Consider the following 55,119-nt stretch of genomic DNA (forward strand, 5'->3'; position numbering starts at 1 on the left):
CCATGGCGTAAGCCAGTAAGACCCCTTAGAGATGATGAGGTTGATAGGTCAGAAGTGGAAGTGTGGCGACACATGGAGCGGACTGATACTAATCGGTCGAGGGCTTATCCTAAATTTCTTGAGTTTGAGTATGATGATTGGATTTAGTTTTGAAAGAATCACCGATTCTTTTTAACAAGAAGGGACTATTCCCTTTTAGAATGAGTTTTACAAAGAGCAACAAGAAGATCGAGGACTAGAAGTGCTTGAAGGAAGGAGCGTACTTGCGTACGTGACTGACAGAAAGACACAAATAGGACGAAGAGATTCACCGTTGATCTGACGTCAAAATAAGTCTGGTGGCAATAGCAAAGAGGTCACACCCGTTCCCATGCCGAACACGGTCGTTAAGCTCTTTTGCGCCGATGGTAGTTGGGGGCTTCCCCCTGTGAGAGTAGGACGTTGCCAGGCAATGAGAAGACACCTGAAAAGGTGTCTTTTTTTGCGTAGAAAGAAAAGCGCAAAAGAGCTGCGCTTCGGCAGAAGTGAGGCAACCAAAAAAGTAATCATATGAAACGAGCACAATAAAAAAGAACAACATGAAAAAACATCGAAGGAAAGCAGCGTGCTTCCCCTGTGAGACGAAAGGGTTGTTTTCGTGAAGCCTCATGGGAAGCATCGGGAACCCATCAACAAGAGGAACGCCCTCGAAGAAAACCACCGTGGAGCTGTAGGACGTTGCCAGGCAATGAGAAAGACACCTGAAAAGGTGTCTTTTTTTGCGTAGAAAGAAAGGCGCAAAAGAGCTGCGCTTCGGCAGATCAGATCGCACAGTGAAGCGGTTTGACGTTTAGTAAACAGCCGTTTAAGACAAGTGATTCGCAGTTTTCTTATTGAACCTCTCTTCTAATATGTTATAGCGATACTCAAAAATTTCTTCTAATCGACTCTTGACGGTTATCGAATGTGCAAGCTGTCCAATAAAGTGAAAAGGTAAGCTGTAATGGACGATGTCAGTCATCTTCACACCTTTTTCTGTTTCTGAAAAATGATGCTGGTGGTGCCATAGCTTAAATGGTCCAAATCGTTGTTCATCAATAAAATAAGATTGGTCGACTACTTGAGTAATTTCCGTTACCCACGTTAAAGGAATAGAAAGTAGAGGGCTAACCTTATACGTAATTAGTTGTCCTGGATAAATGTGCTCTCCAGGAGAATTGGTAATTGTGAATTTCATATAACTAGGTGTAATAGCTTGGAGATTTTCAGCACTAGAAAAAAAAGCCCAAGCATCATCTAGAGAGATAGCTAACAGTTGTTCGCGTTTTAACATGTACACTCGCATAAATATGCACCTTCCTAACAGGAAAAACAATACCCTTTTAAAAAAAATTAAAACAAGATAGTGGAATCTAGTCTAGAAGATGTCGGCTTGGTCATAATAGAGATAGTTAGTTGTTGAAGTTTTTAATTAAACAGCTTATAATAAAGCTATTAATAGTCAAATATAGTCAAAGTCAATGTTGTCCTTTCCTAGGAGGGTTGATTGATGAGTAATATAACGGACTTAATTGAACAATATTTAAAAATGACATTGACTCGTAGCGGAAAAGAATTGTTGGAAATAAAGCGGAGTGAACTGGCGAAACAGTTTCAATGTGTGCCATCCCAAATTAATTATGTAATTAGTACGCGTTTTACTTTGGAAAAAGGGTATATAGTGGAAAGTAAGCGAGGTGGTGGCGGTTATATTCGCATCACGAAAGTAGAGTCACATGAGGATGCCGCTTTATTTAATCATATGCAAAGTTTAATTGGCTTGAAAATTGACCAACAAACCGCGCAAAATATTGTGTTTCGTCTTTATGAAGAAGAGGCGATTACAAAACGCGAGGCGAAAATCATGTCTAGCATATTAGAGAGAGAGCTTTACAAATCCACAATAGAACATCGAGATGAAGTTCGTGCTAATCTTTTAAAAGCAATGATAGAGACGCTCAAATATACGGAAAATCACTAGTTGAGAGGTGATCATCATGGTGTGCCAAGAATGTAATATGCGGCAAGCTACACTGCATTTTACAAAAATTATTAACGGAAAGAAAACAGAGATGCACGTATGTGAACAGTGTGCAAGAGAAAAAGGCGAGGCGATACCAGGGACAGACAGTTTCTCGATCCATCACCTTTTTTCAGGCTTATTCAATACAGACGATAGCAATGCTACACAACGAGATCAAAGTGCAAAAGCTGAATTAACGTGTCCAAATTGTGGACTTAGTTATGAGAAATTCCTTCATATTGGTCGTTTTGGTTGTGCAAGCTGTTATGAGACGTATTCACCAAAACTTTCCTCTGTTTTTAGAAGAGTACATGGTGGAAACAGTAAGCATAGTGGTAAGATTCCCAAACGCATTGGGGAAACCATTCAGATTGAACAGCGAATTGAAGAAATGCGAGAAATACTAAATGAGCATATTCAAAAAGAAGAGTTCGAGAAAGCTGCAGAATTACGTGATGAAATAAGAGCTTTAACAAAGCAAAAAGACATTCCTAAGGAAGGAGGGGAAGAGGGGTGAGCTTAAATCAATTTTTAGAACATGCGATTAGCCCTTGGATGAAGAAAGACGGGATTGAATCGGATATTGTTTTAAGTAGTCGAATACGATTAGCAAGAAATATGAATGCCTTTACCTTCCCTATTCTTTCCTCAAAGGAAGAAGCCTACACCGCCTCTCAATTTATAAAGGAGGCACTAGCTTCCACTCAAACAAGTGCTCTTGGAAACGCTGAGATGCTAACTATGGACGAAATGAAAACGAACGATAAACGAATTCTTGTCGAAAAACATTTAATTAGTCCTCACTTGGCTGAGCAATCAAAACACGGTGCGGTCTTGTTAAGTGAAGATGAATCGGTAAGTATCATGGTAAATGAAGAAGATCATATTCGAATTCAAGTGCTAACAGCGGGTTTTGACTTGGACCATACGTACCAAGCTGCAAGTTCTTTAGATGATTGGATGGAGTCTCACCTAACTTATGCATACGATAGACAATACGGGTACTTAACGAGTTGTCCGACAAATGTTGGAACAGGGATGAGAGCATCTGTCATGATGCATCTACCGGCTCTTGCCATCACTCAACAGCTACAGCGAATCTTGCCGGCAATTAATCAACTAGGTCTGGTGGTTAGAGGAATTTATGGAGAAGGTAGCGAAGCATTAGGGAACCTTTTTCAAATATCCAATCAAATGACTTTAGGGAAGTCAGAGCAAGATATTATTGAGGACCTACAGGGCGTGGTGAAGCAATTAATTCAACAAGAACGTGCTGCTAGAGGGTCCTTATTGGATCACTCGCATTTGAAGTTAACAGATCGCGTTCACCGGTCATTAGGAGTGCTTTCTCATAGTCATATTATTGACTCTAAAGAAGCAACGAGAAGGCTCTCTGATGTAAGACTGGGTATTGACTTAGGCATGATTGAGGGCATTTCTGCAAGCATTTTAAATGAACTCATGATTGTCACGCAGCCTGGCTTTTTGCAAAGGTACGCAGAAACGGTATTGTCTCCTGAACAAAGAGACGAAAGGCGAGCAACCTTAATTAGAGAACGATTAAAGCTAGAATACATGAACTAGTAATACAATCCTTTGGAGGTGTCATCATTTATGATGTTTGGAAGATTTTCTGAGCGTGCACAGAAGGTATTAGCGCTTTCACAAGAAGAGGCAATTCGTTTAAGTCACCACAATATTGGAACAGAGCACATTCTCTTAGGCTTAATTCGCGAAGGAGAAGGAATTGCGGCAAAGGCTTTACAACAGCTAGGACTTGGTTCAGATAAATTACAAAAAGAAGTGGAGGGGCTGGTAGGAAAAGGTCAAGAAGGACAAAAGAGTATACACAGCACGCCACACTATACCCCTCGTGCGAAAAAAGTAATTGAGCTTTCAATGGATGAGGCTAGAAAGCTTGGCCATTCCTATGTAGGTACTGAACATATCTTATTAGGGTTAATTCGTGAAGGAGAAGGTGTTGCGGCACGAGTTCTAAATAACCTTGGTGTGAGTCTGAATAAAGCAAGACAGCAAGTGTTACAACTTCTTGGAAGCAATGAAGGTGGTAGTTCAGCACAGGCTAATGGCTCAGCTGCTAATGCAAATACACCAACATTGGATAGCTTAGCTCGTGATTTAACGGCTATCGCCCGTGAAGAAACCCTTGATCCTGTTATCGGGCGAGGGAAAGAAATAGAGCGAGTGATTCAAGTATTAAGTCGCCGCACAAAAAACAACCCTGTTCTGATCGGTGAGCCGGGTGTAGGTAAAACGGCGATTGCAGAAGGTCTTGCTCAAAGTATCATTGCGAATGAAGTGCCTGAAACGTTACGGAATAAGCGTGTAATGACCCTGGATATGGGAACGGTAGTAGCTGGAACAAAATACCGTGGTGAATTTGAGGATCGTTTGAAAAAGGTGATGGACGAAATTCGTCAAGCAGGTAATGTTATCTTATTTATTGATGAACTGCACACACTCATTGGAGCAGGCGGTGCAGAAGGAGCGATTGATGCTTCCAACATTTTAAAACCGTCATTAGCTCGTGGCGAATTACAATGTATTGGTGCTACCACCCTTGATGAGTACCGCAAGTACATTGAGAAGGACGCTGCACTTGAACGACGCTTCCAACCGATTCAAGTAGATGAGCCAACCTTGGATGAATCCATTCAAATTTTGTACGGCTTGCGTGACCGTTACGAAGCTCATCACCGTGTAACCATTACAGATAGTGCTGTGGAAGAAGCGGTAAAGCTTTCAGATCGTTACATTTCGGATCGCTTTCTACCAGATAAAGCGATTGACTTAATTGATGAAGCGGCGTCAAAAGTACGTTTACGTTCATATACAGCACCTCCAAATTTAAAAGAATTAGAAGCGAAATTAGAAGAAACGCGAAAAGAAAAAGATGCTTCTGTACAAAGCCAAGAGTTTGAAAAAGCGGCTTCTCTCCGTGATTCTGAGCAACGTCTTCGTGAAGAGCTTGAAGAGATGAAGAATGAATGGAAGAAAAAGCAAGGTCAGGAGAATACCGAAGTTGTTGTTGAAGATATTGCTCAAGTTGTAGCGAGTTGGACAGGAATTCCGGTTTCGAAGCTAGCGGAAGAAGAGACAGAACGTTTGTTGAAAATGGAAAGCATTCTGCATGATCGGATTGTTGGTCAAGAAGAAGCCGTTAAATCCATTTCAAAAGCGGTGCGTCGTGCGAGAGCTGGTTTAAAAGATCCGAAGCGTCCCATTGGATCGTTTATCTTCCTAGGGCCAACGGGTGTAGGTAAAACGGAATTAGCTCGTGCAGTGGCAGAGACGTTATTCGGTGACGAAGATTCCGTTATTCGTATCGATATGTCAGAGTATATGGAGAAGCACGCAACGAGTCGTCTTGTTGGTTCTCCTCCTGGCTACGTTGGACACGAAGAAGGCGGTCAATTAACAGAAAAAATTCGTCGTAAACCTTATTCGGTGATTTTATTAGACGAAATCGAAAAAGCGCATCCTGATGTGTTCAACATCTTGCTACAAGTCTTAGAGGATGGTCGTTTAACCGATTCGAAAGGGAGAACGGTTGACTTCAGAAATACGGCTGTGATTATGACGTCAAACGTTGGCGCTTCTCAATTAAAACGGAATAAATATCTTGGCTTCTCAACGGAAACAGAAGGTCAAGAATATAAAGACATGAAGGATCGGGTTATGTCTGAGCTTAAAAACAGCTTTAGACCTGAATTTTTAAACCGAATCGACGAAATCGTTGTGTTCCATTCTCTTGAGAAAAAACATGTTCGTGAAATTATTACGATGATGGCGGATCAGTTGAAACAACGCTTATCTGAACAAGGTATTGATTTTGAACTAACAGAAGAGGCAAAAGATAAAATTACTGAGGCTGGTTATGATCCTGAATATGGTGCTCGCCCGTTACGTCGTGCACTTCAAAAAGAAGTAGAGGATCGTTTGTCTGAGGAATTGCTAAAAGGAACGATTGTTAAAGGACAAAAAGCCGTGATTTATGTAAAAGACGGAGAGCTTGCTGTAGAAGCAAAAGAAGAAACAAGCGTATAATTTAGGTAAACCGGAGGACATTTCGCCTCCGGTTTTTTTAAAAATCAAGCGTTTTTTCCTTGTTTTTGGTACACTTGGCGTAGTGGAATATAACGGAGGAATAAGCGATGGCAAAAGTAAAAACAAAGTTTGTCTGTCAAGAATGTGGCTATGAGTCAGCGAAGTGGATGGGGAAGTGTCCAGGGTGTCAAAGTTGGAATACCCTCGTTGAAGAAAAAGCCGTTCAAGAGAAACAGCGTTCAAGAAGTTATGTAACATCTGGAACGACTGTGCATAAAGCACAGCCTATTACTAAAGTGGTTGGGGAAAAAGAGCCTCGGGTTAGCACAACGATGCCAGAATTAAACCGAGTGCTTGGTGGAGGCATCGTTCCGGGTTCACTTGTTTTAGTAGGTGGCGACCCGGGTATTGGAAAGTCAACGCTACTATTGCAACTATCTGCGAAATTAGCAAATACGAAAGAACGAGTTCTTTATATTTCAGGAGAAGAGTCGGTTAAACAAACGAAGCTAAGAGCAGATCGCTTAGAACTAACTTCTGAAGATTTATACGTACTCGCTGAGACAGATGTGTCACTCATTGAACAAGCTATTGATGAAGTGCAACCTTCGTTAGTTATTATTGATTCGATTCAAACCGTGTATCAAGAGGATATAACCTCTGCTCCAGGAAGTGTTGCGCAAGTGCGCGAATGCACAGCAACGTTTATGCGCATTGCTAAAACAAGAGGCACCGCAGTCTTTATTGTTGGGCATGTGACAAAACAAGGATCCATCGCAGGTCCGAAGCTGCTTGAGCATATGGTAGACTCGGTCTTGTATTTTGAAGGGGAACGACACCACACGTACCGTATTTTAAGAGCGGTGAAAAACCGATTTGGCTCCACAAATGAAATGGGTATTTTCGAAATGAAAGAGCTTGGTTTAGAGGAAGTCTTGAACCCATCAGAAATCTTTCTTGAGGAACGGTCACAAGGAGCAGCTGGCTCGGTTGTGGTGGCATCGATGGAAGGAACCCGACCTGTTCTTGTTGAATTACAAGCATTAATCTCCCCGATGGGCTTTGGGAATCCAAGAAGGATGGCAACAGGCTTAGATCACAACCGGGTATCTCTCATAATGGCTGTTCTTGAAAAGCGGGTAGGGATGCTTTTACAAAACCAAGACGCCTATTTAAAGGTTGCCGGTGGTGTGAAGCTAGATGAGCCAGCCATTGATCTTGCTATTGCTTTAAGTATCGCATCAAGTTTTCGTAATCAGCCTACAGAACCGATGGATGTAGCCATTGGTGAGGTGGGACTGACCGGTGAGATTAGACGAGTATCGAGAATTGAACAACGAGTTAATGAAGCATTTAAACTAGGTTTTAAACGAGTTATTATACCGGAAAAGAATTTAGGTGGTTGGACCGTACCAGATGGCATTGAGGTCGTAGGTGTTCCAACTCTTGATAAAGCGCTCGATGTTGCATTAGGGAGGTAGAGAGAATGGAAGAAAGAAATCGAACAGCTTTTATCCAGAATATATTAAAATTAGTGGCGCCTGGAACCCCTTTGCGAGCAGGGATTGATAATGTATTGCGTGCCAATACAGGTGGCTTGATTGTCCTAGGCTATAACAATGAAATGATGAATATTGTTGATGGTGGCTTTTTTATCAATAGTGATTTTTCACCCGCTTATTTATATGAGTTAGCAAAGATGGATGGTGCCATTATTCTAAGTGAAGACGGAAAACGAATTTTGTATGCAAATACCCAGCTTGTTCCTAACAACAATATTACATCAAGTGAAACGGGAATTCGCCATCGGTCTGCTGAACGTGTCGCAAAGCAAACAGGGAATCTAACAATCTCCATCTCTCAAAGAAGAAATGTGATTACACTTTATCAAGGTGAGCACCGATATGCACTAAAGGACATTGGTGTCATTTTGACAAAAGCAAATCAAGCCATTCAGACACTAGAAAAATATCGTGCTGTACTGGATCAAAGTATTACGAATTTAGGAGCTATGGAATTTGAGCAGCTTGTAACGTATAGCGATGTGGTACAAGTGATTCATCGAATTCAAATGGTGTTACGCATTAAGCAAGAAATTCAAAACTTTATTTTGGAGTTAGGCGACGAAGGGCGTCTCATTACGATGCAGCTCAAGGAGCTTGTATCCAATACCGAGCAAGAAGCCATCCATTTGTTAAAAGATTATTCAAAAGATCGCCATCAAGACGTTACGAAAACATTAGCAGATTTAACGAGTTTATTGAATGAAGATTTGCTCGATGAACAAGCGATCATCAAAGCGCTAGGGTTTGGACGAGCAACGAATATTCTTGATCAAGCAGCTTCGCCTAGAGGGTACAGAATCTTGCACCGTATTCCGAGATTGCCGTCTCAAATTATTGAAAATGTTATTAATGAATATGGTCACTTATCAAGCGTTATGGTAGCAACGGTTGAGCAACTGGACGAAGTTGATGGAATTGGTGAAGCGCGGGCAAAAATGATTAAAAACGGTTTAAGTCGTATACAGGAACAGTTGTTTGTCGACCGACACATTTAAACAAAAAGAAGGGGAGAACCCTTCTTTTTGTGTCTAAATTAAAACGTTAATCTTGTATAATTCAAGATTTCATGTTTTTTTGTGGGAAATACAGTTTGCTAGGTTTGAGAGTTGTATACTTGTCTATAATAGCTACAAGGAGGTGTATACATGCATGCTTAAATGGATTATTCAAATCTTTTTTATACTAGCCGGAGCTACTTTAGGTATCTTTTTTATTCCGGAGTTATTCGATGCGACAGGCTATAACGTACCCACTTGGTTAGATACCCCATATACAGGAGCGACCATCGGTGCACTACTATTTTTTATCGTATCGTTGTTTATCGCACGTTATATTGTTAATTTTTTCAAAATGGTCGAAGAAACGATAGTGAAAGCGCCAATAGCAGACGTTATAACTGGATCAATAGGTCTTATTATCGGCTTAATTGTTGGGTATCTAGCTGGTACGCCGTTAAATGCATTAAATTTACTTGTCATCAGTAACATCTTGCCAAGTTTTATTACCATTTTGGTTGGCTATCTTGGCTTCCAAATTGGCTTTAAAAAGCGTGATGATATGGTTCAATTCATCCAATCCATGCGTATCCCAAGAGAGCGAGACAATCAAAAGAAAAAAGACCAGGAAGAGAATGAGGGTAAGCAAGGTCAACATCTGAAGATTCTTGATACGAGCGTCATTATTGATGGACGAATCGCCGACATTTGTCAAACAGGGTTTTTAGAAGGGACGCTTGTTATTCCGCAATTTGTACTAGATGAATTGCAATATATTGCTGACTCATCCGATGCATTAAAACGAAATCGGGGTAGAAGAGGTCTTGATATACTAAATCGCATTCAAAAAGAGCTCCCTATTGATGTGGAGATCTATGAAGGGGATTTCGAAGAGATACAAGAGGTCGATAGCAAGCTTGTAAAGTTAGCAAAAGTAACATCTGGAATGGTTGTTACAAATGATTTTAACCTGAATAAAGTGTGTGAACTGCAAGGTGTACAAGTGTTAAACATTAATGATTTAGCCAATGCAGTAAAGCCAGTCGTTTTACCTGGAGAGGTCTTAAGCGTTCATGTAATTAAAGAAGGAAAAGAACATCACCAAGGCGTCGCCTATTTAGATGATGGAACAATGATTGTCGTTGAAGGTGGGCGAGAGTGGATTAATAAGCATACAGATGTGACCGTTACAAGTGTACTGCAAACGAGTGCCGGTCGGATGATTTTTGCAAAGCCAAAGTCTTTAGAAAAAGCACAGTAACCATTTCTTAAACCCGTCCTTCAAAAAGGGCGGGTTTTTTGAGCAATTGTAGCTTCCATGGTAAACTACGAATAAGGAATAATTGAAGGAGATTATGATGGATTATAAAGCAATTGTCTTAGCTGCAGGTCAAGGAAAACGAATGAATGCTGGTTTTAATAAACAGCTTATTAAGCTAAACGCAATACCGCTTATTGTTCATTCTTTACGTTTATTTGAACAGGATACCTGCTGTAAAGGAATCATTCTCGTTGTCAGTGAAGAAGAGAGAGAAACGATGCAGAACCTTGTACAATCGTTTACCTTAAAGAAAATTGAACAGATTGTTATTGGAGGGAAGGAAAGGCAAGACAGTGTGTATGCAGCGCTTGAGGCAATGGAACCTTCTACGATTGTACTCATTCATGATGGGGCTCGGCCATTTGTTTCTCAGAAGGTTATTCATGCAGTGGCGGCAGAAGCTGCAAAGCAAGGTGGGGCCATTGCGGCTGTTCCAGTGAAAGATACAATAAAAAAAGTTACAGAAGGTACAGTGTGTGAAACTGTGCAGAGAACTCAGTTATGGGCTGCTCAAACACCACAAGGTTTTCAGTATGACTTAATTGTAAATGCGCACCAGCAAGCGAGAGCAGCTAACGCTCTTGGGACCGATGATGCTAGTTTATTAGAACGGCAAGGAAAGCGTGTCGCTATTGTGGAGAGTGACTACCTAAATATTAAATTAACCACAGCAGAAGACCTATTATTTGCTGAGACGATTATAAGAACAAAGGAGAACAGAGAACATGATTCGAATCGGACAAGGGTATGATGTGCATCAATTAGTAGAGGGGCGGCCTCTTCTATTAGGAGGAATTGATATTCCTCACGATAAAGGGTTACTTGGTCATTCTGACGCAGATGTGCTACTACACACGATAACCGATGCTGCCCTTGGAGCCATTGCGGCAGGTGACTTGGGGAAGCATTTCCCTGATACCGATGATGCGTTTAAGGATGCTGATTCAAAGGTGCTTTTACAAGATGTTTGGAAATTGGTAAAAGAAGCAGGGTACACGTTAGGAAACGTCGATTGTACGGTTATGGCGCAAAAACCTAAGCTGGCACCTTATATTGATCCGATGCGAGAACAAATTGCTCAATTGCTCGAAACAGACATTGCAAATGTTGGATTAAAGGCAACAACGACAGAAAAGTTAGGCTTTGTCGGTCGCGAAGAGGGTATTGCGGCGCAAGCGGTTATTTTACTAATAAAAAAGTAATCCACCTTTGTTTTCGTAGGAGAACATGCTAGAATGATTCAGAATAAGAGCTAGAGGAGTGCAACGACATGGCAAAAGAAGTACGGGTACGGTTTGCTCCAAGTCCAACAGGGCATTTACATATTGGCGGAGCGAGATCGGCATTGTTTAACTATTTAATGGCGAAGCATACAAATGGGACATTTGTACTTCGAATTGAAGATACAGATCAAGCGAGAAATGTTGAAACGGCAACTGAAAAACTAATGGATAGCTTAAAATGGCTTGGTATTCAGTGGGATGAAAGTGTTGATACAGAGCACGGCGAATACGGTCCTTATCGCTCGATGGAGCGTGTTCATCTTTATAAAGACTATATTCAGCAGTTAGTAGATGAAGGGAAAGCGTATTATTGTTATATGACGGAAGACGAGCTTGAAGCAGAACGTGAAGCGCAGAAAGCACGTGGGGAAATGCCAAAATATAGCGGCCGTGATAGGGATTTAACAGCAGAGCAGCGTCAAGCATACGAGGCGAAAGGAATCAAGCCTGTTGTCCGTTTTAAAGTACCACAAGATCAGATGATTACGTTTCATGATTCTGTACGTGAAGAAGTGTCGTTTGACTCGAATGGAATTGGCGATTTCGTTATTGCTCGTAAAGATGGCGTGCCAATGTATAATTTTGCGGTTGTTGTGGATGACCACCTAATGAAGATTAGCCATGTTATTCGCGGAGAAGAGCATTTATCGAATACACCAAGACAGATTCTGTTGTTTGAAGCATTTGGTTGGGAAGTACCAACTTTTGCACATGCGTCCCTTATTCTTAACCCGAATCGCCAGAAAATGAGTAAGCGAGATGAATCGATTATTCAATTTGTTGAACAGTATAAGGAGCTTGGCTATATGCCAGAAGCGATTGTCAACTTCTTAGCTTTATTAGGGTGGTCGCCAGTGGGAGAAGAGGAGATCTTCACATTAAAGCAATTAGAAGAACAATTTACACTTGACCGCGTGTCGAAAGCTCCTGCTGTGTTTGATACGGATAAGCTTGCATGGATGAACAACCAGTATATTAAAGAAGCAGACCTTGATGAAGTAATTGATTTAGCGCTACCACACTTAATTTCAAGTGGTCGTGTTTCTGAAAATATGGGTGAAGAGCGTCTCGAATGGGCGAAGCGTCTTATCGGTCTTTATCAAGAGCAAATGCAGTACGGTGCAGAGATTGTCACGCTAACGGAACAATTTTTCAAGAAAGACGTAGATTATACAGAAGACGCAAAAGCAGTTCTAGCAGAAGAGCAAGTACCAGAAGTCTTAGAGCAATTTGCGAAAGAACTTGACCAGTTAGAAGAATTTACAGTGCCAGAGATTAAGAAGGCGATTAAAGCGACACAAAAAGCAACAGGGCAAAAAGGAAAGAAATTATTTATGCCAATTCGTGCGGCTGTGAGCGGTCAAACCCACGGACCAGAGCTTGGAGATACGATTGAGCTGTTAGGCAAAGCGGTAGTGACAAGTCGTTTACAAGAAGCGGTCCAACAATAACATATAGCTATACATGATGATTGGGAAAAGTAAGCACAGGAATTTTACAGAGAGAATGACCAAGGGCTGGAAGTCATTTAGAAGGAATGTGTTGAACATGCACCCAGGAGTCTTGCTTTGAATGCATATGCGTAGTAGGAGTGAGCGGCAGACCACGTTAAGGTTAGAGAGATCCAGGTTTTTGCCTGGAAAACAGAGTGGAACCGTGCAATCTTGTGCCTCTGTACCTACTGTAGGTACGGAGGTTTTTTATTGTGACAAAAAGGAGGGGAATTGTTTGAGTTTAATGCGTACCATGCTTAGTGACATAGACGTTGTATTTGATCGAGATCCTGCAGCAAGAAACCGATTAGAAATTATTTTTACGTACTCAGGTGTGCATGCGGTATGGGGGCACCGCATCGCTCATGCGCTATGGAAAAGAGGCTGTTTTTTCCTAGCTCGATTGCTTTCTCAGTTTACGCGTTTTTTGACGGGTATAGAAATCCATCCTGCTGCCCAAATTGGAGAAAGACTTTTTATTGATCATGGTATGGGTGTTGTCATTGGTGAAACATGTGAGATAGGAAATGATGTCACCATTTTTCAAGGAGTCACGTTAGGCGGTACAGGGAAAGAAAAAGGCAAGAGGCATCCTACAGTGAAAGACGGGGCACTTATTGCCACAGGAGCAAAAGTGCTAGGGTCTTTTACAATTGGAGAGCAAGCTCGAATCGGAGCAGGCTCAGTTGTTTTAAATGAAGTGCCTGCCTATTCAACTGTTGTTGGTATTCCAGGGAAAATTGTCATTAAAAACGGAAAGAAAGTTGCTTCAGCGCATACATTAGACCATTCATTACCCGATCCCATTGCAGACAGTATTTCAGAAATGGAAAAAGAAATTCAGCGTTTAAAACATGAATGTGTTCGGCTTTCGGAGGAAAAAAACGGGTCAATCCATTAAGCAGTCATAACGGATATTGGAAAGGAAGTTTACCATGTTAAGAATCTATAATAGCTTAACGAATAAAAAAGAAGAATTTAAGCCGATGGTTCCTGGGAAAGTAAAGATGTATTTCTGCGGACCGACAGTTTACAATTTTATACACATTGGAAATGCCAGACCACCTATTGTGTACGATATGGTCCGACGTTATTTAACGTATCGTGGTTTTGATGTCACGTTCATCTCAAATTTCACAGACGTCGATGATAAAATTATTCGTGCTGCACAAGAACTTGGTGAAGAAGTTTTTGATGTAGCAGAACGATTTATTGAAGCGTACCACACAGATACTGCCGCATTAAATGTGAAAAAAGCAGATCTTCATCCTCGTGTAACCGAGACAATGGATGACATTATTGATTTTATTAAACAACTTGAAGAAAAAGGATTTGCTTACGAAGCCGGTGGGGATGTTTATTTTCGAACAAGGAAGTTTGATGATTACGGAAAGCTCTCGGGCCAATCAATAAATGAATTGCGAAGTGGAGCACGAATTGGTGTAGATGAACGCAAAGAAGATGCGGTTGACTTCGTTTTGTGGAAAGCAGCTAAGCCAGACGAAATATCGTGGGAAAGTCCATGGGGGAATGGACGACCTGGGTGGCATATTGAATGTTCAGCAATGATTCGAAAAAATTTAGGTGACACCATCGACATCCATGCAGGCGGAAAAGATTTAACGTTTCCCCATCATGAAAATGAAATTGCCCAATCAGAGGCACTAACAGGAAAAACATTAGCAAATTATTGGATGCATAATGGATTTGTTAACATTAATAACGAGAAAATGTCGAAATCTCTTGGCAACTTTGTGTTAGCACATGACATCATTCAACAATTCCCGGCAGAAGTCGTGCGCTACTTTATGTTGTCCACTCACTATCGTACGCCAATAAACTTTAGTGACGAATTGTTAACAAGTGCAGTAACAAGTCTTGACCGTTTAAAAAATGCGGTTACAAATATCCAGCATCGTTTAAATGAAACGGTGGATTTAGGGAAAAGTGATGATTGGTTGGAAAAGATTGCGTCCTATAAACAGCGTTTTATAAAGGAAATGGATGATGATTTTAATAGTGCAAATGCGATAAGTGTCCTATTTGATTTAGCTAAAGAAGCAAACGTTTATACGAGCGAGGCGCAAACATCTAAGCGCGTTTTGGAAGCATTTTTGAAGCTGTTTGAAGAGATAAGCAACGTACTTGGCTTGGAACTGACTCATGCAGAGGAACTGGTAGATGATGAGGTTGAAGCGCTTATCCAAGAACGGAATGAAGCTCGAAAATCAAGAAACTTTGCCCGTGCAGATGAGATTCGAGACCTATTAAAAGAAAAGAAAATCTTGTTAGAAGATACGCCTCAAGGTGTAAGGTGGAAACGAGGATAACGTGAAATCAAAAATGGAATGGAAACAGTTGAATGGTTTAGCCTTAGCCTATATGGGGGATGCCGTCTTTGAGAAGCGTGTTCGATTTGAGCTTCTCAAAGAAGGGGCAGTACGTCCGAATAAGCTGCATCGTGCAGCTACGACGTATGTTTCCGCAAAGGCACAGTCTTACATTCTGCATGAATTAGAGAATCGGGGTTTGTTGACAGACGCAGATTTTGCTGTCATAAAAAGAGGTAGAAATGCTAAATCACACACAATCCCTAAAAACACAGACGTTGCAACTTACAAAAATTCAACAGGATTTGAGGCGCTTTTAGGCTATTTATATGTTCTTGAAGAAACAGATCGACTCGAACAGTTGCTAAGTCAATCGATTCAAATTATTAAAGATAAAGGAGGGCAGTCTTCATGAAAAAGAAAGAACGGACAAACGTGAAAAAAGAAAAACCTCAGTTAAACCAACGAAAACGACCACGACCCCAACAACCAGCTGAGCCAGTGAATGATCCCCAAAGTGAGTTTGTGACAGGAAAAAACCCGGTCATTGAGTCATTAAAATCGGGAAGAGAGATTCATAAAGTATGGATTGGGGAAGGATCGCAGCGTGGTCAAATGACCTCGATTATTCAGTCAGCAAAGGAAAAAAATATTCTTGTACAAACTGCCCCTAAAAAGAAGCTTGATCAACTAGTTGGGCACCAAAACCACCAAGGTGTTGTCGCTTCAATTGCTGCCTATCGGTATGCGGAAATAGATGATCTGTTTGGGAAAGCGAAAGAGAAAGGGGAAGAACCGTTCTTTCTTATCCTTGATGAAATTGAAGACCCACATAACCTAGGTTCGATTATGCGAACAGCTGACGCCGTTGGGGCACACGGTATTATCATCCCGAAGCGACGTGCAGTTGGCCTCACACAAACGGTGGCAAAATCTTCAACGGGTGCCATTGAGTATATTCCAGTTGTACGTGTGACAAATATTCCAAGAACAATGGATGATTTAAAGAAACGTGGCTTATGGTTTGCAGGTACCGATGCAAAAGGTGAACAAGATTACCATCAAGGTTCTTTTGATATGCCGTTAGGTCTTGTCATTGGCAGTGAAGGAAAAGGGATTAGTCGATTAGTGAAAGAGAAGTGTGACTTTCTATTGCAAATCCCTATGGTTGGTCATGTGACGTCTCTCAATGCTTCGGTTGCTGCAAGTCTATTAATGTATGAAGTGTTCAGGAAACGAAAAGGACTAAACTAAGATGAACATTCTGCTCGTTGATGGCTATAACATGATCGGAGCGTGGCCTGTATTGCAGCGCCTTAAAGTAAAAGATTTAGGTCAAGCAAGGGACAAGCTCGTTGACATGCTCGCTGAATATGCAGCTTATACTGGCTTTAACGTGAAAGTCATCTTTGATGCACACATGGTGTCTGGTATTGGAAAGGCGTATCATACCCATAGAGTGGATGTACTATATACAAAGAATAAAGAAACAGCAGACGAACGGATAGAAAAGCTAGCGCGGGAATTAAAAAGAATTGATCGAACAATCTATGTCGCTACTTCTGATATGGCAGAGCAGTCGGTTATATTTGGTAGTGGAGCGTTGCGGAAATCAGCAAATGAGCTAATGGTGGAAACGGAACTTGCTTCAAAGCGAATCAACAAGATGGTACAAAAGACAAAATTAGTGCAGGAATCGTCGAAAATTAGCTTATCAGAGGAAGTTGCTGAAATTTTTGAAAAATGGCGTCGAGGAGACAAATAAGCTGTTGACCTGCTAGAAAAATGTGCTATATAATGTGTATAACTTTTCACAACATTATGTCTATGCAATCGCGAGGAGTGATTAGTTTGGGTGCAGGTCTAGTAGAAGAAGTCGCAGTAAGGTTTCAAGAAAATCCATTTGTCAACTGGGAAGACGATTCGCTCATTAACGAAGTTCGAACAGGCAATACACTTGCATTAGAGCACTTGATTGGAAAATATCGTAATTTTGTGAGGGCAAAAGCGCGATCTTATTTTCTAATTGGTGCAGATCACGAAGACATTGTTCAAGAAGGAATGATTGGGCTTTATAAAGCAGTGAGAGATTTTAATGGGGACAAGCTATCTTCGTTCAAGGCTTTTGCTGAACTATGTATCACTAGACAAATTATCACGGCGATTAAAACAGCAACAAGACAGAAACACATTCCGCTTAATTCATACGTTTCATTGGACAAGCCGTTGTATGACGAAGAGTCTGATCGAACGTTAATGGATGTTATTTGTGGGAATCGAATCACTGATCCTGAAGCGCTTTTAATAAACAGAGAGGAATTTTCGTTTATTGAAGGTAAGATGAGTGAGATTTTAAGTGAGTTAGAACGACAAGTACTTATGCTTTATTTAGATGGTCGGACTTATCAAGAGATTTCTGTGGATCTTAAGCGCCACGTGAAATCAATTGATAATGCCTTGCAACGAGTAAAGCGAAAGCTAGAACGCTATGTTGAATTAAAGAGCGTCATGCTATAATGAATAAGGGCGTTGACTTCTGTCACGCTCTTTATTTCTTTTGCCATAGATTGACACTATGTACTAGCTGTGCTAGAGTCTAAGGGCATGTGGATTCGTCGGAGGTGTGGAACGAATATGAAAAAACGTATAATGGCTTGTGAACGTTGTCAAGCGAGAAACTACTCGTATCCAACGGACAATAATGCGCACACCCGATTAGAAATGAAGAAATTTTGCAAACGATGCAATGAACATACGCTCCATTTAGAAACAAAATAACATTTTCAGTAAACGTCTTTATGGACGTTTCTTTTTCGAGATATCGAGATTAATGGAGGTGCTCCTAGCAAGATGGCTGATGAAAGAAAAGGTCCTGTGGCGTTTCTTCGTAATGTAGGCAAAGAAATGAAGCGAGTCTCATGGCCAACAAGAAAAGAACTTACGCGATATACATTAGTTGTACTAGCAACGCTCGCAATTATGGTTGGTTTCTTTTTCCTAGTGGACGAAGCCATTTCGTTTTTATTACGATTTTTACAGTAGGCAAGGTTGAGTTGGATTAAAAGGAGGGAAGGACAGCTGTCCTGAAAAATGGAAAAGAATTGGTTTGTAGTACACACGTATTCAGGTTATGAAAACAAAGTAAAAGCAAATCTAGAAAAACGTGTGGAATCGATGGAAATGACAGATCACATTTTCCGCGTGCTCGTTCCGGTTGAAGAAGAAACGGAAACGAAAAACGGAAAAACAAAACAAGTAACAAAGAAAGTCTTTCCTGGATACGTATTAGTGGAAATGGTTATGACAGATGATTCATGGTATGTTGTGCGTAACACACCAGGCGTAACTGGATTTGTTGGATCAGCAGGTGCAGGTTCTAAACCGACAGCGCTTATGCCTGATGAAGTTGACCGCATCCTTAAACAAATGGGCGTGGAAGAACAGCTTATGGAAGTGGACTTTGAAATTAAAGAGTCTGTTAAAGTGAAAACAGGTCCATTTGCAGACTTTGTCGGTACGATTGAAGAGATTCAACTAGATAAACAGAAGCTAAAAGTGCATGTAAACATGTTCGGTAGAGAAACACCAATTGAATTAGAATTTGCGCAAGTTGAAAAGATTTCTTAAAAAAACTTGCGCCATTGTTTTTTAAGTGATAGAATCTTAATGTTTAGTATGACATGTACTATACAGTCGGATGTTTTTGCATCCGTCTTTTTGAGTGGGAGGATATGAAATTTGACATATCCGGGTAACCACATCACGGACTTAAGGAGGTATGTCACGTGGCTAAAAAGGTAATTAAAATGGTTAAGCTACAAATCCCTGCAGGTAAAGCTAATCCGGCACCACCAGTTGGACCAGCACTAGGTCAAGCAGGTGTAAATATCATGGGATTCTGTAAAGAATTTAATGCTCGTACAGCAGACCAAGCAGGTCTTATCATTCCAGTAGAAATTACTGTATTTGAAGACCGTTCTTTTACATTTATCACAAAAACGCCACCAGCTGCAGTTCTTTTAAAGAAAGCAGCAGGAATCGAATCAGGTTCTGGTGAGCCAAACCGTAACAAAGTTGCGACTGTTAAACGCGATAAAGTAAAAGAAATCGCTGAAACAAAAATGCCTGATTTAAACGCGGCTTCTGTTGAAGCGGCTATGCGCATGGTTGAGGGTACTGCCCGCAGCATGGGTATTGTGATTGAAGACTAATTGGTTCGTTTGCTGAGAGGTTGCGCTCACATATGGGTCGCAGCCTTTCAAATAGTGGGAGGACTTTCCGTTAAAACCACATACGAGGAGGAAATAGAATGGCTAAAAAAGGTAAGAAATATACAGACGCTTTGAAGCTTGTTGATCGCGATGCGTCATACCAAGCAGAAGAAGCTATCGAATTAGTGAAAAAAACATCGATCGCTAAGTTTGATGAAACAGTAGAAGTTGCTGTTCGTCTTGGCGTTGATCCTAAAAAAGCAGACCAGCAAATCCGTGGAGCAGTTGTGCTTCCTCACGGAACTGGTAAGACACAACGTGTTCTTGTATTTGCTAAAGGTGAGAAAGCGAAAGAAGCTGAAGCAGCTGGAGCAGACTTCGTTGGAGAAGATGATTTAATCAACAAAATCAACCAAGGTTGGTTTGACTTTGATGTTATCGTTGCAACTCCTGACATGATGGCTCAAGTTGGTCGTCTTGGTCGTGTGCTTGGACCAAAAGGTCTTATGCCGAACCCGAAAACAGGAACAGTTACATTTGATGTAACAAAAGCTGTTGAAGAAATCAAAGCTGGTAAAGTAGAATACCGCGTTGATAAGTCTGGAAACATTCATGTACCAATTGGTAAAGTTTCATTTGACTCAGCGAAGCTTACAGATAACTTCAAAACAATTATTGAAACACTTCACAAAGTAAAGCCTGCTGCAGCAAAAGGAACGTATGTTAAAAACATTGCAGTAGCTTCAACAATGGGCCCTGGTGTCCGCGTTGTTACTTCAGCTTACTCTAAATAATTCCATTTGACATGGGTTGTAACGTTGTGGTAAGTTTTATCTTGTGATTAAAATAGTCATGCCGTAGACAGTAGGAGCGTGTACGCTTAAATATCCTACCGAGGTGAGCAAATAGATCTCTTGTAATTTAGAGTGAATTGCCCTCGTGTGTCGAACGCGAGGGCTTTCTATATGAGCCGGGCGGTATGCAATTCGTTTTACAGGAGGTGTAACTATGAGCAGTATTATCGAGCAAAAACAACAAGTTGTAGCTGAGATTGCTTCAAAGCTAAAAGACAGCAAGTCAACAATTGTTGTTGACTATCGTGGTCTTAATGTTGCGCAAGTAACAGAGCTTCGTAAGCAACTACGTGAAGCGGGTGTTGAGTATAAAGTTTACAAAAACACGCTTGTACGTCGTGCTACAGCTGAGACAGGCCTTTCTGGACTTGATGAGCACCTTGTTGGACCAACTGCAATTGCATTTGGTGGAGAAGATGTTATCGCTCCAGCTAAAGTTCTTAATGAATTTGCTAAGAAGAACGAAGCGCTTGAAATTAAAACAGGTGTAATCGAAGGTGAAGTTGCAACAGCGGCAGATGTGAAAGCATTAGCTGAGCTTCCATCTCGTGACGGTTTACTTTCAATGCTTGCAAACGTGCTTCAAGCACCAGTACGTCAGTTCGCGCTTGCTACAAAAGCAGTTGCAGAACAAAAAGAAGAACAAGGCGCGTAAGTTAACCGCCTAAACTATAACAGATATCGAATTAGGAGGATTTACAATGAGTAAAGATCAAATCATTGAAGCGATCAAAGAAATGACAGTTCTTGAGCTAAATGACCTTGTAAAAGCAATCGAAGAGGAGTTTGGTGTAACAGCAGCAGCTCCAGTAGCAGTAGCAGCAGGTGGCGGAGAAGCAGCAGCTGAGCAAACTGAATTTGATGTAGTTCTAGAATCTGCTGGTTCATCTAAAATCGGCGTAATCAAAGTGGTTCGTGAAATCACTGGTCTTGGACTTAAAGAAGCGAAAGCACTAGTTGATGGTGCTCCAGCTCCAATCAAAGAAGGCGTATCTAAAGAAGACGCTGAAGAAATGAAAGGCAAGCTTGAAGAAGCTGGCGCTAGCGTAGAAGTTAAGTAATTTCGCTTAACAATAGAAAGAAGGTCCGTGGAACGTTTCCACGGACCTTCTTTTCCCATAAAGTAAAGGAGGGATTCTGTTGAGTGATCATTATTATTCCCATTCACCAAACGCTAAAAGCAATGAGCGAACGTGGCGTTATACGTTGAGAGGGCATGATTTTTCGTTTACAACCGATAGGGGAGTTTTCTCAAAAGGAGAAGTCGACTTCGGTAGTAGGCTCCTGATTGAAACCTTTCAAGCACCAGAAATTGATGGAGGTATTCTTGATGTCGGTTGCGGGTATGGTCCAATAGGATTAGCGCTTGCGAAAGAATGTCAAGATCGCTCTGTTGTCATGATTGATGTCAATGAGCGTGCATCCACACTTGCAGAAAAAAATGCAACGGTTAATGGTGTGGCTAATTCTGATATCCGTTGGTATGAGAATGGTGTAAAGGACTTACGAGATTCGGACGTATTTGCTTCGGTGGTGACGAATCCGCCTATCCGAGCTGGGAAAGAGACTGTTCATGAAATCTATGAAGATGCTTATGAAAGGTTGCTTCCAGGAGGAGAGTTATGGGTTGTCATTCAAAAGAAGCAAGGGGCGCCATCAACGAAAAAAAAGTTAGAAGTTTTGTTTGGAGAAGAGTCAGTTGAAGTGAAGGCAAAGGATAAGGGGTATTTTATCTTTTTTGCAAGAAAAAATTGACTTGTTTTTTTCTCTATGCTATTATTATTTAATGCGTATAACTGCCTAAAATGCCGTTTCCAAATTCATGAGAGAACGCTCAATGATTGAAACGGTTCATTTTTGGTTATGCTAGTGCAATGCGTATAGAGTATATGAAAAATGTTTCTGATTTTCATACTATAAAGCTTTTTGTTCGTTTTGTATAGTCTAACATTTTTATGTTGGATCATGTAAGGCATTAGGATCAATCTGTTTGACTATCATTTTATGAGGGGCAAACAGTTGTAAGTTTAGATACTAAAACGCGAGATTTAAGGGGTGAATCAGTTGACAGGTCAACTAATTCAGTATGGACGTCACCGCCAGCGAAGAAGCTATGCGCGAATTAATGAAGTGCTGGATCTGCCAAACTTAATTGAAATTCAAACAGCTTCCTATCAATGGTTTCTTGATGAGGGTTTAAGAGAAATGTTTCAAGATATTTCTCCAATCCAAGACTTTACAGGTAATCTAGTCTTGGAATTTATTGACTACAGCTTGGGCGAACCTAAATACCCAGTTGATGAGTCAAAAGAACGTGATGTAACGTACGCTGCTCCACTTAGAGTAAAAGTACGTTTAATCAACAAAGAAACAGGTGAAGTAAAAGAGCAAGAAGTGTTCATGGGAGATTTTCCTCTTATGACGGAGACAGGCACGTTTGTCATTAATGGAGCTGAACGTGTTATTGTATCTCAGCTTGTTCGTTCACCGAGTGTGTACTACAGCCAAAAACTTGATAAAAACGGTAAAAAAGGGTTTACAGCTACCGTTATTCCGAATCGCGGTGCGTGGCTTGAGCTTGAAACAGATGCTAAAGACATCGTTTATGTTCGTATCGACCGTACAAGAAAGATTCCTGTATCGGTATTACTGCGTGCGCTAGGTTTTGGTTCTGATCAAGAAATCATTGACCTTTTAGGTGAAAATGAGTACTTGCGTGCGACCCTTGAAAAAGATAATACAGATTCAACGGATAAAGCGCTATTAGAAATTTACGAGCGCCTACGTCCAGGAGAGCCGCCAACCGTTGAAAATGCAAAGAGCTTATTAGAATCTCGTTTCTTTGATCCAAAGCGCTATGATTTAGCGAATGTTGGACGTTACAAGATTAATAAAAAGCTTCACATAAAAAATCGCCTGTTTAATCAACGTTTAGCCGAAAAGCTTGTTGATCCTGAAACAGGTGAAGTACTTGCAGAAGAAGGTACGTTACTGGACCGTCGTACATTGGATAAGTTGATCCCTCATTTAGAGAAAAATGTTGGTTTCCGTACAGCTCGTACGTCTGGTGGAGTATTAGAAGAATCGGATGTAGACATTCAGTCTATTCGCATTCAAGCTGCAGATGACCTTGATGAAGAAAGAACGATTTCCGTTATTGGTAATGGAATGGTTGATCGCGATGTGAAGCACATTGCTCCTTCTGACATCATTGCATCTATCAGCTACTTCTTTAACTTGTTACATGGTGTAGGTGACACGGATGATATTGATCACCTTGGTAACCGTCGTTTGCGTTCTGTAGGGGAACTTCTACAAAACCAGTTCCGTATTGGTCTTTCTCGTATGGAGCGTGTGGTTCGTGAACGTATGTCAATTCAAGACCCGAATGTCATTACGCCACAGGCACTTATTAACATTCGCCCTGTTATTGCATCTATTAAAGAGTTCTTTGGTAGCTCTCAGCTTTCTCAGTTCATGGACCAAACAAATCCTCTTGCCGAGTTAACGCATAAGCGTCGTCTTTCTGCACTCGGACCAGGTGGTTTAACCCGTGAACGTGCTGGTATGGAAGTGCGAGATGTTCATTACTCTCACTATGGTCGTATGTGTCCAATTGAAACACCAGAGGGTCCAAACATTGGTCTAATTAACTCCCTATCTTCTTATGCAAAAGTAAATGAGTTTGGTTTTATGGAGACACCGTATCGTCGTGTGGACCCTGAGACAGGTAAAGTAACAGCTCGTATTGATTACTTAACGGCAGATGAAGAAGATAATTATGTAGTCGCTCAAGCGAATGCGAAATTAAATGATGATGGTTCCTTCATGGATGAGAACATTATCGCTCGTTTCCGTGGTGAAAACACCGTTGTTCCTTTCGAAAGAATTGATTATATGGATGTATCGCCGAAACAAGTTGTATCTGCGGCTACGTCGTGTATTCCTTTCTTAGAGAATGATGACTCCAACCGTGCCCTTATGGGAGCCAATATGCAGCGTCAAGCTGTTCCGTTGCTTGTACCTGAAGCACCACTTGTTGGTACAGGGATGGAGCATATGTCTGCGAAAGATTCTGGTGCTGCAGTTGTGTCGAAATACCCTGGTGAAGTAGAGCGCGTTACGGCAAAAGAAATTTGGGTACGCCGTATAGAAGAAGTAGATGGTAAACAAGTAAAAGGGGATCTTGATAAATATCGCCTACAAAAGTTTATCCGCTCGAACCAAGGAACAAGCTACAACCAGCGTCCAATCGTTCGTGAAGGTGACGTTGTTGAAAAACGTGAGATTCTTGCAGATGGTCCTTCTATGGAACAAGGCGAAATGGCTCTTGGTCGTAACGTACTTGTTGGCTTTATGACATGGGAAGGTTACAACTATGAGGATGCTATTATTTTAAGTGAGCGTCTTGTTAAAGATGACGTGTATACATCTGTTCATATAGAAGAGTATGAAAGTGATGCTCGTGATACAAAGCTTGGACCTGAAGAAATTACAAGAGACATTCCAAACGTCGGTGAAGATGCACTACGCAACCTTGACGAACGTGGAATCATCCGTGTTGGTGCAGAAGTAAAAGATGGCGATATTCTTGTTGGAAAGGTTACTCCAAAAGGGGTTACAGAACTAACGGCTGAAGAGCGTCTTTTACATGCCATCTTTGGTGAGAAAGCCCGTGAAGTTCGTGATACTTCATTACGTGCACCACACGGTGGAGACGGTATCGTGTTGGATGTGAAGATCTTTAATCGTGAAGATGGCGATGAGTTACCACCTGGTGTGAATCAGCTTGTACGAGTTTATATCGTACAGAAGCGTAAGATTAACCAAGGTGATAAAATGGCCGGACGTCACGGTAACAAAGGTGTAATCTCACGTATCCTACCAGAAGAGGATATGCCGTATCTTCCAGACGGAACACCAATTGATATCATGTTAAACCCATTAGGGGTACCATCACGAATGAACATCGGACAAGTGCTTGAGCTTCATTTAGGAATGGCAGCTCGTAAACTTGGCATTCACGTTGCATCACCAGTATTTGATGGCGCTCGTGAAGAAGATGTTTGGGGAACCCTCGATGAAGCGGGTATGGCTCGTGACGGTAAAACAATCCTTTATGACGGACGCACAGGTGAGCCGTTTGACAACCGTGTTTCTGTAGGAATCATGTATATGATTAAACTTGCGCACATGGTTGATGATAAGCTTCACGCACGTTCAACAGGTCCTTACTCTCTTGTTACACAACAACCACTAGGTGGTAAAGCTCAGTTCGGTGGACAGCGTTTCGGAGAGATGGAAGTATGGGCACTTGAAGCCTACGGTGCTGCTTACACACTACAAGAGATTTTAACGGTGAAATCAGATGATGTTGTAGGACGTGTGAAAACGTATGAAGCGATTGTTAAAGGTGAGAATGTTCCTGAACCTGGCGTTCCTGAATCGTTCAAAGTATTAATCAAAGAGCTTCAGTCCCTTGGTATGGACGTTAAGATGCTTTCAAGTAATGAAGAAGAAATAGAAATGAGAGAATTAGACGATGAAGATGAACAAACATCTGAAAAGCTAAATCTCCAATTAGAAACAAACGAATCACAAGCTTAATAGTGAGGAGGGAGGAGTGATCCTCCTTCCCTCATCCATTTATAGAGGGTGGAACGTTCCACCTATAAAAGGGACTCCACAGTAGTGGAAATCATAAGGGAGGTTGGCCCCTTGATCGATGTAAATAACTTTGAATACATGAAAATTGGTTTGGCATCGCCAAATAAGATTCGTTCTTGGTCTCGTGGTGAAGTAAAGAAACCTGAGACAATTAACTACCGTACATTAAAGCCGGAAAAAGACGGTCTTTTTTGTGAGCGTATCTTTGGACCGCAAAAAGACTGGGAATGTCATTGTGGAAAATATAAACGCGTTCGTTATAAAGGTGTCGTTTGTGACCGTTGTGGTGTTGAAGTTACACGGGCGAAAGTACGCCGTGAACGCATGGGGCATATCGAATTAGCTGCTCCTGTATCTCATATTTGGTATTTCAAAGGAATCCCAAGTCGAATGGGGCTTGTTTTAGACATGTCTCCTCGTTCTTTAGAGGAAGTCATTTATTTCGCATCGTACGTGGTAACAGATCCAGGTGATACACCACTTGAGAAGAAACAACTTCTCTCTGAAAAAGAATACCGCGCTTATTATGATAAATACGGTCGTACGTTCACCGCGTCAATGGGTGCAGAAGCGATCCGTAAACTTTTAGCTGATATTGATTTACCTAAAGAAGTAAATGCGTTAAAAGAAGAATTAGAAACAGCACAAGGTCAAAGACGTACACGTGCGATTAAACGTTTGGAAGTATTGGAAGCATTCCGTAATTCAGGGAACGAGCCGTCTTGGATGGTGCTTGATGTTCTACCTGTTATCCCGCCAGAACTACGTCCGATGGTTCAGTTAGATGGTGGTCGTTTTGCTACTTCTGATCTGAATGACCTTTATCGCCGTGTGATTAACCGGAATAACCGTTTAAAACGTCTATTAGATTTAGGTGCTCCTAATATTATCGTACAAAATGAGAAGCGTATGCTTCAAGAAGCTGTCGATGCACTGATTGACAATGGTCGTCGTGGTCGTCCTGTTACAGGTCCTGGTAACCGTCCATTAAAATCACTGTCTCATATGCTAAAAGGAAAACAAGGTCGTTTCCGTCAAAACTTACTAGGTAAACGTGTTGACTACTCAGGTCGTTCGGTTATCGTTGTTGGTCCGAACTTGAAGATGTATCAGTGTGGATTACCGAAAGAAATGGCGCTTGAACTCTTTAAGCCATTTGTTATGAAAGAACTAGTTTCTAAAGGGTTAGCTCATAACATTAAGAGTGCGAAGAGAAAAGTAGAACGTGTTCAACCAGAAGTCTGGGATGTGCTAGAAGAAGTTATTCGTGAACATCCGGTACTTCTAAACCGTGCACCGACACTTCACCGTTTAGGAATTCAAGCTTTCGAACCAATTTTAGTTGAAGGCCGCGCAATTAAGCTTCACCCTCTTGTATGTACAGCTTATAATGCTGACTTTGATGGTGACCAAATGGCGGTACACGTACCACTTTCTGCTGAAGCACAAGCGGAAGCGCGTATCTTAATGTTAGCTGCGCAAAACATCTTAAATCCTAAGGATGGTAAGCCAGTTGTAACACCTTCACAGGATATGGTCCTTGGTAACTACTATTTAACAATGGAGAATGCAGAGGCTCGTGGAGAGGGTGCAGTATTTAAAGATACGAACGAAGCGATTATTGCGTATCAAAACGGCTACGTCCACCTTCATACAAGGGTTGCTGTTCCTGTTTCATCACTTAACAAGCCTACTTTTAAAGAAGAGCAGCAAGACTTGCTTTTACTTACAACTGTAGGGAAGTTACTCTTCAATGAAATTATGCCGGATTCATTTCCTTATATAAATGAGCCGACAAATACAAACCTTGAAGTAGAAACGCCAGAGAAATATCTCGTTTCAAGTGATACAAATATTAAGGAAGAATTTAAGAATCGCTCTATCGTTGCGCCGTTCAAAAAAGGATTCCTTGGTAATGTTATCTCTGAAGTCTTCAAGAAGTTCAAGATTACAGAAACGTCTAAGATGCTTGACCGCATGAAGGACCTTGGTTTCACGTATTCGACAAAAGCGGGTATTACCGTTGGTGTATCTGATATCGTCGTACTATCTGAGAAAAAGGAAATTCTTGAAGAAGCTGATACGAAAGTTGAACGTATTACGAAGCAGTTCCGTCGTGGTTTGATTACAGAAGAAGAGCGTTATGACCGTGTTATCTCTATCTGGAGTGAAGCGAAAGACGTTATTCAAAGTAAGTTGATGGGTACCCTTGATGAACGTAACCCAATCTTTATGATGAGTGACTCTGGAGCCCGTGGTAACGCATCAAACTTTACGCAGCTTGCTGGTATGCGTGGACTAATGGCGAATCCATCTGGTCGAATTATTGAATTACCGATCAAATCAAGTTTCCGTGAAGGGTTAACGGTACTAGAGTACTTTATCTCTACACACGGAGCTCGTAAAGGTCTTGCCGATACCGCACTTAAAACGGCTGACTCAGGTTATTTAACACGTCGACTTGTTGATGTTGCCCAAGACGTTATCGTTCGTGAGAATGACTGTGGCACCGATCGCGGTCTTGAAGTAGCAGCGATTAAAGAAGGCACTGAAACAATCGAGAATCTATATGATCGTCTTGTTGGACGTGTGGCGTTTAAAACCGTTCATCATCCAGAAACGGAAGAAGTTCTTATTCGTCGCGGTGAATTAATGACTGAAGACATTTCGAAACAGATTGTTGATGCTGGTGTTGAAGCAGTAACGATTCGTTCTGTCTTTACATGTAATACCCGTCACGGTGTATGTAAAGCTTGTTATGGCCGCAACCTTGCAACAGGAAGCGATGTTGAAGTTGGAGAAGCAGTTGGTATCATTGCTGCCCAATCCATCGGTGAGCCAGGAACACAGCTTACGATGCGTACATTCCATACAGGTGGTGTAGCAGGGGACGATATTACACAAGGTCTACCGCGTATCCAAGAGTTGTTTGAAGCGCGTAACCCTAAAGGTCAAGCAACGATTACTGAAATTGATGGCGATGTAATCGACGTTAAAGACGGTGATAAGCGAGAGGTAACGATTCAAAACGCACTAGAAACAAAAAATTATGCAATTCCTTATGGTTCCCGTCTGAAAGTGGTCCCTGGTGATAAAGTTGTTGCTGGTCAAACACTAACAGAAGGTTCAATTGATCCAAAAGAATTGCTTAAGGTTACTGGTATGGGTGGCGTTCAAGAGTATCTCTTACGTGAAGTTCAAAAAGTATACCGTCTACAAGGGGTAGAAATTGGCGATAAGCACGTTGAGGTTATGGTTCGCCAAATGCTTCGTAAGATCCGTGTAGTTGATGCAGGGGATACAGGCGTCTTACCAGGTTCTCTCATTGAGATTCAGAAGTTTAACGACGCAAATAGTAAAGTCCTTGTAAGTAACGAGCGCCCAGCAACAGGTCGTCCGGTCTTACTTGGAATTACAAAAGCGTCGCTTGAGACGGATTCCTTCTTATCAGCAGCGTCGTTCCAAGAAACAACTCGTGTCTTAACAGATGCTGCAATTAAAGGAAAACGTGATGAGCTTCTCGGACTTAAAGAGAATGTTATCATTGGTAAGTTGGTACCAGCAGGAACGGGGTTAAATCGTTATAAGAATCTTGGTATCCATTCTGCTCATGATGAAAAAGCAGAAAAAACCGAAGAAGTTGTAGCAGAGGAAGTACTCGTTCAAGAATAAATTGTTAAAATCACCGGATAGGCTGTTGACACAGCCTATCTTGCGGTGATACTATATCAAAGTGTGCCTGACAGTCTGCTGCTTTGGAGGTTTGACTATGTCTTATGAAAAAGTAGAACAGGCAAAAGATCCGGTAATCGGAAGAAAACAGACACTAAAAGCACTGCATGCTCGTATAGTCAAAGAGCTGTACGTGGCAAACGACGCTGATCAGCGGATAACGCAAGAGGTTGTCAATGCTGCTATAGATACAGATGTTGCGGTTGTGTATGTCGATTCAATGAAATTGCTTGGAAAAGCGTGTGGAATTGAAGTCGGTGCAGCCACTGTAGCGTTAAGGAAATAGAGAGTTTGTTTTGATTGTTCAAAACAACCTATTCTTTTGCCTAAACATGAACCACCTGGATCAGTGGTCTTAGAAATAAAGAAGGGAGGAAACAAAAAATGCCTACTATTAATCAGTTAATTCGCAAAGGTCGCGTAGACAAAGTGAAAAAGTCTGACTCACCTGCACTTAACAAAGGATACAATAGCTTCAAAAAAGCTCAAACAAATGTATCTTCTCCACAAAAACGTGGTGTTTGCACGCGTGTTGGTACTATGACACCGAAGAAACCGAACTCGGCTCTTCGTAAATATGCTCGTGTACGTTTGACGAACTCAATTGAGGTTACTGCATACATCCCAGGAATTGGACACAACTTGCAAGAGCACAGTGTTGTACTTATCCGTGGAGGTCGTGTAAAAGACTTACCAGGAGTACGTTACCACATCGTTCGTGGTGCACTTGATACTGCAGGTGTTCAAAACCGTATGCAAGGTCGTTCTAAATATGGAACTAAGAAGCCAAAAGAGAAAAAGTAATAAACTAAAAAGGATAATCGGTGAAAGGAGGGGGACTCATGCCTCGTAAAGGTCCAGTACCACGTCGTGATGTATTACCTGATCCAATGTATAATTCTAAGCTTGTAACCCGCCTCATCAACCGCATCATGGTTGACGGGAAGCGCGGAACTGCTCAAACGATTTTATATAATGCTTTCGATCTTGTAAAAGAGCGTAGCGGAAACGATGCAATGGAAGTTTTCGATCAAGCATTGAAGAACATTATGCCAGTTCTTGAAGTTAGAGCTCGCCGTGTTGGTGGTTCAAACTATCAAGTACCAGTGGAAGTAAGACCTGATCGTCGTACGACTTTAGGTTTACGCTGGTTAGTAAACTATTCACGTCTTCGTGGCGAAAAGACAATGGAAGAGCGTCTTGCTAACGAAATTCTTGATGCAGCAAACAACACTGGTTCTGCAGTTAAGAAACGTGAAGATATGCATAAAATGGCAGAAGCAAATAAAGCATTTGCTCACTACCGCTGGTAGGATTAAAATAACATTTATTTTGAAAGGAGAACGTTATTATGGCAAGAGAATTCTCCTTAAAAGATACGCGTAATATCGGCATCATGGCTCACATCGATGCCGGTAAAACGACGGCAACTGAACGTATTCTTTACTATACAGGTCGTGTACACAAAATTGGTGAAACACACGAAGGTGCTTCTCAAATGGACTGGATGGCGCAAGAGCAAGAGCGTGGTATTACAATCACATCTGCTGCGACAACAGCTCAATGGAAAGACCACCGTATCAATATCATTGATACGCCTGGACACGTAGATTTTACAGTAGAAGTTGAACGTTCATTACGTGTACTTGATGGGGCAGTTGCGGTATTAGATGCACAATCAGGTGTTGAACCGCAAACAGAGACTGTTTGGCGTCAAGCAACAACGTATGGTGTACCACGTATCGTATTCGTTAACAAAATGGATAAGACTGGTGCAGATTTCATGTATTCTGTTGGAACATTACGTGATCGTTTACAAGCGAACGCTCACCCAATTCAACTTCCAATCGGTGCTGAAGATGAGTTCTCGGGTTTCATTGACTTAATTGAAATGAAAGCCCACATCTCAAAAGATGACCTTGGACAAGAATGGGAAGTAACAGATATTCCTTCTGAATATGAAGAGCAAGCAACAAAAATGCGCGAATCACTAGTTGAAGCAGTTGCTGAACTAGATGAAGAGCTTATGATGAAGTATCTTGAAGGTGAAGAGCCAACAAACGAAGAGCTTGTTGCTGCTATCCGCCAAGGTACTTGTAATGTTGACTTCTACCCTGTTATTTGTGGTTCTGCTTTCAAAAACAAAGGGGTTCAAGCTTTACTTGATGCAGTACTTGCTTACTTGCCATCTCCTCTCGATGTTGCGGCTATTCGTGGTCATGTTCCTGACAGCGAAGAAGAAGTAACTCGTGAGCCTGGTGATGATCAACCGTTTGCTGCACTTGCTTTTAAAGTAATGACAGATCCTTTCGTAGGAAAACTTACATTCTTCCGTGTTTACTCTGGTACACTTAACTCTGGTTCTTATGTGCGTAATGCGACAAAAGACAAGCGTGAACGTGTAGGTCGTATTCTTCAAATGCACGCGAACTCTCGTGAGGAAATCTCAACGGTTTACTCTGGTGATATCGCTGCTGCAGTTGGTTTAAAGGATACAACAACTGGGGATACTTTATGTGATGAAAAGAACCTTGTAATCTTAGAGTCCATGCAGTTCCCTGAACCAGTTATTCACTTATCTGTAGAGCCTAAGTCAAAAGCAGACCAAGATAAAATGGGTATTGCGCTTGCGAAGCTTGCAGAAGAGGATCCAACGTTCAAAACGCATACAGATGAAGAAACGGGTCAAACCATCATCGGTGGTATGGGTGAACTTCACTTAGACATCATCGTTGATCGTATGAAGCGTGAATTCAAAGTAGAAGCAAACGTTGGTGCACCACAAGTTTCATACCGTGAAACAATTCGTCAAACAGCACAAGTCGAAGGTAAATTCGTTCGTCAGTCTGGTGGACGCGGTCAGTTCGGACACGTTTGGGTTGAGTTCTCTCCTAACGAAGAAGGCGCTGGCTTTGAATTCGAAAATGCGATTGTTGGGGGAGCAGTTCCTCGTGAATACATTGGTTCCGTTCAACAAGGTATTGAAGAAGCACTTGATAACGGTATGGTTGCTGGATTCCCAGTAATTGATATTAAAGCGAAACTGTATGATGGTTCTTACCATGATGTCGATTCATCTGAGATGGCCTTTAAGATTGCCGCTTCAATGGCACTTAAAAATGCTAAATCAAAATGTGCTCCGGTATTACTTGAGCCTCTAATGAAGGTTGAAGTTGTAATCCCTGAAGAGTACATGGGCGATATTATGGGTGACATTACAGCTCGTCGTGGACGTGTTGAAGGTATGGAAGCTCGTGGTAACTCACAAACAGTTAAAGCGTTTGTTCCACTTGCTGAAATGTTTGGTTATGCAACTAGCCTTCGTTCTCGTACACAAGGCCGTGGAACGTATTCTATGTTCTTTGACCACTATGAAGAAGTACCTAAGAGTGTTTCTGAAGAGATCATTAAAAAACAAACTGGAGCATAAGTCTTCCGCGTTGTTTTGAGTAACAAATTGTTGTAAGCTAGGGAGGAAACTGGCTGCTTGTCAGCTACCTTTCTTATGAATAAAAAAATTAACTGTATTTAAGGGAGGAAATGAATCATGGCTAAAGAAAAATTTGATCGTTCCAAAACACATGCCAATATCGGTACAATTGGACACGTTGACCATGGTAAAACAACTTTAACTGCTGCAATTACAACTGTACTTGCTAAACGTTCTGGTAAAGGACAAGCAATGGCATATGATGCAATCGATGGTGCTCCAGAAGAGCGTGAGCGTGGTATCACAATCTCAACTGCACACGTTGAGTATGAAACTGATTCTCGCCACTATGCACACGTTGACTGCCCAGGACACGCTGACTATGTTAAAAACATGATCACTGGTGCTGCACAAATGGACGGAGGAATCTTAGTAGTATCTGCTGCTGACGGTCCAATGCCACAAACTCGTGAGCACATCCTTCTTTCTCGCCAAGTAGGCGTACCTTACCTTGTTGTATTCTTAAACAAATGTGACATGGTAGATGACGAAGAGCTACTTGAGCTAGTAGAAATGGAAGTGCGTGACCTTCTTTCTGAGTATGACTTCCCTGGTGATGACGTTCCAGTTATCCAAGGTTCTGCTCTTAAAGCACTTCAAGGTGAAGCTGAGTGGGAAGAAAAAATCGTTGAGCTTATGAACGCTGTTGACGAATATATCCCAACTCCAGAGCGCGACAAAGATAAGCCTTTCATGATGCCAGTTGAGGACGTATTCTCAATCACTGGTCGTGGAACAGTTGCTACTGGTCGTGTAGAGCGTGGTCAACTTAACGTTGGTGACACTGTAGAAATTCTTGGTATTGAAGAAGAGAAGAAATCTACAACTGTAACTGGTGTAGAAATGTTCCGTAAGCTTCTTGACTATGCAGAAGCTGGAGACAACATCGGTGCCCTTCTTCGTGGGGTAGCTCGTGAAGATATCCAACGTGGCCAAGTACTTGCTAAGCCTGGTACAATTACACCACACACAAACTTCAAAGCTGAAGTTTATGTTCTTTCAAAAGAAGAGGGTGGACGTCACACTCCATTCTTCTCTAACTATCGTCCACAATTCTATTTCCGTACAACTGACGTAACTGGTATCTGCCAATTACCAGAAGGTACAGAAATGGTTATGCCTGGTGATAACATTGAAATGACTGTTGAGCTTATCGCTCCAATCGCGATTGAAGAAGGTACTAAATTCTCAATCCGTGAAGGTGGCCGTACAGTAGGCGCTGGCGTTGTAGCTACAATCCAAAAATAATTCATTTCTATAACTAAAGAGGACGGATTTTATTCGTCCTCTTTTTCTTTTGAAAAAAATTCTCTCAAACCCTTGCAATCATAGGCGTTGATCTATATAATAGTAGAAGTGTGCCCCGAAAGGTACGTTTCTTTGTTTCTATGAACAGAAAGTAATGTTTCTATGTGTCACACGTTTGACAGCGATGATGCGGAAGGTTGCTGACACACCCGGCCCCTTTGCCATGGGAGGGTGAGGAAATTTCCGCGGAGTATGTCTATTTTATAAAATGGGCGAAAAAGGAGGGCTATTATGGCAAAGCAAAAGATTCGTATTCGTTTAAAAGCGTATGATCACCGTGTTCTAGATCAGTCAGCTGAGAAGATTGTTGAAACGGCAAAACGTTCAGGTGCGAGCGTATCAGGACCGATTCCACTTCCAACTGAAAAATCTGTTTACACGATTTTACGTGCGGTTCACAAGTATAAAGATTCTCGTGAGCAGTTCGAAATGCGTACGCACAAGCGTCTAATTGACATTGTGAATCCAACACCACAAACTGTGGATGCGTTAATGCGTTTAGATTTACCGTCTGGCGTTGATATCGAAATTAAGCTATAAGCTAAAAAATAAAATTTAACATTTAATAGGAGGTGTAACGGATGTCCAAAGGAATCTTAGGAAGAAAAATTGGTATGACTCAAGTATTTGCTGAAAACGGTGAAGTAATTCCTGTAACAGTTATTGAAGCTGAGCCAAATGTTATTCTTCAGAAGAAAACAATTGAATCAGATGGTTATGAAGCTATTCAAATCGGTTTCGCTGATGCGAAAAAGCCTAACAAACCAGAAGTAGGTCATGCAACGAAAGCAGAAGCAACACCTAAGCGCTTCATTAAGGAAATCCGTGACGTTAATCTTGACGAGGTTGAAGTTGGTCAAGCGATTAGCGTAACAACATTTGCAGCAGGAGAAATCGTTGATGTAACAGGTACATCTAAAGGGAAAGGTTTCCAAGGTGCAATTAAGCGCCATAACCAATCTCGTGGACCTATGTCTCACGGTTCTCGTTACCACCGTCGTCCTGGTTCAATGGGACCTGTAGCGCCTAACCGCGTATTTAAAGGTAAATTATTACCTGGTCGTATGGGTGGAGAGCAAATTACAATCCAAAACCTAGAGATCGTTCGTGTAGATGAAGAGCGCAATCTTCTTCTAGTTAAAGGGAACGTTCCTGGTGCGAAGAAAAGCTATGTAACTGTTCAAGCAGCAGTTAAAGCGTAACGTTATAGAAAGGAGGCCATTCGAATGCCAAAAGTAACAGTTTTTAACCAAACAGGTTCTCAAGTTGGAGACATCGAACTTGCTGATGCAGTATTTGGGATTGAACCAAATAACAGTGTATTACACGATGCAGTAATCATGCAGCAAGCGTCTCTACGTCAAGGTACGCATAAAACAAAAGGACGTTCTGAAGTTCGTGGTGGTGGTAGAAAGCCATGGCGCCAAAAAGGAACTGGACGCGCGCGTCAAGGTTCTATCCGTTCTCCACAATGGGTTGGCGGTGGTGTTGTATTTGGACCAACTCCACGTAGTTATAGCTACAAACTTCCAAAGAAAGTTCGTCGTTTAGCTCTTAAGTCTGCTTTGTCTTCTAAAGTACAAGGTTCAGAATTAGTTGTGCTTGATACTCTTTCTTTTGAAGAGATTAAAACGAAATCTATGAAGGAAGTACTTGCTAGTTTATCAGTAGAATCAAAAGCACTTGTTGTAACAGCTGATTACAATGAAAATGTTGCTCTTTCTGCTCGTAACTTACCAGGTGTTACTTTCCTTACAGCTGACAGCGTTAATGTGTTAGACCTTCTTAAGCATGACAAAGTTGTCATCACTAAAGACGCAGTCGAAAAGGTAGAGGAGGTGCTTGCGTAATGTCGAACGCACGTGATATCATTAAGCGCCCTATTATTACTGAGAAGTCTGCTGACTTAATGGAAAATAAACAGTACACGTTTGACGTTGATGTTCGCGCGAACAAATCTCAAATCAAAGATGCGATCGAAGAAATCTTTGAAGTGAAGGTTGCTAGCGTCAATACGGTCAACTATAAAGGTAAGTCTAAGCGATTCGGTCGTTTCACAGGCTTTACTGCAAAACGCAAGAAAGCAGTCGTTCAACTATCAGCGGATAGTAAAGAACTAGACTTCTTTGAAGCGTAAGAATTTGAAGAAGGAGGGAACTTATTATGGCAATTAAAAAGTATAAACCGACCAGTGCCGGACGTCGTCACATGAGTGTGTCTGATTTCGCTGAAATCACAACTGACAAGCCGGAAAAATCGTTACTTGCTCCTTTGCATAATAAAGGTGGTCGTAACAACCAAGGTCGTTTAACTGTACGTCATCAAGGTGGCGGTCATAAGCGTCAGTACCGTGTAATTGATTTCAAACGTAATAAAGATGGAATTCCAGGACGCGTTGCTACAGTCGAGTATGATCCAAACCGCTCTGCAAACATCGCTTTGATTCACTATGTTGATGGTGAAAAGCGTTATATCTTAGCTCCAAAAGGCTTAAAAGTAGGTACTATGATTGAGTCTGGTTCTGAAGCGGACATTAAAGTAGGTAACACGTTACCACTAATTAATATCCCTGTAGGTACTGTGATTCATAATATTGAACTTCGTCCTGGTAAAGGCGGTCAATTAGTACGTTCTGCTGGTACTGAAGCTCAACTTCTTGGTAAAGAAGGACAATATGTGCTTGTACGTCTAAACTCTGGCGAAACACGCTACATTCTTTCAACTTGTCGCGCAACGATCGGTCAAGTTGGAAATGTTGAACATGAGCTTATTAACATCGGTAAAGCTGGACGTTCTCGTTGGAAAGGTATCCGTCCAACTGTTCGTGGTTCTGTAATGAACCCTAACGATCACCCACACGGTGGTGGTGAAGGTAAAGCGCCAATTGGCCGTCCGTCACCAATGTCTCCATGGGGTAAACCAACACTTGGATTCAAAACTCGTAAGAAAAACAAACACTCCGACAAGTACATCGTACGTCGTCGTAAAAAATAACGTGGTTTGTCTACGGTTCTCATCTAGAACCGTGGTCGAATCTCGAAGGGAGGCACTCACATGGGCCGTAGTTTGAAAAAAGGACCTTTCGTCGATGGTCATCTGATGAAGAAAGTCGAAGCTTTAAACGAAACAAACGACAAGAAAGTTGTAAAGACTTGGTCTCGTCGTTCTACAATCTTCCCTGACTTTATTGGTCACACGTTTGCTGTTTATGATGGACGCAAGCACGTACCGGTATATGTATCAGAAGATATGGTTGGACACAAACTTGGTGAATTTGCTCCTACACGCACGTATAAAGGGCATGCCGCTGACAAGAAAACAAGACGTTAAGTAAGAAAGGAGGACCAATCTCATGGAACAAGCTAAAGCTGTTGCGAAACAGGTTCGCATTGCGCCTCGTAAAGTTCGTCTTGTTATCGATCTTATCCGCGGTAAACAAGTCGGTGAAGCCATTGCAATCTTAAAGCATACACCTAAATCTGCTTCTCCTGTAGTTGAAAAGCTTTTGAATTCCGCTATTGCGAATGCTGAGCACAATTACGAAATGGAGCCGAATAATCTCGTTATTTCAGAAGCTTTCGTTGATGAAGGCGTTACGCTTAAACGTTTCCGCCCTCGTGCACAAGGTCGTGCGAGCCGGATCAACAAACGTACGAGCCACATTACATTGGTTGTATCAGAAAAGAAGGAGGGATAACACATGGGTCAAAAAGTAAATCCTATCGGACTTCGCGTTGGCGTTATTCGTGATTGGGATTCTAAGTGGTACGCTAGTAAAAAAGACTATGCTGATCTACTTCATGAAGACATCACAATTCGTGAACACGTTGAAGGTCGTTTAAAAGATGCATCAGTATCTAAAGTAGAAATCGAACGCGCTGCGAACCGTGTGAATATCACAATTTCTACTGCCAAGCCAGGAATGGTGATCGGAAAAGGCGGTTCAGAAGTTGAAGCACTACGTAAATCTCTAAACCAACTTACAGGTAAAAGAGTACACATTAACATTTCAGAAATTAAGCATGCAGATTTAGATGCTAAATTAGTTGCTGAAAATATCGCTCGTCAGCTAGAGAATCGTATCTCTTTCCGTCGCGCTATGAAACAAGCCATTCAACGTACAATGCGTTCTGGTGCAAAAGGAATCAAAACACAAGTATCTGGTCGTCTTGGTGGCGCAGATATCGCTCGTGCAGAGCACTATAGCGAAGGAACAGTTCCACTTCACACACTTCGTGCTGATATTGACTATGGTACAGCTGAAGCTGATACAACATACGGCAAAATCGGTGTGAAAATTTGGGTTTACCGTGGTGAAGTCCTTCCAGCGAAAGGAACGAACAAAGAGGAAGGAGGCAACTAATCATGTTAATGCCTAAACGCGTTAAATATCGTCGTGAACACCGCGGAAAAATGCGTGGTCGTGCTAAAGGCGGTACAGAAGTACATTTCGGTGAATACGGTCTACAAGCGCTTGAAGCGTCTTGGATTACAAACCGTCAAATCGAATCAGCTCGTATTGCAATGACTCGTTACATGAAACGTGGCGGTAAAGTATGGATTAAGATTTTCCCATCTAAACCTTACACTGCTAAGCCACTTGAAGTTCGAATGGGTTCAGGTAAAGGTGCTCCAGAAGGTTGGGTTGCCGTCGTGAAACCAGGTAAGATTATGTTTGAAATCTCCGGTGTATCTGAAGAAGTTGCACGCGAAGCTTTACGTCTTGCCTCTCACAAGTTGCCTGTTAAATGTAAATTCGTAAAACGTGAAGAAGTGGGTGGTGACTCAAATGAAAGCAACTGATATCCGTAATTTAACCACTGCTGAAATCGAACAAAAGACGCAAACTCTTAAAGAAGAGCTTTTCAACCTACGCTTTCAATTAGCAACTGGGCAACTTGAAAACCCAGTGCGCATTCGCGAAGTCCGCAAAGGTATTGCACGTGCAAAAACTGTTTTGCGTGAACGCGAGCTCGGAATTAACAACGGCTAAAAAAGGAGGTTTGCTGCATGGACCGCAATCAGCGTAAAGTTTACCAAGGTCGTGTCGTGTCTGACAAAATGGACAAAACGATTAGCGTTCTTGTTGAAACATACAAGGTCGATCGCCTTTATGGTAAACGTGTAAAGTACTCAAAGAAGTTCAAAACACATGATGAAGAAAATACTGCAAAAGTTGGCGACATCGTTCGTATTATGGAAACTCGCCCACTTTCAAAAGATAAACGTTTTCGTTTAGTAGAAGTTGTAGAAGAAGCTATTATTATCTAATAGGCTACGGTTGAAAGGAGGTAAACAGTATGATTCAACAAGAAAGCCGTTTAAAAGTTGCTGACAACTCTGGAGCGCGTGAAGTTCTTTGTATTAAAGTACTTGGTGGTTCTGGACGTAAGACAGCTAACATTGGTGATGTTATTGTTTGTTCGGTAAAACAAGCAACACCAGGTGGCGTTGTTAAGAAAGGTGACGTTGTTCGTGCGGTAATTGTTCGCTCTAAGAGCGGTGTTCGCCGTAACGACGGGTCATATATCAAGTTTGATGAGAACGCAGCTGTAATCGTACGTGACGATAAGGGTCCTCGCGGAACTCGTATCTTCGGTCCGGTAGCACGTGAACTTCGAGACAAACAGTTTATGAAAATTGTTTCTCTAGCTCCTGAGGTACTATAAGGTTCGTTTTGGATAAAGAGATCAATGGATGTTTACTCAGGGAGGTGCAAAAGTGATGCATGTCAAAAAAGGCGATACAGTAATCGTTATTGCTGGTAAAGACAAAGGGAAGCAAGGGACGATCCTTGAAGCTTACCCGAAAAAGAGCCGTGTGCTTGTTGAAGGAATTAACATGGTAAAGAAACACGCGAAACCTTCACAAGATAATCCACAAGGTGGAATTCTTGATCAAGAAGCACCGATTCATTCTTCTAACGTTATGCTAGTTGATCCAAAAACAGGAGAACGTACTCGTGTTGGATTTAAAGAAGAAGATGGTAAAAAAGTACGTGTAGCGAAAAAATCTGGCGAAATCATCAAGTAGTCAGTCAGGTGAAAGGAGGACCACTCTAAATGAATCGTTTGAAAGAAAAGTATCAGACTGAGATTGTTTCATCTCTAACAGAGAAATTTAACTATTCTTCTGTAATGGCTGTGCCAAAGATTGAAAAGATTGTTGTGAACATGGGTGTCGGTGAAGCTGTTCAAAACGCAAAAGTTTTGGATAAAGCGGTTGAAGAACTTCAACAAATCACTGGTCAAAAGCCTGTTGTGACAAAAGCAAAGAAATCAATTGCTGGCTTTAAATTACGTGAGGGTATGCCAATCGGTGCAAAAGTTACATTACGCGGTGAGCGTATGTATGACTTCTTGGATAAATTGGTTTCTGTTTCTCTTCCACGTGTACGTGACTTCCGTGGGATCTCAAAGAAAGCATTTGACGGTCGTGGAAACTACACGCTTGGCGTGAAAGAACAGCTAATTTTCCCGGAAATCGACTATGATAAAGTTGATAAAGTCCGTGGTATGGATATCGTAATCGTTACAACTGCTCAGACAGATGAAGAAGCGCGTGAATTACTTACTCAAGTAGGCATGCCGTTCCAAAAATAATCTCTTAAAGAAGAGGAGGGAACACGTTGGCAAAAAAATCTATGATTGCAAAGCAACAGCGCACTCCTAAGTATAACGTTCAAAAGTATACTCGTTGTGAGCGTTGCGGACGTCCTCATTCAGTGTTGCGTAAATTTAAACTTTGCCGTATTTGCTTCAGAGAACTTGCTTATAAAGGGCAAATTCCTGGTGTGAAAAAAGCAAGCTGGTAAATCGATTGGGAAGGAGGTAATTAATTATGGTCATGACGGATCCAATTGCAGATATGCTAACTCGTATTCGTAACGCGAACCTTGTACGTCACGAGAAATTAGAGCTTCCTGCTTCTATGGTGAAGAAGGAAATCGCTGAAATTCTTAAGCGTGAAGGTTTTGTTCGCGATTATGAGTACATTGAAGATAACAAACAAGGTGTTATTCGTATCTTCCTAAAGTACGGAACATCTAACGAGCGTGTAATTACTGGTCTTAAACGTATCTCTAAGCCAGGACTACGTGTCTACGCAAAATCAACTGAACTACCTCGTGTACTTGGTGGTCTTGGTATTGCGATCGTATCGACTTCTAAAGGTTTATTAACTGATAAAGAAGCGCGTCAACAACAAATCGGTGGCGAAGTACTCGCTTACGTTTGGTAATAAAGCTTAATTGAAATGGAGGTGTACTACAAATGTCTCGAGTAGGATTAAAACCTATTACAATTCCTGAGGGAGTTACAGTTTCTTTAGATGGTAACCTTTGTACTGTTAAAGGTCCTAAAGGTGAATTAAGCCGTGAGCTTCACCCTGCTATTAAAGTAAACTTAGAAAACAACGAAATGAGTTTCGCTCGTCCATCAGATCATAAAGAGCATCGTGCTCTACATGGTACAATGCGTGCGAACGTAAACAACATGGTTGAGGGAGTAACAAAAGGATTTGAGCGCGCACTTGAACTGAACGGTGTCGGTTACCGTGCTTCTAAATCTGGCAATAAGCTTGTGCTTAACGTTGGTTATTCTCACCCAGTTGAAATCACACCTGAAGAAGGTCTTGAAATCGAAGTACCATCTAACACGAAAGTTATTGTTAAAGGAATTAACAAAGAACGTGTTGGTGCACTTGCTTCTAACATTCGCGCTGTACGTCAGCCTGAGCCTTACAAAGGTAAAGGTATTCGTTATGAAGGCGAGTATGTGCGTCGTAAAGAAGGTAAAACTGGTAAATAATTAGTATCGACAAAGAAAGGAATGACGTCTCATGATTACGAAGCCTAACTCAAATACAGGCCGTAAGAAAAGACACGCTCACGTACGCCGCAATTTAAGCGGTACGCCGCAGCGTCCACGTTTAAACGTATTCCGTTCTTCTAAGCACATTTACGCTCAATTAATTGATGACGTGAATGGTGTCACTCTTGCTCAAGCTTCATCACTTGATAAAGAATTGAAGATCGAAAAGGGTTCAAATAAAGAAGCAGCTCGCCAAGTTGGTGAAGCAGTTGCAAAACGTGCGATCGAAGCGGGACACGAAGTTATCGTGTTTGACCGTGGAGGATATCTATATCACGGACGCGTTGCTGAGCTTGCAGATGCAGCTCGCGAAGCAGGTCTGAAATTCTAAAAACGAAGGAGGGAAACCTTTTTATGCGTTCAATCGATCCAAATACTTTGGAACTTGAAGAAAAAGTCGTTACGATCAACCGTGTCGCAAAGGTTGTTAAAGGTGGTCGTCGCTTCCGCTTTGCTGCACTTGTTGTAGTAGGGGATAAAAATGGTCACGTCGGCTTTGGAATGGGGAAAGCTCAGGAGGTACCTGAAGCAATCCGTAAAGCTGTTGAAGATGCAAAGAAAAACTTAATTGAAGTACCGCTTGTTAATACAACAATCCCACACCAAATTGTTGGACGTTTTGGTGCTGGACGCGTATTTCTAAAGCCGGCTTCAGAAGGTACTGGAGTTATCGCTGGTGGTCCTGTACGTGCTGTACTTGAACTATCTGGTGTTGGCGATGTTCTTTCTAAGTCTCTTGGTTCAAGCAACCCAATTAACATGGTTCGTGCTACAATCACAGGCTTAACGAATCTTAAGCGTGCTGAAGAAGTAGCAAAACTACGTGGTAAATCCGTAGAAGAACTGTTAGGTTAAGGGAGGGATTACGATGGCGAAGAAGTTAGAAATCACCCTTACACGTAGCTTGATCGGCCGTCCTAGCGATCAACGCGTGACAGTAAACACACTTGGTTTACGTAAAATGCATCAAACTGTAGTACAAGAAGATAACGTAGCAATTCGTGGTATGGTTAACAAAGTAAAGCACTTAGTTACTGTAAACGAAATTGACGCGTAAATAGATGATTTTTAGCAACGAGGAGGTGTAGGAAGCATGAAACTTCATGAGTTACAACCAGCAGAAGGTTCACGCAAAGTCCGTAATCGTGTAGGTCGCGGAATTGGTTCTGGTAACGGAAAAACTTCTGGTAGAGGACACAAAGGTCAAAAAGCCCGCTCAGGTGGTGGCGTAAGACTTGGTTTCGAAGGTGGTCAAAACCCACTTTATCGTCGTTTACCGAAACGTGGCTTTACGAACATTCACCGTAAAGAATATACGGTTGTTAGCCTTGATGTATTAAACCGTTTTGAAGCAGGAGCAGAAGTTACTCCTGAACTCTTAATTGAATCAAAAGCAGTTAAGAACGTAAAACACGGTATTAAAGTGTTAGGAAATGGCAGCTTAGATAAAAACTTGACTGTTAAAGCAAACAAGTTCTCTGCATCTGCAGTAAAAGCAATTGAAGCTGCTGGCGGAAAAACAGAGGTGGTTTAATGTTTAAGGCGATCTCCAACATCTTCCGTGTGAGAGATTTACGTCGCAAAATCATCTTTACGCTCTTGATGCTTATCGTATTTCGAGTTGGTACATTTATTCCCGTGCCAGGTACGAATAGTGATGCGCTAGACTTGCTATTCGGTGAGGCGAATGCATTCGGCTTTCTTGATACCTTTGGTGGTGGAGCATTAAGTAACTTCTCGATTTTTGCGATGGGGATTATGCCTTACATTACAGCATCGATCGTTGTACAGCTTTTACAGCTAGATGTTGTACCGAAATTTGCTGAATGGGCGAAGCAAGGTGAGGCTGGTCGAAAAAAGCTAACACAGGTTACTCGTTATGGAACGATCGTTTTAGGTTTTGTTCAAGCGATTGCCATGTCCATCGGTTTTAACTCAATGGCTTCTACAGGTTCGGTCGACTTAATTGTCAATCCTGGTCCGATGACATACATCTATATCGCGATTGTATTAACAGCAGGTACCGCCTTTTTAATGTGGGTTGGTGAACAAATTACTGCACATGGTGTTGGTAATGGCATCTCGATCATCATTTTTGCAGGTATCGCAGCTGGTATTCCAAATATGCTTAATACGTTGTATGTTTCGGAACTTGAAGGGGCTGGCGATCAGCTATTTATAGCTATTGTCACCGTAGCGCTGTTGGCTTTAATTGTTTTACTTATTATTGTCGGTGTGATCTATGTGCAACAAGCATTGCGTAAAATTCCTGTGCAATACGCGAAACGTGTTGTGAACCGTAGTCCTGTTGGCGGACAGTCAACGCACTTACCGATTAAGGTAAATGCGGCAGGGGTTATCCCAGTTATCTTTGCTTCCGCACTATTTTACTTCCCTTCCACAATCGCAACGTTTGTTGGAACAGAAGATAGTGCATGGGCAAATTGGATTGTTCAAAACTTTGTACCCGGCACATTGATTGGAGGATCAGCTTTTGTTCTTCTTATCATCGCCTTTACGTATTTCTATACGTTTGTTCAAGTTAACCCCGAAAAAATGGCGGATAACTTGAAGCGACAAGGTGGATACATTCCTGGTATTCGTCCAGGGCAAGCGACACAGTCGTTTATTACGCGAATTTTATACCGGTTAACGTTCGTTGGTGCGCTTTTCCTAGCAACGATCGCAACGATTCCGGTTGTCTTTATTGCTCTTTTAGATCTCCCACCTCAAGTTCAGATTGGTGGAACTGGACTTCTCATCATCGTTGGGGTTGCTCTTGATACGATGAAGCAAATTGAAGGACAGTTAATAAAACGATCGTATAAAGGATTTATCAACTAAAGAGAGCGGAATTGGGTTTTTCCCTCCTCCGTTCATCTTTTATAGAACTTGCTGGAAGGGGATTTGAAATGAACTTAATCTTAATGGGATTGCCTGGTGCCGGCAAAGGCACTCAAGCAGAAAAGATTGTTGAACATTACGGCTTGCCTCATATCTCAACTGGTGATATGTTCCGTGCAGCAATGAAGAATGAAACAGAACTTGGTCTTAAAGCGAAATCCTATATGGATGCTGGGGGCCTCGTTCCGGATGAAGTAACAATCGGTATTGTGAAAGATCGGTTGTCACAGAAAGATTGTGAGAATGGTTTTTTACTCGATGGTTTCCCAAGAACAATTGCGCAAGCAGAAGGACTTGAAGAGATCCTTACATCTCTCGGTAAAGAACTTGACTATGTTCTGAATATCCACGTTCCTGAAGAACTCTTAATTGAGCGTTTAACAGGTAGACGTGTTTCACCAACTTCTGGCAAAACGTATCATCTTCTTTACAACCCACCAAAGGTTGAAGGAAAATGTGATGTAGATGGAAGCGAGCTTATTCAACGTGATGATGACAAGCCAGAGACAGTTAAGAAACGTCTTGAAGTGAATCAGCAGCAAGCTCAACCATTAATTGACTTTTATGAGTCAAAAGGTTATTTAAAGCATATTGACGGTAATAGAGATATTGAAGATGTCTACAAAGACATTGATGCATTACTCGCGGAGACGCATGCATGATTGTAATAAAAACCGAACGTGAACTTGAAATTATGAGACAGGCTGGGCGTATTGTTGCATTAACACATGCTCACTTGAAACCATATATCAAACCAGGTGTTACTACTGGTGAACTCGATTCAATTGCTGAAGCGTTTATTCGTTCACATGATGCAACACCTTCTTTCCTAGGTTATGGGGGGTTTAAAGGAAGCGTATGTGCTTCCGTAAACGAAGAGTTGGTGCATGGCATTCCTGGTAATCGAGTGCTTGAAGATGGTGACATTATTAGCTTAGATATAGGCGCATATTATAATGGCTATCATGGTGATTCTGCTTGGACATATGGGGTTGGAACAATTAAAGAGGAAGATCAACAATTGCTTGATGCAACGGAAGAGTCTCTTTACAAAGGTTTAGAGCAAGCTCGTCCAGGCAATCGTTTATCAGATATCTCGCATGCGATTCAATCACATGTGGAACCTCTTGGTTATTCTGTTGTTCGTGAGTATGTTGGCCACGGTGTTGGTCAAAACTTACATGAGGACCCACAAATTCCTCATTACGGACCTCCAGGAAAAGGACCAAGGCTCAAACCCGGTATGGTACTAGCAATTGAGCCAATGATTAATGCAGGTAGTCGATATGTAAAAACTCTTTCTGATAACTGGACAGTAGTAACTGTAGATAAGAAAAACTGTGCCCATTTTGAGCATACGATTGCAATTACAGAAACCGGGTATGAAATCTTGACGAAAGCATAGGTTTTCAGGTAAGATAGAATGTCTGTGTAGTTCTGGATTTGTTAGCATCTAACTCGAAGGGAGGAAACTACCCATGGCGAAAGAAGACGTTATTGAAGTGGAAGGTACGGTTATTGAACCACTTCCAAATGCAATGTTTCGTGTTGAACTTGAGAACGGTCATAAAATTCTTGCGCATGTATCTGGGAAAATTCGCATGCACTTTATCCGCATTTTGCCTGGTGATAAAGTGACAATTGAGCTTTCTCCTTATGATCTAACGCGTGGTAGAATTACGTACCGCTATAAATAAAAAACTTCTCCGTACACAAGGAGGTTTATACAATGAAAGTAAGACCGTCGGTAAAACCGATCTGTGAAAAATGTAAAGTTATTCGCCGTAAAGGCAATGTCATGGTAATTTGCGAAAATCCAAAGCATAAACAAAAACAAGGCTAATCGATAAGGAGGTGCCGAGCCTATGGCACGTGTTGCAGGTGTTGATATTCCTCGCGATAAGCGCGTTGTAATTTCACTTACGTACGTATTCGGTATTGGTAAATCTACAGCAGCGAAGATTCTTGAAACTGCTGGTATTGACCAGAATACACGTGTGCGCGATTTGACTGAAGAAGAACTTGGTCGTATCCGTGAAGCTGTTGAAGCATATCAAGTTGAAGGTGATCTTCGTCGTGAAGTATCCCTTAACATTAAGCGTCTAATTGAGATTGGAAGCTACCGTGGAATCCGTCATCGTCGTGGATTGCCCGTTCGTGGTCAAAACTCTAAGAATAACGCTCGTACGCGCAAAGGTCCAGCTCGTACAGTAGCGAACAAGAAAAAATAGATAGGAGGGAACAAATCTATGGCTAAAAAAACGAATACTCGTCCAAAGCGTCGTCAAAAGAAAAATATTGATACAGGAATGGCTCACATTCGCTCGACTTTCAATAATACAATCGTGACGATCACTGATACGCATGGTAATGCAATCTCTTGGGCAAGTGCTGGTGCTTTAGGATTTAAAGGTTCTCGTAAGTCTACTCCTTTCGCTGCGCAAATGGCGGCTGAGACTGCTGCGAAAACAGCGATGGAGCATGGCATGAAAACCATCGAAGTTTCTGTTAAAGGTCCTGGAGCTGGTCGTGAAGCGGCTATCCGTTCATTACAAGCAGTTGGTTTAGAGGTAAACATGATTAAAGACGTAACGCCTGTTCCTCATAACGGCTGTCGCCCGCCGAAACGTCGTAGAGTGTAATAAGATCAATCATTGTATAGATTTCTTAGTAGTGTCTATAATGGATAAGACGAGATCTATTAGACAATGAAGGTTAGACTAATAGGCATTGCTCATGGGAAGGCTTAGTGATTGTCCTTTGGGCAATCCTTGTGTTTGCCAGAGTTCGACGTTTTGAAGGAGGGTTTGTTTAATGATTGAAATTGAAAAGCCGAATATTGAGACGGTTGAAGTTAGCGAAGATGCAACATACGGCAAGTTTGTTGTTGAGCCCCTTGAACGTGGTTATGGAACAACACTAGGAAACTCCTTACGTCGCATTCTACTATCATCGCTTCCTGGTGCAGCAGTATCTTCAGTTCAAATTGATGGTGTTCTACACGAATTCTCTACTATTGAGGGTGTTGTGGAAGATGTAACGACAATCATTTTGCACTTAAAGAAACTAGCTTTAAAGATTTATTCAGACGATGAGAAAACACTAGAGATTGATGTTCAAGGCGAAGGCGATGTTACTGCTGGAGACTTAACACATGATAGTGATGTAGAAATTTTAAATCCTGAGCTTCATATCGCTACGCTTACAAAAGGAGCATCGTTCCGCATGCGCCTTCAGGCAAAACGCGGTCGGGGTTATATCCTTGCTGACGGGAATAAAAGCGACGACCAGCCAATTGGCGTTCTTCCGATTGACTCGATCTATACACCGGTAGCGCGTGTAAACTATCAAGTTGAGAATACACGTGTTGGGCAAGTCACAAACTATGATAAACTAACCCTTGATGTGTGGACCGATGGAAGCACTCGCCCTGAAGAAGCAGTATCTCTTGGAGCGAAAATCTTAACAGAGCATTTAAATATTTTCGTAGGCTTAACGGATCAAGCGCAAAACGCGGAAATCATGGTTGAAAAAGAAGAAGACCAAAAAGAAAAAGTCTTGGAAATGACAATTGAAGAGCTTGATCTTTCGGTTCGTTCTTACAACTGTTTAAAGCGCGCTGGTATCAACACGGTACAAGAGCTTACGCATAAAACAGAAGAAGACATGATGAAAGTTCGTAACCTTGGACGTAAGTCTTTAGAAGAAGTACAAGAGAAGCTAGGCGAGTTAGGACTCGGGCTTCGTAACGAAGAATAATTGTTTTTTGGGTTAAAGGAGGGAATATAGCATGGCATACGCAAAACTTGGTCGTACAAGTTCACAACGTAAAGCGTTACTACGTGATTTAGTAACAGACTTAATTATTAATGAGCGTATTGAAACGACTGAAGCTAAAGCAAAGGAATTGCGTCCACTCGTTGAAAAAATGGTGACATTAGGTAAACGTGGAGACCTTCATTCTCGTCGTCAAGTTGCTTCTTTCGTACGTAAAGAAGTAGCAAACGAAGAAAATGGTCAAGACGCAATCCAAAAGCTTTTTGCTGAGATTGCGCCTCGCTTTGAAGAGCGTCAAGGTGGATATACACGCATTCTTAAAGTTGGTCCTCGTCGTGGAGACGGAGCACCAATGGCAATTATTGAGTTTGTTTAAGTAACTCATGTAAGCGGCGATTAAGGGCAGGAGATTATGGAAGCAAGAGCTTTCTTCACTCTATGCCCTTTTTTGTTTTAGGAAGGAAATGAGTCGATGCTGCAGCTAAACAACGCTAGCTATCATTTTAAAGAGAGTGAACCGGTCCTAATAAATGTTTCTTTCTCCATTTCGAAAGGAGAATACATTGCCATTATTGGAAAAAGTGGATCAGGAAAATCTACTCTTGGTAAGCTGATAAAAGGGTTAGTAAAACCCACTTCAGGTTCAATTAGCTATCATCAAGAGAAAGAAAACATCGGGTTCTTGTTTCAAAACCCAGATAACCAGATGGTACGAACGATTGTTGAAGATGACCTTGCTTTTGGTTTAGAGAATGCTGCAGTGAATCCGTCTCTTATGGAAGAACGAATGGAACGTTATGCAAAGAAGCTTGGGATTGATCACTTACGGAAGCGATCTATTAATGAGCTTTCTGGTGGTCAAAAGCAGCGTGTGGCGTTAGCGGGTTTACTTGTTCTTGAACCCGAACTTATTATACTTGACGAAGCAACGTCTATGCTTGATCCAGAAGGACGACATGAGGTGCTAGAGCAACTAGAGTCTATGCATCAAGAGTCTAAAACACTTGTAACCATTACTCACGACGTAGAGGAAATGGCCAAGTGCAATCGTATTATTGGTTTGGCAAACGGTGAAGTTATTTTTGATGGGTCATTCACCCAATTAATGCATCAAGAGGACGTTATGCAAGAACTGGGATGCGTAAAGCCCTTCCGCTATGAAGTCATCGCCATGTTAAAGGAACAGGGAATTGGTGTGAATGAAACAATCATTACGTCGGATGAAGAGTTATGTGAGGCATTATGGACGTTTGCTTTAAAGATGTGAGCTATCAATATGAGACAAATCAAGCAACCTCCTATAAGGCATTGCAAGAGGTTTCCTTTTCCATACCAGACGGTAGTTTTACCGCTGTAATAGGAAAAACGGGCTCAGGAAAATCTACCCTTGTTCAGTTGCTCGCTGGGTTACTTAAACCAACTACAGGTGCTGTGCTTCTCAATGGACACACCCTACATGAAGATCAGAATCAGTTGATCCGCAATCACATTGGCTACGTGTTTCAATACCCTGAACATCAACTATTTGCCGAAACAGTCTATGAAGAGCTTGCCTTTGGTTTAAAGTTGGCAGGTAAGCAGAAAGAGCAAATTGAACAAAGAATAGAAGAAATCATGAAAGTAGTAGAGCTAGAGTCTGAGATTTTACAACGTTCCCCCTTTCACTTATCAGGGGGGCAAATGAGAAGAGTGGCCATCGCTGCTATTCTCATGATGAAGCCGAAGCTCTTACTAATTGATGAACCGACAGCAGGGCTTGATCCACAATTAAAAGAAGGAATGATGAAGGTCTTTCAACGCTATAAAAAGCAAGAACATGCGACGGTTTGGATGGTCACTCATTCCATGAATGATGTCGCTCTTTATAGTGATCATTGTATTGCTCTTGAAGCAGGTCTGCTTGTTCGAGCAGGTAAAACATGTGATGTACTTCAAAGTGGACATGTACCATTACCTCACACGATGGCTTTTGCAAAAGCGCTTATGAAACATCAACATCAACCGCCTTTTTTAAAGAATACAGAAGAGCTTGTAGGATGGATCACGTCATCGTGGCTGAAAGAGAAGGAGAATGAGCATAATGGCTAGAAGATCTGTCGTCATTGGCGATTACATTGAGGGCCACTCATTTATTCATACTCTAGATGCAAAAGTAAAGCTGATTAGTACGTTTCTCTTTGCGATCGTCTTTTTCACTGTGTCATCAATCGGCTCATTTAGTTTAAGTTCGATTCTTGTTTTACTTTTGCTGTTAAGTAGCCGGTTGCCAATAAGAGCGGTTCTGCAATCATTAGCGCCTGTTTTTGTCTTTTTACTCGTCTTTTCCCTTATTCAACTTATCGTGATTCAAGATGGAAACCCATTGTTTTCAATCGGGCCAATAACGATTTATGACGAAGGGATGACCATGGCATTTATTGTCTTCTGGCGCACCATTATGCTTTTTCTTATCGCTATTATAATGACAGCAACAACCAGTTCTTATCATATTACACAAGCAATTGAAACTTTATTAAGTCCATTGAATAAAGTGCGTTTTCCAGTTAGGGACGTGGCTACAATGGTTTCAATTGCATTACGATTTATTCCAATCTTACGGGATGAACTATTACTCATTCAACAAGCACAGCGAGCAAGAGGGTATGGTCGTTTTAAAAAATCATTAAAAAATCGTATAAAGCTTTTTATTCCATTATTCGTACCGTTATTTATTCGTGCGCTTAAACGAGCGGAAGAGTTAGGAGAAGCGATGGAAGCAAGAGGCTATCAAAGTCGGGGCACCTATACAACTTGGAAAAAGAAACAGTGGCAAAGGAACGATACCTTCGCGCTCTCTCTTAGTATTGTACTGGCATGCCTCATTTTATGGCTTTAAGCAAAAAAGGAGAGAAATCATGGCAAGGTATGCATGTAAGCTTGCGTACGACGGGACAGAATACAGTGGCTACCAAGTGCAGCCTCAAAAAAGAACCGTGCAAGCTGTTATTGAGCAAGCGTTAACGAACATTCATAAGGGGGAGCATATCTCTGTAACGGCATCAGGAAGAACGGATGCCGGTGTACATGCGAAGGCGCAGGTCATCCATTTTGATTCTCACCTCCAAATGGCTCCTTCTAATTGGATACAAGCATTAAATGTTCATTTGCCAAACGATGTTGTAGTGGAAGAAGTAAGTGAAGTGGCAGAGGATTTTCATGCGCGATTCCACACAACGGGTAAAGAATATCGCTATTATATCCATCATGGCGAGGTGCCGAATGTGTTCCGCCGTCATCATGCCTTGCACATTAAACAACCTTTAGACGTGCCTGCTATGCAGACGGCTGCTCAGTATCTACTTGGTACGCACGACTTTTCTGCATTTTGTGCATCTAATACAGCCGTAGTTGATAAAGTTCGAACGATAGCAAGTGTATCCCTTCACCCAAATGGTGGAGAATTAGAATTTACGATTGCTGGTAATGGATTTCTTTACAATATGGTGCGTATTATCGTTGGCACCCTCATTGAAGTTGGATCCGGTAAGCGAGACGCAAGGGAAATGGAGACCATTTTGGCAAGCAAAGATCGAGCGTTCGCAGGAAAAACAGCACCAGCACAAGGGTTGTATTTATGGCAAGTTGATTATGAAAATAATCCATTTTAAAAAGAGGAAACACCCGGATAAGTTTTTTTAAATTGAATTGACTTTATCGCTTAATTATTGTATGATGTTAGATGGTAATTCTAAAGACCCACTGCCCCGGGTTGCGGAATGAGATCACATATTACGCTTTGTGTTTCTTGAACAGCCAGCTTAAAAAACACAAGCACAAATAGAGCAAGACAAAACACTTTGTTTTATTATTAGGAGGTTTAATGATGCGTACAACATATATGGCAAAGCCAAACGAAGTTGAGCGTAAGTGGTACGTTGTCGACGCTGAAGGTCAAACGCTTGGTCGTCTTTCTTCAGAAGTTGCTTCAATCCTACGCGGAAAACACAAACCAACATTTACACCACATGTAGACACTGGTGATCACGTGATCATCTTGAATGCAAGCAAAATCCAATTAACGGGTAACAAGCTTCAAGATAAGATCTACTATCGTCACACAAACCACCCAGGTGGATTAAAGCAAACAGCTGCACACGAAATGCGTGCAAACAAGCCTGAGCGTATGCTTGAGTTAGCGATCAAAGGAATGCTTCCAAAGAATACTTTAGGTCGTAAGCAAGGTATGAAGCTTCACGTATATGCAGGTTCTGAACACAATCATCAAGCACAAAAACCAGAAGCGTACGAGCTTCGCGGTTAATCTTTAGGAGGTAATGGATTATGGCTCAAGTACAATACTACGGCACAGGTCGTCGTAAGCATTCTGTAGCACGTGTTCGTCTCGTTCCTGGTGACGGAACAATCGTTGTAAACGGTCGTTCACTTGACGAATATTTCGGTCTTGACACATTAAAGCTTATCGTAAAACAACCACTTGTTGAAACAGGTGTTACTGGTCAATACAATGTCCATGTAAATGTACAAGGAGGCGGCTTTACAGGTCAAGCTGGTGCGATCCGTCATGGCGTAGCACGTGCGCTACTTCAAGTAGATCCTGATAACCGTCCATCGTTAAAAGCTGCTGGCTTCTTAACGCGTGATGCACGTATGAAAGAACGTAAAAAATACGGTCTTAAAGCAGCACGTCGTGCGCCTCAGTTCTCAAAACGTTAATATACTTGGTATATCAATGTTTACCCTCTTTGCTTCTATGGAGCAGAGAGGGTTTTTTTATATACAAAATTGTATTTGAATACCCATTGAATACCCCGAGCCAAAAATTCATGTACTTCTGGAACATCTCTGCTGTTTTCTCCTTTGTTTCATCGGTCACATTAGTATAGATATCTATTTATTCAGATAGAGGCTATTCGCTAGTATTCCTTCTATGAAAAAAGGTGCGCAAGAAACAGTATGCATCACACATAATTTAGAAGATATAAAAAAATCCAGCGCATAAAGAAAAGATGGTTGCGAAAACGATGCTGACTACATCCTTTGGTGTACCATTAAAGCGTAACCAGTCAACGTTAAATGTCCATTGGTTAAGAAAGGTGCTTCCAAAAAGCATCAACCAGCTGGATAAAAGAAGACCTAACGCAACCAGTTTGGTATCTGTAAAATCTATATATTTACTAGGATAATAAACTGGTTTAGTGAGCACCTTAGCGTCCTCTAACCATAAATCAAAAGCAAGCCTTGTAGCTCCTGATATTGATACATCATCTTCTTTCATGATACACCTCGCATCCTGCAACCATTCTGTAGCGAAAGAACAAGCTTTCTTGTATCGGTTAACTACTAACTTCTCTTTTTCCCATTCTTTCGTTAGTCCGCTAAGTTGTAAAGACTCCTTAACACTGTTAAGGGGTTTTTAGTTATAATTGAATACCCGTCAAAAAAAGTCCTACGACTATAAAACCAATTATAAGAATAAGTAGATAAAAATTTCCAATTGTGTTCAACTTTTTGATCAAATGAAAATATTACCATAAAATGACGCTTTAAACCCTTCGCATGTTGCACGTTTCGCCATTTTCAGCAAGTTAAAAATGAGTTCTTTACCATAGACTTATTTCTCATTTTAGTTGTTAGAGGGAGGTATTTTTGTATTTTTACATAAGCATTATGAGAGCAACAAAATACATAATTTTATTTAGGAGGTTCTAAAATGTCGAAAGTTAAAAAGTCGTTCTTGCCAATATTGTTGGCAATCGCGATGGTAAGTATGGGGTTCTCGCAAAATGCTGCTGTGGCCCAGACTAACGACGAGATGGAAGTACTTACAGGGAGTGCAGCTCAAGAATTTGTTGATGTGACACTTAACGCAGTACAAGAAGGTGAAATCGAGAACATTGCAGATGCATCGACTTATGATCTTGAAGGATCAGTTGTGTATACAGTTGGTGGTGGTGTTACGGTGGTTACATTACCGGTACAGGGTGAATATGCTATAATTAGTAATGTAACGGTATTCATCGATGAGCATAATAATGTATTACAGTCAAATGAGATGTTAGTGAGTCAGAATGATGAGGGTAACTTCAAAGTTGAAACGTATCTAGACGGGTCACTTTTGAAGTCTGTCGATACAGATCTTGCTTATATGGATGATGAAGAATTACTTTCAGAAAACACTGTAGACCCATCTGAAGTAGAAGTAATGGGTG

General features: G+C 41.5%; 70 protein-coding genes, 1 rRNA gene and 2 other annotated features (1 of these 73 running past the window's edge). Of the genes, 69 read left to right on the forward strand and 2 right to left on the reverse strand.

Features of this window, described 5'->3' with window-relative positions; translation table 11 throughout:
* Positions 1-334: 334 nt before the first annotated feature.
* Positions 335-450, forward strand: a 5S ribosomal RNA gene (gene rrf / locus E2L03_RS06055).
* A gap of 394 nt (positions 451-844) precedes the next feature.
* On the opposite strand, the gene E2L03_RS06060 is transcribed toward rrf, so the two are convergent.
* Positions 845-1,324 carry an SRPBCC family protein gene (locus E2L03_RS06060; protein WP_038475723.1) on the reverse strand — a complete coding sequence of 160 codons (480 nt, stop codon included), beginning with the start codon at positions 1,322-1,324 and terminating at the stop codon, positions 845-847.
* Between the two features lie 204 nt (positions 1,325-1,528).
* Between E2L03_RS06060 and E2L03_RS06065 the strand changes: the two genes are divergently transcribed.
* The 67 genes from E2L03_RS06065 to rpsI all read left to right on the forward strand — a co-directional run bounded on the left by E2L03_RS06065 (position 1,529) and on the right by rpsI (position 53,623).
* Complete coding sequence (locus E2L03_RS06065) at positions 1,529-1,999, forward strand: CtsR family transcriptional regulator (protein ID WP_038475726.1); 471 nt, start codon at positions 1,529-1,531, stop codon at positions 1,997-1,999.
* 16 nt (positions 2,000-2,015) lie between these two features.
* Positions 2,016-2,558, forward strand: coding sequence for a protein-arginine kinase activator protein McsA (gene mcsA / locus E2L03_RS06070; protein WP_038475729.1), 543 nt, complete (start codon positions 2,016-2,018; stop codon positions 2,556-2,558).
* Positions 2,555-3,625, forward strand: a complete 1,071-nt coding sequence (mcsB, locus tag E2L03_RS06075) for a protein-arginine kinase McsB (RefSeq protein WP_038475732.1) — start codon at positions 2,555-2,557, stop codon at positions 3,623-3,625. The genes mcsA and mcsB overlap by 4 nt, the downstream gene beginning before the upstream one ends.
* Positions 3,626-3,655: 30 nt before the next feature.
* Positions 3,656-6,109 (forward strand): ATP-dependent protease ATP-binding subunit ClpC, encoded by a 2,454-nt coding sequence (gene clpC, locus E2L03_RS06080; protein WP_038475735.1) that lies wholly within the window; start codon positions 3,656-3,658, stop codon positions 6,107-6,109.
* A 107-nt stretch (positions 6,110-6,216) separates the two neighbouring features.
* The gene (gene radA, locus E2L03_RS06085; RefSeq protein WP_038475738.1) at positions 6,217-7,590 is read left to right on the forward strand and encodes a DNA repair protein RadA; all 1,374 of its coding nucleotides are present in this window, start codon (positions 6,217-6,219) and stop codon (positions 7,588-7,590) included.
* Between the two features lie 5 nt (positions 7,591-7,595).
* The gene (gene disA / locus E2L03_RS06090; protein WP_038475741.1) at positions 7,596-8,669 is read left to right on the forward strand and encodes a DNA integrity scanning diadenylate cyclase DisA; all 1,074 of its coding nucleotides are present in this window, start codon (positions 7,596-7,598) and stop codon (positions 8,667-8,669) included.
* A gap of 154 nt (positions 8,670-8,823) precedes the next feature.
* Positions 8,824-9,930 (forward strand): PIN/TRAM domain-containing protein, encoded by a 1,107-nt coding sequence (locus E2L03_RS06095; protein WP_055736630.1) that lies wholly within the window; start codon positions 8,824-8,826, stop codon positions 9,928-9,930.
* A gap of 97 nt (positions 9,931-10,027) precedes the next feature.
* Positions 10,028-10,741 carry a 2-C-methyl-D-erythritol 4-phosphate cytidylyltransferase gene (gene ispD / locus E2L03_RS06100; RefSeq protein ID WP_055736631.1) on the forward strand — a complete coding sequence of 238 codons (714 nt, stop codon included), beginning with the start codon at positions 10,028-10,030 and terminating at the stop codon, positions 10,739-10,741.
* The gene (gene ispF / locus E2L03_RS06105; protein ID WP_055736632.1) at positions 10,716-11,192 is read left to right on the forward strand and encodes a 2-C-methyl-D-erythritol 2,4-cyclodiphosphate synthase; all 477 of its coding nucleotides are present in this window, start codon (positions 10,716-10,718) and stop codon (positions 11,190-11,192) included. The genes ispD and ispF overlap by 26 nt, the downstream gene beginning before the upstream one ends.
* Before the next feature lie 68 nt (positions 11,193-11,260).
* The gene (gltX, locus tag E2L03_RS06110) at positions 11,261-12,724 is read left to right on the forward strand and encodes a glutamate--tRNA ligase (RefSeq protein WP_055736633.1); all 1,464 of its coding nucleotides are present in this window, start codon (positions 11,261-11,263) and stop codon (positions 12,722-12,724) included.
* Positions 12,725-12,731: 7 nt separating this feature from the next.
* Positions 12,732-12,950 (forward strand) — a binding site (T-box leader).
* Positions 12,951-13,010: 60 nt separating this feature from the next.
* Positions 13,011-13,667: a serine O-acetyltransferase gene (gene cysE, locus E2L03_RS06115; protein WP_038484991.1), complete on the forward strand. Its 657-nt coding sequence runs from the start codon at positions 13,011-13,013 to the stop codon at positions 13,665-13,667.
* Between the two features lie 34 nt (positions 13,668-13,701).
* Positions 13,702-15,096, forward strand: coding sequence for a cysteine--tRNA ligase (cysS, locus tag E2L03_RS06120; protein WP_038475757.1), 1,395 nt, complete (start codon positions 13,702-13,704; stop codon positions 15,094-15,096).
* Between the two features lie 13 nt (positions 15,097-15,109).
* Positions 15,110-15,511 (forward strand): Mini-ribonuclease 3, encoded by a 402-nt coding sequence (locus E2L03_RS06125; RefSeq protein WP_038484994.1) that lies wholly within the window; start codon positions 15,110-15,112, stop codon positions 15,509-15,511.
* Positions 15,508-16,350 (forward strand): 23S rRNA (guanosine(2251)-2'-O)-methyltransferase RlmB, encoded by an 843-nt coding sequence (gene rlmB / locus E2L03_RS06130; RefSeq protein WP_078440281.1) that lies wholly within the window; start codon positions 15,508-15,510, stop codon positions 16,348-16,350. Before E2L03_RS06125 ends, rlmB begins: the two co-directional genes overlap by 4 nt.
* A 1-nt stretch (position 16,351) precedes the next feature.
* On the forward strand, positions 16,352-16,861 hold the full coding sequence (locus E2L03_RS06135) for an NYN domain-containing protein (protein ID WP_038475760.1): 510 nt from the start codon (positions 16,352-16,354) through the stop codon (positions 16,859-16,861).
* A gap of 86 nt (positions 16,862-16,947) precedes the next feature.
* Positions 16,948-17,613, forward strand: a complete 666-nt coding sequence (sigH, locus tag E2L03_RS06140) for an RNA polymerase sporulation sigma factor SigH (protein WP_038475763.1) — start codon at positions 16,948-16,950, stop codon at positions 17,611-17,613.
* Between the two features lie 132 nt (positions 17,614-17,745).
* Positions 17,746-17,874, forward strand: coding sequence for a 50S ribosomal protein L33 (rpmG, locus tag E2L03_RS06145; protein WP_371836654.1), 129 nt, complete (start codon positions 17,746-17,748; stop codon positions 17,872-17,874).
* Positions 17,875-17,946: 72 nt separating this feature from the next.
* A complete protein-coding gene (secE, locus tag E2L03_RS06150) occupies positions 17,947-18,138 on the forward strand; it encodes a preprotein translocase subunit SecE (protein WP_035395626.1) in 192 nt (63 codons plus the stop codon).
* A gap of 48 nt (positions 18,139-18,186) precedes the next feature.
* On the forward strand, positions 18,187-18,723 hold the full coding sequence (nusG, locus tag E2L03_RS06155) for a transcription termination/antitermination protein NusG (RefSeq protein ID WP_035395629.1): 537 nt from the start codon (positions 18,187-18,189) through the stop codon (positions 18,721-18,723).
* A 158-nt stretch (positions 18,724-18,881) separates the two neighbouring features.
* Positions 18,882-19,307, forward strand: a complete 426-nt coding sequence (gene rplK / locus E2L03_RS06160; protein ID WP_035395631.1) for a 50S ribosomal protein L11 — start codon at positions 18,882-18,884, stop codon at positions 19,305-19,307.
* Between the two features lie 98 nt (positions 19,308-19,405).
* A complete protein-coding gene (rplA, locus tag E2L03_RS06165; RefSeq protein WP_038475767.1) occupies positions 19,406-20,101 on the forward strand; it encodes a 50S ribosomal protein L1 in 696 nt (231 codons plus the stop codon).
* A gap of 43 nt (positions 20,102-20,144) precedes the next feature.
* Positions 20,145-20,280, forward strand: a sequence feature (ribosomal protein L10 leader region).
* A gap of 35 nt (positions 20,281-20,315) precedes the next feature.
* Entirely contained in the window at positions 20,316-20,816 is a 501-nt protein-coding gene (gene rplJ / locus E2L03_RS06170) for a 50S ribosomal protein L10 (RefSeq protein WP_038475770.1), read from the forward strand.
* Positions 20,817-20,862: 46 nt separating this feature from the next.
* Complete coding sequence (gene rplL / locus E2L03_RS06175; RefSeq protein ID WP_035395635.1) at positions 20,863-21,222, forward strand: 50S ribosomal protein L7/L12; 360 nt, start codon at positions 20,863-20,865, stop codon at positions 21,220-21,222.
* Positions 21,223-21,301: 79 nt separating this feature from the next.
* The gene (locus E2L03_RS06180; RefSeq protein WP_055736636.1) at positions 21,302-21,916 is read left to right on the forward strand and encodes a class I SAM-dependent methyltransferase; all 615 of its coding nucleotides are present in this window, start codon (positions 21,302-21,304) and stop codon (positions 21,914-21,916) included.
* 309 nt (positions 21,917-22,225) lie between these two features.
* Positions 22,226-25,768, forward strand: coding sequence for a DNA-directed RNA polymerase subunit beta (rpoB, locus tag E2L03_RS06185; protein WP_038475775.1), 3,543 nt, complete (start codon positions 22,226-22,228; stop codon positions 25,766-25,768).
* Between the two features lie 111 nt (positions 25,769-25,879).
* Positions 25,880-29,500: a DNA-directed RNA polymerase subunit beta' gene (rpoC, locus tag E2L03_RS06190; protein WP_134258731.1), complete on the forward strand. Its 3,621-nt coding sequence runs from the start codon at positions 25,880-25,882 to the stop codon at positions 29,498-29,500.
* 97 nt (positions 29,501-29,597) lie between these two features.
* Positions 29,598-29,846, forward strand: a complete 249-nt coding sequence (locus tag E2L03_RS06195; protein WP_035395636.1) for a 50S ribosomal protein L7ae-like protein — start codon at positions 29,598-29,600, stop codon at positions 29,844-29,846.
* A gap of 98 nt (positions 29,847-29,944) precedes the next feature.
* Entirely contained in the window at positions 29,945-30,364 is a 420-nt protein-coding gene (rpsL, locus tag E2L03_RS06200) for a 30S ribosomal protein S12 (RefSeq protein WP_035395638.1), read from the forward strand.
* 38 nt (positions 30,365-30,402) lie between these two features.
* Positions 30,403-30,873, forward strand: coding sequence for a 30S ribosomal protein S7 (gene rpsG, locus E2L03_RS06205; RefSeq protein WP_035395639.1), 471 nt, complete (start codon positions 30,403-30,405; stop codon positions 30,871-30,873).
* Between the two features lie 38 nt (positions 30,874-30,911).
* Complete coding sequence (gene fusA, locus E2L03_RS06210; RefSeq protein ID WP_038475780.1) at positions 30,912-32,990, forward strand: elongation factor G; 2,079 nt, start codon at positions 30,912-30,914, stop codon at positions 32,988-32,990.
* A gap of 117 nt (positions 32,991-33,107) precedes the next feature.
* The gene (gene tuf, locus E2L03_RS06215; RefSeq protein ID WP_038475783.1) at positions 33,108-34,298 is read left to right on the forward strand and encodes an elongation factor Tu; all 1,191 of its coding nucleotides are present in this window, start codon (positions 33,108-33,110) and stop codon (positions 34,296-34,298) included.
* A gap of 291 nt (positions 34,299-34,589) precedes the next feature.
* Complete coding sequence (rpsJ, locus tag E2L03_RS06220; protein ID WP_017729599.1) at positions 34,590-34,898, forward strand: 30S ribosomal protein S10; 309 nt, start codon at positions 34,590-34,592, stop codon at positions 34,896-34,898.
* A gap of 41 nt (positions 34,899-34,939) precedes the next feature.
* On the forward strand, positions 34,940-35,560 hold the full coding sequence (gene rplC / locus E2L03_RS06225) for a 50S ribosomal protein L3 (protein WP_134258732.1): 621 nt from the start codon (positions 34,940-34,942) through the stop codon (positions 35,558-35,560).
* Positions 35,561-35,584: 24 nt separating this feature from the next.
* Positions 35,585-36,208, forward strand: a complete 624-nt coding sequence (gene rplD / locus E2L03_RS06230) for a 50S ribosomal protein L4 (protein ID WP_038475788.1) — start codon at positions 35,585-35,587, stop codon at positions 36,206-36,208.
* Positions 36,208-36,495: a 50S ribosomal protein L23 gene (gene rplW / locus E2L03_RS06235; RefSeq protein WP_035395648.1), complete on the forward strand. Its 288-nt coding sequence runs from the start codon at positions 36,208-36,210 to the stop codon at positions 36,493-36,495. Before rplD ends, rplW begins: the two co-directional genes overlap by 1 nt.
* A 26-nt stretch (positions 36,496-36,521) precedes the next feature.
* Positions 36,522-37,352, forward strand: a complete 831-nt coding sequence (rplB, locus tag E2L03_RS06240; RefSeq protein WP_038475791.1) for a 50S ribosomal protein L2 — start codon at positions 36,522-36,524, stop codon at positions 37,350-37,352.
* Positions 37,353-37,412: 60 nt separating this feature from the next.
* The gene (gene rpsS / locus E2L03_RS06245) at positions 37,413-37,688 is read left to right on the forward strand and encodes a 30S ribosomal protein S19 (RefSeq protein ID WP_035395650.1); all 276 of its coding nucleotides are present in this window, start codon (positions 37,413-37,415) and stop codon (positions 37,686-37,688) included.
* Between the two features lie 22 nt (positions 37,689-37,710).
* A complete protein-coding gene (gene rplV, locus E2L03_RS06250; RefSeq protein WP_035395652.1) occupies positions 37,711-38,055 on the forward strand; it encodes a 50S ribosomal protein L22 in 345 nt (114 codons plus the stop codon).
* A 3-nt stretch (positions 38,056-38,058) separates the two neighbouring features.
* Positions 38,059-38,721, forward strand: coding sequence for a 30S ribosomal protein S3 (gene rpsC / locus E2L03_RS06255; protein ID WP_038475794.1), 663 nt, complete (start codon positions 38,059-38,061; stop codon positions 38,719-38,721).
* Positions 38,722-38,723: 2 nt separating this feature from the next.
* Positions 38,724-39,161, forward strand: coding sequence for a 50S ribosomal protein L16 (gene rplP, locus E2L03_RS06260; RefSeq protein ID WP_035395655.1), 438 nt, complete (start codon positions 38,724-38,726; stop codon positions 39,159-39,161).
* Positions 39,148-39,351, forward strand: a complete 204-nt coding sequence (gene rpmC, locus E2L03_RS06265) for a 50S ribosomal protein L29 (protein WP_035395658.1) — start codon at positions 39,148-39,150, stop codon at positions 39,349-39,351. Before rplP ends, rpmC begins: the two co-directional genes overlap by 14 nt.
* 17 nt (positions 39,352-39,368) lie before the next feature.
* Entirely contained in the window at positions 39,369-39,629 is a 261-nt protein-coding gene (gene rpsQ / locus E2L03_RS06270) for a 30S ribosomal protein S17 (RefSeq protein WP_035395660.1), read from the forward strand.
* A 29-nt stretch (positions 39,630-39,658) separates the two neighbouring features.
* Positions 39,659-40,027: a 50S ribosomal protein L14 gene (rplN, locus tag E2L03_RS06275; protein WP_035395662.1), complete on the forward strand. Its 369-nt coding sequence runs from the start codon at positions 39,659-39,661 to the stop codon at positions 40,025-40,027.
* A 55-nt stretch (positions 40,028-40,082) separates the two neighbouring features.
* Complete coding sequence (gene rplX, locus E2L03_RS06280; protein ID WP_035395719.1) at positions 40,083-40,391, forward strand: 50S ribosomal protein L24; 309 nt, start codon at positions 40,083-40,085, stop codon at positions 40,389-40,391.
* Between the two features lie 29 nt (positions 40,392-40,420).
* Entirely contained in the window at positions 40,421-40,960 is a 540-nt protein-coding gene (gene rplE, locus E2L03_RS06285; protein ID WP_038475797.1) for a 50S ribosomal protein L5, read from the forward strand.
* A 26-nt stretch (positions 40,961-40,986) separates the two neighbouring features.
* Positions 40,987-41,172, forward strand: coding sequence for a type Z 30S ribosomal protein S14 (locus E2L03_RS06290; protein WP_035395665.1), 186 nt, complete (start codon positions 40,987-40,989; stop codon positions 41,170-41,172).
* A 26-nt stretch (positions 41,173-41,198) separates the two neighbouring features.
* Positions 41,199-41,597, forward strand: coding sequence for a 30S ribosomal protein S8 (gene rpsH, locus E2L03_RS06295; protein ID WP_035395667.1), 399 nt, complete (start codon positions 41,199-41,201; stop codon positions 41,595-41,597).
* 32 nt (positions 41,598-41,629) lie between these two features.
* Positions 41,630-42,166, forward strand: a complete 537-nt coding sequence (rplF, locus tag E2L03_RS06300) for a 50S ribosomal protein L6 (RefSeq protein ID WP_038475800.1) — start codon at positions 41,630-41,632, stop codon at positions 42,164-42,166.
* 31 nt (positions 42,167-42,197) lie between these two features.
* Positions 42,198-42,560 carry a 50S ribosomal protein L18 gene (rplR, locus tag E2L03_RS06305; protein WP_035395670.1) on the forward strand — a complete coding sequence of 121 codons (363 nt, stop codon included), beginning with the start codon at positions 42,198-42,200 and terminating at the stop codon, positions 42,558-42,560.
* A gap of 23 nt (positions 42,561-42,583) precedes the next feature.
* Positions 42,584-43,084, forward strand: a complete 501-nt coding sequence (gene rpsE, locus E2L03_RS06310) for a 30S ribosomal protein S5 (RefSeq protein WP_038475803.1) — start codon at positions 42,584-42,586, stop codon at positions 43,082-43,084.
* A gap of 13 nt (positions 43,085-43,097) precedes the next feature.
* Complete coding sequence (gene rpmD / locus E2L03_RS06315; protein WP_035395673.1) at positions 43,098-43,286, forward strand: 50S ribosomal protein L30; 189 nt, start codon at positions 43,098-43,100, stop codon at positions 43,284-43,286.
* Positions 43,287-43,322: 36 nt separating this feature from the next.
* The gene (rplO, locus tag E2L03_RS06320; RefSeq protein WP_038475806.1) at positions 43,323-43,763 is read left to right on the forward strand and encodes a 50S ribosomal protein L15; all 441 of its coding nucleotides are present in this window, start codon (positions 43,323-43,325) and stop codon (positions 43,761-43,763) included.
* Entirely contained in the window at positions 43,763-45,073 is a 1,311-nt protein-coding gene (secY, locus tag E2L03_RS06325; protein ID WP_038475808.1) for a preprotein translocase subunit SecY, read from the forward strand. The genes rplO and secY overlap by 1 nt, the downstream gene beginning before the upstream one ends.
* Positions 45,074-45,141: 68 nt before the next feature.
* A complete protein-coding gene (locus E2L03_RS06330; RefSeq protein ID WP_038475811.1) occupies positions 45,142-45,795 on the forward strand; it encodes an adenylate kinase in 654 nt (217 codons plus the stop codon).
* Complete coding sequence (gene map / locus E2L03_RS06335; RefSeq protein WP_038475814.1) at positions 45,792-46,538, forward strand: type I methionyl aminopeptidase; 747 nt, start codon at positions 45,792-45,794, stop codon at positions 46,536-46,538. Before E2L03_RS06330 ends, map begins: the two co-directional genes overlap by 4 nt.
* A 73-nt stretch (positions 46,539-46,611) precedes the next feature.
* On the forward strand, positions 46,612-46,830 hold the full coding sequence (gene infA / locus E2L03_RS06340; protein ID WP_035395681.1) for a translation initiation factor IF-1: 219 nt from the start codon (positions 46,612-46,614) through the stop codon (positions 46,828-46,830).
* A gap of 32 nt (positions 46,831-46,862) precedes the next feature.
* On the forward strand, positions 46,863-46,976 hold the full coding sequence (gene rpmJ / locus E2L03_RS06345; protein WP_003333770.1) for a 50S ribosomal protein L36: 114 nt from the start codon (positions 46,863-46,865) through the stop codon (positions 46,974-46,976).
* Between the two features lie 22 nt (positions 46,977-46,998).
* Positions 46,999-47,364 (forward strand): 30S ribosomal protein S13, encoded by a 366-nt coding sequence (rpsM, locus tag E2L03_RS06350; RefSeq protein ID WP_035395683.1) that lies wholly within the window; start codon positions 46,999-47,001, stop codon positions 47,362-47,364.
* A gap of 18 nt (positions 47,365-47,382) precedes the next feature.
* The gene (gene rpsK, locus E2L03_RS06355) at positions 47,383-47,775 is read left to right on the forward strand and encodes a 30S ribosomal protein S11 (protein ID WP_035395685.1); all 393 of its coding nucleotides are present in this window, start codon (positions 47,383-47,385) and stop codon (positions 47,773-47,775) included.
* Positions 47,776-47,947: 172 nt separating this feature from the next.
* Positions 47,948-48,892, forward strand: a complete 945-nt coding sequence (locus tag E2L03_RS06360) for a DNA-directed RNA polymerase subunit alpha (protein ID WP_038475820.1) — start codon at positions 47,948-47,950, stop codon at positions 48,890-48,892.
* 31 nt (positions 48,893-48,923) lie between these two features.
* Entirely contained in the window at positions 48,924-49,286 is a 363-nt protein-coding gene (gene rplQ, locus E2L03_RS06365; RefSeq protein WP_035395688.1) for a 50S ribosomal protein L17, read from the forward strand.
* Positions 49,287-49,382: 96 nt separating this feature from the next.
* Entirely contained in the window at positions 49,383-50,177 is a 795-nt protein-coding gene (locus E2L03_RS06370; RefSeq protein WP_134258733.1) for an ATP-binding cassette domain-containing protein, read from the forward strand.
* Complete coding sequence (locus E2L03_RS06375; RefSeq protein WP_134258734.1) at positions 50,153-50,998, forward strand: ATP-binding cassette domain-containing protein; 846 nt, start codon at positions 50,153-50,155, stop codon at positions 50,996-50,998. The genes E2L03_RS06370 and E2L03_RS06375 overlap by 25 nt, the downstream gene beginning before the upstream one ends.
* The gene (locus tag E2L03_RS06380) at positions 50,991-51,785 is read left to right on the forward strand and encodes an energy-coupling factor transporter transmembrane component T family protein (protein ID WP_166740200.1); all 795 of its coding nucleotides are present in this window, start codon (positions 50,991-50,993) and stop codon (positions 51,783-51,785) included. The genes E2L03_RS06375 and E2L03_RS06380 overlap by 8 nt, the downstream gene beginning before the upstream one ends.
* 19 nt (positions 51,786-51,804) lie before the next feature.
* Positions 51,805-52,557, forward strand: a complete 753-nt coding sequence (gene truA / locus E2L03_RS06385) for a tRNA pseudouridine(38-40) synthase TruA (RefSeq protein ID WP_038475832.1) — start codon at positions 51,805-51,807, stop codon at positions 52,555-52,557.
* Between the two features lie 215 nt (positions 52,558-52,772).
* Complete coding sequence (rplM, locus tag E2L03_RS06390; protein ID WP_035395693.1) at positions 52,773-53,210, forward strand: 50S ribosomal protein L13; 438 nt, start codon at positions 52,773-52,775, stop codon at positions 53,208-53,210.
* A 20-nt stretch (positions 53,211-53,230) separates the two neighbouring features.
* Positions 53,231-53,623, forward strand: a complete 393-nt coding sequence (gene rpsI / locus E2L03_RS06395) for a 30S ribosomal protein S9 (protein ID WP_035395695.1) — start codon at positions 53,231-53,233, stop codon at positions 53,621-53,623.
* A gap of 256 nt (positions 53,624-53,879) precedes the next feature.
* Here rpsI and E2L03_RS06400 read toward each other — a convergent pair whose 3' ends face one another.
* Positions 53,880-54,185 carry a hypothetical protein gene (locus E2L03_RS06400; RefSeq protein WP_134258736.1) on the reverse strand — a complete coding sequence of 102 codons (306 nt, stop codon included), beginning with the start codon at positions 54,183-54,185 and terminating at the stop codon, positions 53,880-53,882.
* A gap of 435 nt (positions 54,186-54,620) precedes the next feature.
* On the opposite strand from E2L03_RS06400, the gene E2L03_RS06405 reads away from it, so the two are divergent.
* Positions 54,621-55,119, forward strand: partial view of a hypothetical protein gene (locus E2L03_RS06405; protein WP_134258737.1) — the 5' portion only. The gene runs 200 nt beyond the window's last position; only the first 499 of its 699 coding nucleotides appear in the window; its start codon is at positions 54,621-54,623; its stop codon lies beyond the right edge, outside the window.

Origin of the sequence: Shouchella oshimensis, from assembly GCF_004375095.1 — a bacterium.
Classification (GTDB): Bacteria; Bacillota; Bacilli; order Bacillales; family Bacillaceae_D; genus Shouchella; species Shouchella oshimensis.

What these genes read in the sequence shown, in the direction of transcription:
- E2L03_RS06060 (WP_038475723.1), bottom strand. Translation starts at nt 1,324, where the DNA reads ATGCGAGTGTACATGTTAAAACGCGAACAACTGTTAGCTATCTCTCTA.
- E2L03_RS06065 (WP_038475726.1), top strand. Translation starts at nt 1,529, where the DNA reads ATGAGTAATATAACGGACTTAATTGAACAATATTTAAAAATGACATTG.
- mcsA (WP_038475729.1), top strand. Translation starts at nt 2,016, where the DNA reads ATGGTGTGCCAAGAATGTAATATGCGGCAAGCTACACTGCATTTTACA.
- clpC (WP_038475735.1), top strand. Translation starts at nt 3,656, where the DNA reads ATGATGTTTGGAAGATTTTCTGAGCGTGCACAGAAGGTATTAGCGCTT.
- radA (WP_038475738.1), top strand. Translation starts at nt 6,217, where the DNA reads ATGGCAAAAGTAAAAACAAAGTTTGTCTGTCAAGAATGTGGCTATGAG.
- disA (WP_038475741.1), top strand. Translation starts at nt 7,596, where the DNA reads ATGGAAGAAAGAAATCGAACAGCTTTTATCCAGAATATATTAAAATTA.
- E2L03_RS06095 (WP_055736630.1), top strand. Translation starts at nt 8,824, where the DNA reads ATGCTTAAATGGATTATTCAAATCTTTTTTATACTAGCCGGAGCTACT.
- ispD (WP_055736631.1), top strand. Translation starts at nt 10,028, where the DNA reads ATGGATTATAAAGCAATTGTCTTAGCTGCAGGTCAAGGAAAACGAATG.
- ispF (WP_055736632.1), top strand. Translation starts at nt 10,716, where the DNA reads ATGATTCGAATCGGACAAGGGTATGATGTGCATCAATTAGTAGAGGGG.
- gltX (WP_055736633.1), top strand. Translation starts at nt 11,261, where the DNA reads ATGGCAAAAGAAGTACGGGTACGGTTTGCTCCAAGTCCAACAGGGCAT.
- cysE (WP_038484991.1), top strand. Translation starts at nt 13,011, where the DNA reads ATGCGTACCATGCTTAGTGACATAGACGTTGTATTTGATCGAGATCCT.
- cysS (WP_038475757.1), top strand. Translation starts at nt 13,702, where the DNA reads ATGTTAAGAATCTATAATAGCTTAACGAATAAAAAAGAAGAATTTAAG.
- E2L03_RS06125 (WP_038484994.1), top strand. Translation starts at nt 15,110, where the DNA reads ATGGAATGGAAACAGTTGAATGGTTTAGCCTTAGCCTATATGGGGGAT.
- rlmB (WP_078440281.1), top strand. Translation starts at nt 15,508, where the DNA reads ATGAAAAAGAAAGAACGGACAAACGTGAAAAAAGAAAAACCTCAGTTA.
- E2L03_RS06135 (WP_038475760.1), top strand. Translation starts at nt 16,352, where the DNA reads ATGAACATTCTGCTCGTTGATGGCTATAACATGATCGGAGCGTGGCCT.
- rpmG (WP_371836654.1), top strand. Translation starts at nt 17,746, where the DNA reads ATGGCTTGTGAACGTTGTCAAGCGAGAAACTACTCGTATCCAACGGAC.
- secE (WP_035395626.1), top strand. Translation starts at nt 17,947, where the DNA reads ATGGCTGATGAAAGAAAAGGTCCTGTGGCGTTTCTTCGTAATGTAGGC.
- nusG (WP_035395629.1), top strand. Translation starts at nt 18,187, where the DNA reads ATGGAAAAGAATTGGTTTGTAGTACACACGTATTCAGGTTATGAAAAC.
- rplA (WP_038475767.1), top strand. Translation starts at nt 19,406, where the DNA reads ATGGCTAAAAAAGGTAAGAAATATACAGACGCTTTGAAGCTTGTTGAT.
- rplJ (WP_038475770.1), top strand. Translation starts at nt 20,316, where the DNA reads ATGAGCAGTATTATCGAGCAAAAACAACAAGTTGTAGCTGAGATTGCT.
- rplL (WP_035395635.1), top strand. Translation starts at nt 20,863, where the DNA reads ATGAGTAAAGATCAAATCATTGAAGCGATCAAAGAAATGACAGTTCTT.
- E2L03_RS06195 (WP_035395636.1), top strand. Translation starts at nt 29,598, where the DNA reads ATGTCTTATGAAAAAGTAGAACAGGCAAAAGATCCGGTAATCGGAAGA.
- rpsL (WP_035395638.1), top strand. Translation starts at nt 29,945, where the DNA reads ATGCCTACTATTAATCAGTTAATTCGCAAAGGTCGCGTAGACAAAGTG.
- rpsG (WP_035395639.1), top strand. Translation starts at nt 30,403, where the DNA reads ATGCCTCGTAAAGGTCCAGTACCACGTCGTGATGTATTACCTGATCCA.
- fusA (WP_038475780.1), top strand. Translation starts at nt 30,912, where the DNA reads ATGGCAAGAGAATTCTCCTTAAAAGATACGCGTAATATCGGCATCATG.
- tuf (WP_038475783.1), top strand. Translation starts at nt 33,108, where the DNA reads ATGGCTAAAGAAAAATTTGATCGTTCCAAAACACATGCCAATATCGGT.
- rpsJ (WP_017729599.1), top strand. Translation starts at nt 34,590, where the DNA reads ATGGCAAAGCAAAAGATTCGTATTCGTTTAAAAGCGTATGATCACCGT.
- rplC (WP_134258732.1), top strand. Translation starts at nt 34,940, where the DNA reads ATGTCCAAAGGAATCTTAGGAAGAAAAATTGGTATGACTCAAGTATTT.
- rplD (WP_038475788.1), top strand. Translation starts at nt 35,585, where the DNA reads ATGCCAAAAGTAACAGTTTTTAACCAAACAGGTTCTCAAGTTGGAGAC.
- rplW (WP_035395648.1), top strand. Translation starts at nt 36,208, where the DNA reads ATGTCGAACGCACGTGATATCATTAAGCGCCCTATTATTACTGAGAAG.
- rplB (WP_038475791.1), top strand. Translation starts at nt 36,522, where the DNA reads ATGGCAATTAAAAAGTATAAACCGACCAGTGCCGGACGTCGTCACATG.
- rpsS (WP_035395650.1), top strand. Translation starts at nt 37,413, where the DNA reads ATGGGCCGTAGTTTGAAAAAAGGACCTTTCGTCGATGGTCATCTGATG.
- rplV (WP_035395652.1), top strand. Translation starts at nt 37,711, where the DNA reads ATGGAACAAGCTAAAGCTGTTGCGAAACAGGTTCGCATTGCGCCTCGT.
- rpsC (WP_038475794.1), top strand. Translation starts at nt 38,059, where the DNA reads ATGGGTCAAAAAGTAAATCCTATCGGACTTCGCGTTGGCGTTATTCGT.
- rplP (WP_035395655.1), top strand. Translation starts at nt 38,724, where the DNA reads ATGTTAATGCCTAAACGCGTTAAATATCGTCGTGAACACCGCGGAAAA.
- rpmC (WP_035395658.1), top strand. Translation starts at nt 39,148, where the DNA reads ATGAAAGCAACTGATATCCGTAATTTAACCACTGCTGAAATCGAACAA.
- rpsQ (WP_035395660.1), top strand. Translation starts at nt 39,369, where the DNA reads ATGGACCGCAATCAGCGTAAAGTTTACCAAGGTCGTGTCGTGTCTGAC.
- rplN (WP_035395662.1), top strand. Translation starts at nt 39,659, where the DNA reads ATGATTCAACAAGAAAGCCGTTTAAAAGTTGCTGACAACTCTGGAGCG.
- rplX (WP_035395719.1), top strand. Translation starts at nt 40,083, where the DNA reads ATGCATGTCAAAAAAGGCGATACAGTAATCGTTATTGCTGGTAAAGAC.
- rplE (WP_038475797.1), top strand. Translation starts at nt 40,421, where the DNA reads ATGAATCGTTTGAAAGAAAAGTATCAGACTGAGATTGTTTCATCTCTA.
- rpsH (WP_035395667.1), top strand. Translation starts at nt 41,199, where the DNA reads ATGGTCATGACGGATCCAATTGCAGATATGCTAACTCGTATTCGTAAC.
- rplF (WP_038475800.1), top strand. Translation starts at nt 41,630, where the DNA reads ATGTCTCGAGTAGGATTAAAACCTATTACAATTCCTGAGGGAGTTACA.
- rplR (WP_035395670.1), top strand. Translation starts at nt 42,198, where the DNA reads ATGATTACGAAGCCTAACTCAAATACAGGCCGTAAGAAAAGACACGCT.
- rpsE (WP_038475803.1), top strand. Translation starts at nt 42,584, where the DNA reads ATGCGTTCAATCGATCCAAATACTTTGGAACTTGAAGAAAAAGTCGTT.
- rpmD (WP_035395673.1), top strand. Translation starts at nt 43,098, where the DNA reads ATGGCGAAGAAGTTAGAAATCACCCTTACACGTAGCTTGATCGGCCGT.
- rplO (WP_038475806.1), top strand. Translation starts at nt 43,323, where the DNA reads ATGAAACTTCATGAGTTACAACCAGCAGAAGGTTCACGCAAAGTCCGT.
- secY (WP_038475808.1), top strand. Translation starts at nt 43,763, where the DNA reads ATGTTTAAGGCGATCTCCAACATCTTCCGTGTGAGAGATTTACGTCGC.
- E2L03_RS06330 (WP_038475811.1), top strand. Translation starts at nt 45,142, where the DNA reads ATGAACTTAATCTTAATGGGATTGCCTGGTGCCGGCAAAGGCACTCAA.
- map (WP_038475814.1), top strand. Translation starts at nt 45,792, where the DNA reads ATGATTGTAATAAAAACCGAACGTGAACTTGAAATTATGAGACAGGCT.
- infA (WP_035395681.1), top strand. Translation starts at nt 46,612, where the DNA reads ATGGCGAAAGAAGACGTTATTGAAGTGGAAGGTACGGTTATTGAACCA.
- rpmJ (WP_003333770.1), top strand. Translation starts at nt 46,863, where the DNA reads ATGAAAGTAAGACCGTCGGTAAAACCGATCTGTGAAAAATGTAAAGTT.
- rpsM (WP_035395683.1), top strand. Translation starts at nt 46,999, where the DNA reads ATGGCACGTGTTGCAGGTGTTGATATTCCTCGCGATAAGCGCGTTGTA.
- rpsK (WP_035395685.1), top strand. Translation starts at nt 47,383, where the DNA reads ATGGCTAAAAAAACGAATACTCGTCCAAAGCGTCGTCAAAAGAAAAAT.
- E2L03_RS06360 (WP_038475820.1), top strand. Translation starts at nt 47,948, where the DNA reads ATGATTGAAATTGAAAAGCCGAATATTGAGACGGTTGAAGTTAGCGAA.
- rplQ (WP_035395688.1), top strand. Translation starts at nt 48,924, where the DNA reads ATGGCATACGCAAAACTTGGTCGTACAAGTTCACAACGTAAAGCGTTA.
- E2L03_RS06370 (WP_134258733.1), top strand. Translation starts at nt 49,383, where the DNA reads ATGCTGCAGCTAAACAACGCTAGCTATCATTTTAAAGAGAGTGAACCG.
- E2L03_RS06375 (WP_134258734.1), top strand. Translation starts at nt 50,153, where the DNA reads ATGGACGTTTGCTTTAAAGATGTGAGCTATCAATATGAGACAAATCAA.
- E2L03_RS06380 (WP_166740200.1), top strand. Translation starts at nt 50,991, where the DNA reads ATGGCTAGAAGATCTGTCGTCATTGGCGATTACATTGAGGGCCACTCA.
- truA (WP_038475832.1), top strand. Translation starts at nt 51,805, where the DNA reads ATGGCAAGGTATGCATGTAAGCTTGCGTACGACGGGACAGAATACAGT.
- rplM (WP_035395693.1), top strand. Translation starts at nt 52,773, where the DNA reads ATGCGTACAACATATATGGCAAAGCCAAACGAAGTTGAGCGTAAGTGG.
- rpsI (WP_035395695.1), top strand. Translation starts at nt 53,231, where the DNA reads ATGGCTCAAGTACAATACTACGGCACAGGTCGTCGTAAGCATTCTGTA.
- E2L03_RS06400 (WP_134258736.1), bottom strand. Translation starts at nt 54,185, where the DNA reads ATGAAAGAAGATGATGTATCAATATCAGGAGCTACAAGGCTTGCTTTT.